Origin of the sequence: Clostridium sp. LS (assembly GCF_002760435.1) — a bacterium.
Taxonomy (GTDB): Bacteria; Bacillota; Clostridia; order Clostridiales; family Clostridiaceae; genus Clostridium.
In genome coordinates this window covers 1-57,671 of the sequence record NZ_AUUU01000021.1, presented here as the reverse complement: position 1 = coordinate 57,671, position 57,671 = coordinate 1, and the positions used below count along the sequence as shown (strand labels likewise).

Annotated in this window: 58 protein-coding genes and 1 pseudogene (1 of these 59 running past the window's edge); 11 read left to right on the top strand and 48 right to left on the bottom strand. The window is 29.1% G+C overall.

Annotation, left to right across the window (positions count from 1 at the left end; genetic code table 11):
- The 12 genes from COL3_RS05840 to COL3_RS05785 form a co-directional block, all read right to left on the bottom strand.
- A protein-coding gene (locus tag COL3_RS05840; RefSeq protein ID WP_008418404.1) for an amino acid ABC transporter ATP-binding protein crosses the window boundary here: on the bottom strand, positions 1 to 79 show its 5' portion. Its footprint begins 644 nt before the window's first position; only the first 79 of its 723 coding nucleotides appear in the window; the start codon lies at positions 77 to 79; its stop codon lies off the left edge, out of view.
- Positions 66 to 725: an amino acid ABC transporter permease gene (locus COL3_RS05835; RefSeq protein ID WP_008418405.1), complete on the bottom strand. Its 660-nt coding sequence runs from the start codon at positions 723 to 725 to the stop codon at positions 66 to 68. The genes COL3_RS05840 and COL3_RS05835 overlap by 14 nt, the downstream gene beginning before the upstream one ends.
- 54 nt (positions 726 to 779) lie before the next feature.
- Entirely contained in the window at positions 780 to 1,628 is an 849-nt protein-coding gene (locus tag COL3_RS05830; protein ID WP_008418407.1) for a D-amino acid aminotransferase, read from the bottom strand.
- A gap of 27 nt (positions 1,629 to 1,655) precedes the next feature.
- The gene (locus COL3_RS05825; protein WP_008418409.1) at positions 1,656 to 2,489 is read right to left on the bottom strand and encodes a transporter substrate-binding domain-containing protein; all 834 of its coding nucleotides are present in this window, start codon (positions 2,487 to 2,489) and stop codon (positions 1,656 to 1,658) included.
- 102 nt (positions 2,490 to 2,591) lie between these two features.
- Positions 2,592 to 3,578: an NAD(P)-dependent oxidoreductase gene (locus COL3_RS05820; protein WP_008418411.1), complete on the bottom strand. Its 987-nt coding sequence runs from the start codon at positions 3,576 to 3,578 to the stop codon at positions 2,592 to 2,594.
- Between the two features lie 24 nt (positions 3,579 to 3,602).
- Entirely contained in the window at positions 3,603 to 4,688 is a 1,086-nt protein-coding gene (hisC, locus tag COL3_RS05815; RefSeq protein ID WP_008418413.1) for a histidinol-phosphate transaminase, read from the bottom strand.
- Positions 4,689 to 4,710: 22 nt separating this feature from the next.
- Positions 4,711 to 5,985, bottom strand: a complete 1,275-nt coding sequence (locus tag COL3_RS05810; protein WP_008418415.1) for an aspartate aminotransferase family protein — start codon at positions 5,983 to 5,985, stop codon at positions 4,711 to 4,713.
- A 65-nt stretch (positions 5,986 to 6,050) separates the two neighbouring features.
- Positions 6,051 to 7,691, bottom strand: coding sequence for a M20/M25/M40 family metallo-hydrolase (locus COL3_RS05805; protein ID WP_008418417.1), 1,641 nt, complete (start codon positions 7,689 to 7,691; stop codon positions 6,051 to 6,053).
- Between the two features lie 71 nt (positions 7,692 to 7,762).
- A complete protein-coding gene (locus COL3_RS05800) occupies positions 7,763 to 8,608 on the bottom strand; it encodes an arginine deiminase family protein (RefSeq protein ID WP_008418419.1) in 846 nt (281 codons plus the stop codon).
- A 95-nt stretch (positions 8,609 to 8,703) separates the two neighbouring features.
- The gene (locus COL3_RS05795) at positions 8,704 to 9,639 is read right to left on the bottom strand and encodes an AEC family transporter (RefSeq protein WP_008418421.1); all 936 of its coding nucleotides are present in this window, start codon (positions 9,637 to 9,639) and stop codon (positions 8,704 to 8,706) included.
- Between the two features lie 35 nt (positions 9,640 to 9,674).
- On the bottom strand, positions 9,675 to 10,817 hold the full coding sequence (locus tag COL3_RS05790; protein ID WP_008418422.1) for an iron-containing alcohol dehydrogenase: 1,143 nt from the start codon (positions 10,815 to 10,817) through the stop codon (positions 9,675 to 9,677).
- A 211-nt stretch (positions 10,818 to 11,028) separates the two neighbouring features.
- The gene (locus COL3_RS05785; protein WP_008418424.1) at positions 11,029 to 11,697 is read right to left on the bottom strand and encodes a GntR family transcriptional regulator; all 669 of its coding nucleotides are present in this window, start codon (positions 11,695 to 11,697) and stop codon (positions 11,029 to 11,031) included.
- Between the two features lie 407 nt (positions 11,698 to 12,104).
- Here COL3_RS05785 and COL3_RS29520 point away from each other — a divergent pair, with 407 nt between their 5' ends.
- Complete coding sequence (locus COL3_RS29520; protein WP_278286630.1) at positions 12,105 to 12,239, top strand: hypothetical protein; 135 nt, start codon at positions 12,105 to 12,107, stop codon at positions 12,237 to 12,239.
- Between the two features lie 247 nt (positions 12,240 to 12,486).
- Here the strand turns inward: COL3_RS29520 and COL3_RS05780 are convergent, their stop codons facing one another.
- The 4 genes from COL3_RS05780 to COL3_RS05765 all read right to left on the bottom strand — a co-directional run bounded on the left by COL3_RS05780 (position 12,487) and on the right by COL3_RS05765 (position 15,614).
- On the bottom strand, positions 12,487 to 12,933 hold the full coding sequence (locus COL3_RS05780) for a hypothetical protein (RefSeq protein ID WP_008418425.1): 447 nt from the start codon (positions 12,931 to 12,933) through the stop codon (positions 12,487 to 12,489).
- A 120-nt stretch (positions 12,934 to 13,053) separates the two neighbouring features.
- The gene (locus COL3_RS05775; protein ID WP_008418428.1) at positions 13,054 to 13,647 is read right to left on the bottom strand and encodes an N-acetylmuramoyl-L-alanine amidase family protein; all 594 of its coding nucleotides are present in this window, start codon (positions 13,645 to 13,647) and stop codon (positions 13,054 to 13,056) included.
- A gap of 336 nt (positions 13,648 to 13,983) precedes the next feature.
- Complete coding sequence (locus COL3_RS05770) at positions 13,984 to 15,051, bottom strand: aldose 1-epimerase (RefSeq protein WP_008418429.1); 1,068 nt, start codon at positions 15,049 to 15,051, stop codon at positions 13,984 to 13,986.
- Between the two features lie 32 nt (positions 15,052 to 15,083).
- Positions 15,084 to 15,614: a hypothetical protein gene (locus COL3_RS05765; protein WP_008418432.1), complete on the bottom strand. Its 531-nt coding sequence runs from the start codon at positions 15,612 to 15,614 to the stop codon at positions 15,084 to 15,086.
- A gap of 376 nt (positions 15,615 to 15,990) precedes the next feature.
- Between COL3_RS05765 and COL3_RS05760 the strand changes: the two genes are divergently transcribed.
- Positions 15,991 to 16,293, top strand: a complete 303-nt coding sequence (locus COL3_RS05760; RefSeq protein ID WP_008418434.1) for a P-II family nitrogen regulator — start codon at positions 15,991 to 15,993, stop codon at positions 16,291 to 16,293.
- A 143-nt stretch (positions 16,294 to 16,436) separates the two neighbouring features.
- On the opposite strand, the gene COL3_RS05755 is transcribed toward COL3_RS05760, so the two are convergent.
- The 8 genes from COL3_RS05755 to COL3_RS05725 form a co-directional block, all read right to left on the bottom strand.
- Positions 16,437 to 16,670: a hypothetical protein gene (locus COL3_RS05755; RefSeq protein ID WP_008418436.1), complete on the bottom strand. Its 234-nt coding sequence runs from the start codon at positions 16,668 to 16,670 to the stop codon at positions 16,437 to 16,439.
- Positions 16,671 to 16,751: 81 nt separating this feature from the next.
- Positions 16,752 to 17,765, bottom strand: a complete 1,014-nt coding sequence (locus tag COL3_RS05750; RefSeq protein ID WP_008418438.1) for an aldo/keto reductase — start codon at positions 17,763 to 17,765, stop codon at positions 16,752 to 16,754.
- A 99-nt stretch (positions 17,766 to 17,864) separates the two neighbouring features.
- Complete coding sequence (locus COL3_RS29515; protein WP_278286629.1) at positions 17,865 to 17,996, bottom strand: hypothetical protein; 132 nt, start codon at positions 17,994 to 17,996, stop codon at positions 17,865 to 17,867.
- 134 nt (positions 17,997 to 18,130) lie between these two features.
- On the bottom strand, positions 18,131 to 18,544 hold the full coding sequence (locus tag COL3_RS05745) for a cupin domain-containing protein (RefSeq protein ID WP_008418443.1): 414 nt from the start codon (positions 18,542 to 18,544) through the stop codon (positions 18,131 to 18,133).
- Between the two features lie 94 nt (positions 18,545 to 18,638).
- Positions 18,639 to 19,400: a carboxymuconolactone decarboxylase family protein gene (locus COL3_RS05740; protein WP_008418444.1), complete on the bottom strand. Its 762-nt coding sequence runs from the start codon at positions 19,398 to 19,400 to the stop codon at positions 18,639 to 18,641.
- 45 nt (positions 19,401 to 19,445) lie between these two features.
- On the bottom strand, positions 19,446 to 20,600 hold the full coding sequence (locus COL3_RS05735; protein WP_008418446.1) for an aldo/keto reductase: 1,155 nt from the start codon (positions 20,598 to 20,600) through the stop codon (positions 19,446 to 19,448).
- Positions 20,601 to 20,692: 92 nt separating this feature from the next.
- Positions 20,693 to 21,142: a flavodoxin gene (locus COL3_RS05730; RefSeq protein WP_347474371.1), complete on the bottom strand. Its 450-nt coding sequence runs from the start codon at positions 21,140 to 21,142 to the stop codon at positions 20,693 to 20,695.
- 97 nt (positions 21,143 to 21,239) lie between these two features.
- Complete coding sequence (locus COL3_RS05725; protein WP_008418450.1) at positions 21,240 to 21,626, bottom strand: MerR family transcriptional regulator; 387 nt, start codon at positions 21,624 to 21,626, stop codon at positions 21,240 to 21,242.
- A gap of 174 nt (positions 21,627 to 21,800) precedes the next feature.
- Here COL3_RS05725 and COL3_RS05720 point away from each other — a divergent pair, with 174 nt between their 5' ends.
- On the top strand, positions 21,801 to 22,157 hold the full coding sequence (locus COL3_RS05720; RefSeq protein WP_242982105.1) for a phosphodiester glycosidase family protein: 357 nt from the start codon (positions 21,801 to 21,803) through the stop codon (positions 22,155 to 22,157).
- 123 nt (positions 22,158 to 22,280) lie between these two features.
- On the opposite strand, the gene COL3_RS05715 is transcribed toward COL3_RS05720, so the two are convergent.
- The gene (locus tag COL3_RS05715) at positions 22,281 to 22,850 is read right to left on the bottom strand and encodes a TetR family transcriptional regulator (RefSeq protein ID WP_099716582.1); all 570 of its coding nucleotides are present in this window, start codon (positions 22,848 to 22,850) and stop codon (positions 22,281 to 22,283) included.
- Between the two features lie 153 nt (positions 22,851 to 23,003).
- Here COL3_RS05715 and COL3_RS05710 point away from each other — a divergent pair, with 153 nt between their 5' ends.
- A complete protein-coding gene (locus tag COL3_RS05710; RefSeq protein WP_008418470.1) occupies positions 23,004 to 23,513 on the top strand; it encodes an HXXEE domain-containing protein in 510 nt (169 codons plus the stop codon).
- A gap of 332 nt (positions 23,514 to 23,845) precedes the next feature.
- Complete coding sequence (locus COL3_RS05705; RefSeq protein ID WP_008418472.1) at positions 23,846 to 24,889, top strand: galactose ABC transporter substrate-binding protein; 1,044 nt, start codon at positions 23,846 to 23,848, stop codon at positions 24,887 to 24,889.
- 209 nt (positions 24,890 to 25,098) lie between these two features.
- Here the strand turns inward: COL3_RS05705 and COL3_RS05700 are convergent, their stop codons facing one another.
- From COL3_RS05700 to COL3_RS05690, 3 genes are all read right to left on the bottom strand, one after another.
- Positions 25,099 to 26,190: a leucine-rich repeat domain-containing protein gene (locus COL3_RS05700; protein ID WP_008418474.1), complete on the bottom strand. Its 1,092-nt coding sequence runs from the start codon at positions 26,188 to 26,190 to the stop codon at positions 25,099 to 25,101.
- 215 nt (positions 26,191 to 26,405) lie between these two features.
- Positions 26,406 to 26,744 (bottom strand): DUF2500 domain-containing protein, encoded by a 339-nt coding sequence (locus COL3_RS05695; protein WP_008418476.1) that lies wholly within the window; start codon positions 26,742 to 26,744, stop codon positions 26,406 to 26,408.
- A 50-nt stretch (positions 26,745 to 26,794) separates the two neighbouring features.
- Positions 26,795 to 27,748, bottom strand: a complete 954-nt coding sequence (locus COL3_RS05690) for an NAD(P)-dependent oxidoreductase (protein ID WP_008418477.1) — start codon at positions 27,746 to 27,748, stop codon at positions 26,795 to 26,797.
- 207 nt (positions 27,749 to 27,955) lie between these two features.
- Here COL3_RS05690 and COL3_RS05685 point away from each other — a divergent pair, with 207 nt between their 5' ends.
- The 3 genes from COL3_RS05685 to COL3_RS05675 are packed head-to-tail and all read left to right on the top strand — an operon-like array spanning position 27,956 to position 30,523.
- The gene (locus tag COL3_RS05685; protein ID WP_008418479.1) at positions 27,956 to 28,930 is read left to right on the top strand and encodes an ATP-binding cassette domain-containing protein; all 975 of its coding nucleotides are present in this window, start codon (positions 27,956 to 27,958) and stop codon (positions 28,928 to 28,930) included.
- Positions 28,931 to 28,953: 23 nt separating this feature from the next.
- Complete coding sequence (locus COL3_RS05680) at positions 28,954 to 29,730, top strand: ABC-2 family transporter protein (protein WP_347474369.1); 777 nt, start codon at positions 28,954 to 28,956, stop codon at positions 29,728 to 29,730.
- Positions 29,731 to 29,740: 10 nt separating this feature from the next.
- Positions 29,741 to 30,523: an ABC-2 family transporter protein gene (locus COL3_RS05675; RefSeq protein ID WP_008418483.1), complete on the top strand. Its 783-nt coding sequence runs from the start codon at positions 29,741 to 29,743 to the stop codon at positions 30,521 to 30,523.
- 265 nt (positions 30,524 to 30,788) lie between these two features.
- Here the strand turns inward: COL3_RS05675 and COL3_RS05670 are convergent, their stop codons facing one another.
- The 16 genes and pseudogenes from COL3_RS05670 to COL3_RS05595 all read right to left on the bottom strand — a co-directional run bounded on the left by COL3_RS05670 (position 30,789) and on the right by COL3_RS05595 (position 48,152).
- On the bottom strand, positions 30,789 to 31,577 hold the full coding sequence (locus COL3_RS05670) for an Rpn family recombination-promoting nuclease/putative transposase (protein ID WP_035282196.1): 789 nt from the start codon (positions 31,575 to 31,577) through the stop codon (positions 30,789 to 30,791).
- A gap of 424 nt (positions 31,578 to 32,001) precedes the next feature.
- Positions 32,002 to 36,330: a hypothetical protein gene (locus tag COL3_RS05665; RefSeq protein ID WP_008418486.1), complete on the bottom strand. Its 4,329-nt coding sequence runs from the start codon at positions 36,328 to 36,330 to the stop codon at positions 32,002 to 32,004.
- 109 nt (positions 36,331 to 36,439) lie between these two features.
- A complete protein-coding gene (locus COL3_RS05660) occupies positions 36,440 to 37,174 on the bottom strand; it encodes a DUF6063 family protein (RefSeq protein WP_008418488.1) in 735 nt (244 codons plus the stop codon).
- Entirely contained in the window at positions 37,161 to 38,678 is a 1,518-nt protein-coding gene (locus COL3_RS05655) for a hypothetical protein (RefSeq protein WP_008418490.1), read from the bottom strand. The genes COL3_RS05660 and COL3_RS05655 overlap by 14 nt, the downstream gene beginning before the upstream one ends.
- Positions 38,668 to 39,666: a Wadjet anti-phage system protein JetD domain-containing protein gene (locus COL3_RS05650; protein ID WP_008418492.1), complete on the bottom strand. Its 999-nt coding sequence runs from the start codon at positions 39,664 to 39,666 to the stop codon at positions 38,668 to 38,670. Before COL3_RS05650 ends, COL3_RS05655 begins: the two co-directional genes overlap by 11 nt.
- Positions 39,667 to 39,822: 156 nt before the next feature.
- Positions 39,823 to 40,056 carry a hypothetical protein gene (locus COL3_RS05645; protein ID WP_008418495.1) on the bottom strand — a complete coding sequence of 78 codons (234 nt, stop codon included), beginning with the start codon at positions 40,054 to 40,056 and terminating at the stop codon, positions 39,823 to 39,825.
- 255 nt (positions 40,057 to 40,311) lie between these two features.
- The gene (locus COL3_RS05640) at positions 40,312 to 40,899 is read right to left on the bottom strand and encodes a HAMP domain-containing sensor histidine kinase (protein ID WP_008418497.1); all 588 of its coding nucleotides are present in this window, start codon (positions 40,897 to 40,899) and stop codon (positions 40,312 to 40,314) included.
- 29 nt (positions 40,900 to 40,928) lie between these two features.
- Positions 40,929 to 42,479 (bottom strand): diguanylate cyclase, encoded by a 1,551-nt coding sequence (locus tag COL3_RS05635; protein ID WP_099716581.1) that lies wholly within the window; start codon positions 42,477 to 42,479, stop codon positions 40,929 to 40,931.
- A 492-nt stretch (positions 42,480 to 42,971) separates the two neighbouring features.
- A complete protein-coding gene (rpsU, locus tag COL3_RS05630; RefSeq protein ID WP_008418503.1) occupies positions 42,972 to 43,148 on the bottom strand; it encodes a 30S ribosomal protein S21 in 177 nt (58 codons plus the stop codon).
- 235 nt (positions 43,149 to 43,383) lie between these two features.
- A complete protein-coding gene (locus COL3_RS05625; RefSeq protein WP_008418504.1) occupies positions 43,384 to 43,617 on the bottom strand; it encodes a DUF4351 domain-containing protein in 234 nt (77 codons plus the stop codon).
- Positions 43,618 to 43,671: 54 nt separating this feature from the next.
- Positions 43,672 to 44,352, bottom strand: a pseudogene (locus COL3_RS05620) (Rpn family recombination-promoting nuclease/putative transposase); the annotation flags it as partial.
- 12 nt (positions 44,353 to 44,364) lie between these two features.
- Positions 44,365 to 44,619: a transposase gene (locus tag COL3_RS05615; RefSeq protein WP_008418508.1), complete on the bottom strand. Its 255-nt coding sequence runs from the start codon at positions 44,617 to 44,619 to the stop codon at positions 44,365 to 44,367.
- Positions 44,620 to 44,839: 220 nt separating this feature from the next.
- Positions 44,840 to 45,319 carry an RNaseH domain-containing protein gene (locus COL3_RS05610; protein ID WP_008418511.1) on the bottom strand — a complete coding sequence of 160 codons (480 nt, stop codon included), beginning with the start codon at positions 45,317 to 45,319 and terminating at the stop codon, positions 44,840 to 44,842.
- Positions 45,320 to 45,589: 270 nt separating this feature from the next.
- Positions 45,590 to 45,820 carry a family 1 glycosylhydrolase gene (locus COL3_RS05605; protein ID WP_347474370.1) on the bottom strand — a complete coding sequence of 77 codons (231 nt, stop codon included), beginning with the start codon at positions 45,818 to 45,820 and terminating at the stop codon, positions 45,590 to 45,592.
- 51 nt (positions 45,821 to 45,871) lie between these two features.
- Positions 45,872 to 46,741: a Cof-type HAD-IIB family hydrolase gene (locus tag COL3_RS05600; protein WP_008418513.1), complete on the bottom strand. Its 870-nt coding sequence runs from the start codon at positions 46,739 to 46,741 to the stop codon at positions 45,872 to 45,874.
- A gap of 37 nt (positions 46,742 to 46,778) precedes the next feature.
- On the bottom strand, positions 46,779 to 48,152 hold the full coding sequence (locus tag COL3_RS05595) for an MATE family efflux transporter (RefSeq protein ID WP_008418515.1): 1,374 nt from the start codon (positions 48,150 to 48,152) through the stop codon (positions 46,779 to 46,781).
- A 716-nt stretch (positions 48,153 to 48,868) separates the two neighbouring features.
- On the opposite strand from COL3_RS05595, the gene COL3_RS05590 reads away from it, so the two are divergent.
- Positions 48,869 to 50,602, top strand: a complete 1,734-nt coding sequence (locus COL3_RS05590; protein WP_008418520.1) for an ABC transporter ATP-binding protein — start codon at positions 48,869 to 48,871, stop codon at positions 50,600 to 50,602.
- Between the two features lies 1 nt (position 50,603).
- On the top strand, positions 50,604 to 52,373 hold the full coding sequence (locus COL3_RS05585; RefSeq protein ID WP_008418522.1) for an ABC transporter ATP-binding protein: 1,770 nt from the start codon (positions 50,604 to 50,606) through the stop codon (positions 52,371 to 52,373).
- Positions 52,374 to 52,584: 211 nt separating this feature from the next.
- Here COL3_RS05585 and COL3_RS05580 read toward each other — a convergent pair whose 3' ends face one another.
- Both COL3_RS05580 and COL3_RS05575 read right to left on the bottom strand, forming a co-directional pair.
- On the bottom strand, positions 52,585 to 53,601 hold the full coding sequence (locus COL3_RS05580) for an Rpn family recombination-promoting nuclease/putative transposase (RefSeq protein ID WP_008418525.1): 1,017 nt from the start codon (positions 53,599 to 53,601) through the stop codon (positions 52,585 to 52,587).
- Between the two features lie 258 nt (positions 53,602 to 53,859).
- Complete coding sequence (locus tag COL3_RS05575; protein WP_008418527.1) at positions 53,860 to 54,618, bottom strand: NERD domain-containing protein; 759 nt, start codon at positions 54,616 to 54,618, stop codon at positions 53,860 to 53,862.
- Between the two features lie 951 nt (positions 54,619 to 55,569).
- Between COL3_RS05575 and COL3_RS05570 the strand changes: the two genes are divergently transcribed.
- On the top strand, positions 55,570 to 56,394 hold the full coding sequence (locus COL3_RS05570; RefSeq protein WP_008418529.1) for a linear amide C-N hydrolase: 825 nt from the start codon (positions 55,570 to 55,572) through the stop codon (positions 56,392 to 56,394).
- 170 nt (positions 56,395 to 56,564) lie between these two features.
- Here the strand turns inward: COL3_RS05570 and COL3_RS05565 are convergent, their stop codons facing one another.
- Both COL3_RS05565 and COL3_RS05560 read right to left on the bottom strand, forming a co-directional pair.
- Entirely contained in the window at positions 56,565 to 56,945 is a 381-nt protein-coding gene (locus COL3_RS05565) for an aspartyl protease family protein (RefSeq protein WP_008418531.1), read from the bottom strand.
- Positions 56,942 to 57,187 (bottom strand): hypothetical protein, encoded by a 246-nt coding sequence (locus COL3_RS05560; RefSeq protein WP_008418532.1) that lies wholly within the window; start codon positions 57,185 to 57,187, stop codon positions 56,942 to 56,944. The genes COL3_RS05565 and COL3_RS05560 overlap by 4 nt, the downstream gene beginning before the upstream one ends.
- Positions 57,188 to 57,671 lie beyond the last annotated feature (484 nt).

Here is a 57,671-nt window from a genome sequence, read left to right as displayed (position 1 = left end):
CTTTAGCAATATGTTCATCTATGCCCTTTAAAACTTGATTATTTCCAAAACTTTTATGTAAATCTTTAACGTATATCACTTGCTTTAAGTCTCCTTTCTATATATCCTAATATTCTTGATAATGTAAATGTAAGAATAAAGTAAATAATTGCTGCTACTATTATTGGTTCTAAACCTAAAGCCGTATTTCCTCTTACTATTCCTGCATTATACATAAGTTCTGCAACTCCAATTACCGAAACCATTGATGAATCTTTTATTATTGCTATAAATTCATTTCCTAATGCAGGTAAAATATTTTTAAAGGCTTGTGGTATTACCACTTGAAACATTGCTAATCTTTGATTCATTCCTAAGCTTCTCGCTGCCTCCATTTGACCTTTATCAACTGCATCAATTCCAGCTCTAATTATTTCAGAAACATATGCTGCTGAATTTAATGATAGCGCAACTGCACCTACAAGCATATCAGGCATATCTCTTCCTATTAATTTAGGTAAACCTATATATATTATGTATATTTGTACTAATAATGGAGTTCCTCTCACAAATTCTACATAAGCCGTTGATATAAGGCTTACTATATTAAATCTCGAACGCCTTGAAAGTGTTAGTATAAGACCTAAAATTGTTCCAAATAAAACTGCAAAAAATGCTAGTATAATAGTTATTTCTGCCCCTTTTAGGAAATACTCATAGTACTTTTGTAAAAACGTAAAATTCAAGTTTATTCCTCCTATTTTTATAAGATTTTGATCATTAATTATCTTTTTTTATGACTACTCTGCTTTTGTTTCTTCTAAAAATTCATTTACTAATGCGTCATGTAACTTTTTAATAATTTCCGCTGCCTTCCCGCCTACAGGTTTTCCATCTATTTCACAAGCCGTTATGCAAAATTGACCTGAGCAGGTAATAATAATTTCATCTGCTTCCATTAACTCTTTCAGGGTAAATGCCGTTTCATTTACTGGAATATTGAATGACTTGCACATTTTAATAAGACGAGCTCTTGCAATTCCAGGCAAAATTAAATTATCTGTCGGAGCTGTTTTTAAAATACCATCTTTTAAAATAGATACGTTACTATGAGCACATTCTGTTACTCTTTCACCTCTATGGAATATAACCTCCTGGCAGCCATTTTCTTCTGCTTTTTGTGCTGCCATTACATTAGGCAATAAATTTAAAGTTTTAATATTGCAATGTAAAAATCTTGTGTCCTCTAAAGTGATTAATTTAAATTTTTCTGCCTTGTAATTAACACTTGAAGGTCTTATTGTAATCCAAAGATTTGATGGAACATCTTTGCCTGGAAAAACATGATTACGCATGGAAGTTCCTCTTGTAACCTGCCAATATAAAAATTGTTCTCCAGAATCAACTTTCTTGACCATAGCTTTTAGAATTTCCTTTAACTCTTCCTTTGCATAAGGAATTTCAATCCTTAATAAACCAGCACTGTTATAAAAACGATCAACATGCTCGTCCAATGCAAAAATTACATGATTTCTACTATCAGTAGCTTCATAAACTCCATCACCGAAATAACATCCACGATCATTCATTGGCACTGTCATTTCCTCTAACAAACCATATTCTCCATTATAATATCCTAAATTCTCCAACTTACTCACCTCCTAAACTACAAGAAATTAATCTACTAATTTATTAGCTTCAAGCACATATTCATCGATTTTGCCTTCATCTTTTAACCTTTTTAAAGTTTTGTTAACTTGAGCCTGTAATTCGCTGGAATTTTTCTTCATAGCTACAGCTGCTCCTATTTCTATATCCTTTAAAACAAATGGTGCTATTCCTAACTTTTCATTTTTTTCAGTATTTAATTGTGCAACTGGTAAATTTACTAAAACTCCATCAACTTTTTTACTATCCAAGTCTAATATTAAATCTGTAACCTTAGCTAAAGATTTTAGTTCTGAATCTTTAAGCTTTTCTTGGGCATAAGTTTCTTGTACAGATCCTGTTTGAACTCCAATTTTCTTTCCTTTTAAGTCATCTAGTGATTTTATTGTATTTTCGTCACCTTTTCTAACTATAAATCCACTATCAGACTTATAATAAACATCTGAAAAATCAGCATTTTGTCTTCTTTCATCTGTTGGATTTATTCCTGCAAGGACTAAGTCTATCTTATTTGCCTGCTCTGCTACAAGTAAACCATCAAAAGCCATATCTTTTATTTCTAGCTCTACTCCCATATCTTTTGCTATTTCTTCTGCTATTTTAATATCAAAACCTACTATAGTATCTTTTCCATCTATTTCTTTATGAAATTCAAATGGAGGATAATCTGCACTTGTTCCAACCACTAATTTTCCTTTTGATTTTATTGATTCTAATGATATTCCATCACTTTTAGCATCCTTATTTCCTTCTGCCTTGCCAGACCCACATCCTGCAATACCTAGTGCTAAAACTCCTACAGCTAAAGCTGCTGCTACTCTTTTTATTAAACTCTTTTTCATGATTTTTTCCTCCTTCATAATACATATTATTTTTAAAAAAGAGCTTACCATTATTAAAAATGATAAACTCCGTTGTTTTCATATTTATTAAACATATTTAAATTAAATAATTTCATTTACAATTCTATTTACTTTTACTTTTTCACCATTCAAATAATATACAATATTTTCACATGAGATTCTTTGCAGTTCTCTCATAGATGTTTCTGAATAAAAGGCTGCATGAGGTGTTATTATAACATTTTCTCTTCCTACCAGTTTATTATTTTCTAAATCTGGATTTTCCTCTTCCAGTACATCTAAACCTGCTCCTCTAAGCAGCTCTTCATCAATTGCCTGTAGCAAATCGTCTTCGTTGACGCTGCTTCCACGTCCTGCATTTATGAATATTGGTTTTTTCTCCATCTTTCTAAACTCATTAATTGTAAAGAAGTTATTATTACTTCCATTTTGATTCATATGATTAGAAATAATATCTGCATTTTCCCATATATATTCTGGTTCAACTAAAGTTACACCAAGCATCTTCGCATCTTCAGCTTTTGCATAAGGATCTACTGCTACAACTTTCATGCCAAAAGCTAGAGCTCTCTTTGCGACGGCCCTTCCTATTTTTCCAAAACCAAATATTCCAAGAGTTTGTCCTTCTATTCTTTGAAGATTACTAATTGAATGATATTTCCATATTTTTTTCTTATCTATATCATTAATATAATGCTTAATTCCTCTAGATAGCGTTAAAATTAGTGACATAGTGTGATCGGCAACTTCCTGAGTACAATATTCTCCAATTGGGCAAACTGCAATATTTCTTTTAGTTGCTTCTTCTAAATCTACACAATCATATCCAACAGCATTAATTGATATGCATTTTAAATTTTTGCATGCATTTATCACGGTTTTATTAATATCTAAAAATGCTGTAAGTATTGCATCTGCGCCCTCTATAACCTCTAAAAATTCATTTTGGTTGCCATTGTATTCGTATATAACTATTTCAGCATCTTTAAGTCCCTTAGATAGAATGCTCTTTTCATATTCAAGATCTCTTCCTAGTACATCTTTATAGTCAGTAATTACTATCTTCATACATTCCACCTGCCTTTATAAATTTCATTTGCCTACACAAATTGGTAAAATTTCCGAAAGAATTTCATCTGTAATCTTAATTACTGCATCCATTTCCTCATCAGTTCCAATGGTTATTCTTACATAGTTATCTATTCTAGGCTGCTTGTAGTAACGAGTTAAAACTCCTTTTTCTCTTAATGCCTTATAATATTCTTCTCCACTAATCAAGTTGTGAGTTACAAATAGAAAGTTAGTTTTAGATGGAATTACATAAAATCCTAATTTTCTAAATTCCTCACTTATTCTTTCTCTAGTAGCAATAGTTTTATTATTACATTCCTCAAAGTATGCTTTGTCTTTTACTGATTCAACACCTGCAACTAAGGATAATCCATTTATGTTGTAAGGGCTGAAAGAGAATTTAATTTTGTTTAGATCCTCTATTATTTCTTTAGATGCAACTGCAAAGCCTAAGCGAGCGCCTGCTAAATTACGTGATTTTGAAAAAGTTTGTACTACTATTAAGTTTGGATACTTATCAAGTAAGCTTATACATGATTTGCTTCCAAAGTCTACATAAGCTTCATCAATGATAACTACTCTATCTTCATTTGTCTTTAAAATTAATTCTATTTCTTTATGACTAAGAGTTAACCCTGTAGGTGCATTAGGATTAGCAATTATTATATTTCTTCCGCAATTTACATAATCATTAACATCTATTGTAAAGTCTTCTTTTAAAGGTACTTCTATGGCATCAATATTGAAAGACTTTGAATAAACCTTATAAAATCCATAAGTTATATCTGGAAAACAGGCTTTTCCTTCCTCATCAAAGAATGCTAAGAAACAAAACCCTAAGACTTCATCTGATCCATTTCCTACAAATACTTGCTCTGGACCAACATTGTAAAAATCAGCAAGCTCGTCTACTAATATTTTTGCATCTGGATCTGAATAAAGATTTAATCCTTCTACTTGGTTTCTATTTATTACTTCCATTACCTTTGGTGCTGGCAGATATGGAGATTCATTTGTATTTAATTTAATATACTTTCTATCCTTTGGTTGTTCTCCAGGAACATATGCTTCTAAATTACATAACTTTCTACTTAAAAATTTACTCATTGTATTATCCCCCTTAGTTCAGTTAACAGTTATTGCTTAGTACTTCATTTATTATTGCTATTGCCTTATCAACATCTTTCTTTTCCACTATTGTAGGTGCTATAAAACGCACAACATTTTTATAGCATCCACAAGATAGTAATAGAAGTCCTGATTCTAAAGCTTTAGTTATTATTGTCTTTGTTAATTCTGTATTTGGATTCTTATCTTTATCAACTAGTTCAATTGCCAGCATTAATCCAATGCCTCTAACATCTCCAATAGCTTTATATTTATCTTTTAATCCCATTAACTTTTCTTTGAAATACTCACCCATCTTAGCACAATTTTCAAGAGCTCCATTTTCTAGTACATCTATTGTTGCAAGAGCTGCTGCACAAGCTACAGGATTTCCTCCATAAGTACCGCCATGAGACCCTGCTGCCCATTTTTGCATATGCTCTTTCTTTGCAATTATTGCGCTTAATGGAAATCCTGATGCTATTGCCTTAGCTGTTGTAAATATATCAGGTTTTACTCCGAAGTTTTCCTGTGCAAACATCTTTCCTGTTCTTCCAAAACCAGTTTGAACTTCATCAAAAATAAGCATTATTCCATATTTATCACAAATTTCTCTAACATATCTTACAAATTCAACTGGTGGTACTATATAGCCCCCTTCACCTTGAATTGGTTCCATTATTATAGCTGCGACACTATACGGATCTATAAGGTGCTTGAACATATCATCAAATTGCTCAAAATATTCTTTAGGACATTCGCTACCATTTTCCTTATAAGGTGTTCTATATATATATGGATATTCAGCAAAGTATACACTTGGCAATAAGCCTTCATAATTTTTTCTATATGCTGAATTAGATGAAGTAATAGAAGTTGTTCCTATGGTTCTTCCATGGAAAGATCCTTTAAAAGCAATAACTGCTGGTCTTTTTGTAACATATTTAGCAAGCTTTATTGCTCCTTCATTTGCTTCTGCTCCACTATTGCTGAAATATACCATAGTATCTCCGCCAGTAATTTCAACTAATTTTTCTGCTAAGGCTACATAAGATTCATAATATACAACATTATGGCCCCCATGAATTAATGTTTTCACTTGATCAACTGCTGCCTCTACTACCTTTGGATGATTATGACCTATATTACAAACAGCTACACCACTTGCAAAATCAAGTATCTCTCTTCCATCTTCTGTTGTTAAATAACAGCTTTCCCCTTTTACAACTCCAAGCTGTGTTGCTCTATTTGCAACAGGCGGCATAACCTTTTGACATCTTTCAAATAAAGTACTCATAATTTTTTATCCTCCATTTATACTGATTAATGCTAAATAATTAGCTCAAAAATCTATAATTATCTTTATTTAAATAAATAATTCTTTAATGTTTTAATAACAAGCTGTGGTAAAACTTCAAATGTATATGGCATATATACACGTTCTGTCCACTTGTGAGCGTCCTTTCCGTAACAACCATAATTAATTGCTGGTATATTAAGTTTTTTAATGCTTTGTAATGGAACATTATAAAGTTTTTCGTATTCTGGGAAATTTCCAATGAGCATATTCAATGACTCACTATCATCATCTATTTTTAAATAGCTGCTATCTGTAAGACTAGGAAAAAACTGCATTACTTCAAATTCCTCATTGCTCTTTTCACTAAAATCTTTTACTATTTTTGAAATCTCATTATAAGTTTTCTTTTCTTCTTCCACTTCGTGTTTCAAAGTATTATGTGGACAGTATGGAGCTGCAAAGAATATTACTATTGTAGGAATTTTTATTCCTGCAATTGAACATAACTTTTTAGTTATTTCCAAAGGTATTTCACGCTTATCCACATTTTCGCCTATACATCTATTTGTTATTTCTTCAATATATACATCGATATTTCCATGAAAAACATCTTTAGCTAATTTATATACTTCCTCATATTCTAAAACCTGAGTATTATATTCTATCTTCTTGTAAGCTACCTTAGTTAAATTGCAGTATTCTTTATACTTCTCATTAATATCAATTAACACATTATCAAGAGCCTTTTTAGCGGCTTCTTTAAGCTTCATCAAAATTTCTTTAATTGATGCATTATGAATGAAATAATTAAAATAAACAAAAGATGTAAAGGATGTTTGAACATTATATTGGGGCTTTAAATCCTTCATTTTTAATACTGATGGCGGAAGTGTAAATTCTCCCTTATATCCATCACAGTATTCTGGATTTAAATTAATTAATCTTACAAGCTCAGCTGCCACCATTGAAGCATCAAAACCTTCAAAGCATTGAGCCACATGAGTTTCCTTACCTTGGATATAAAAGCAGGGTAGTATTTTTCCAACTGCTCCAGTATAAACATATCTCTTTGTGTCTCCTGGATAAAGTGGACATATATAATCATTATTTATTGCAAAAATATAATTTAATTTTTCCTTTTCTTTTAATTCTTCTAATATTTCCAAGCCTTCAATTATTCCTGTGTGGAGATTTTCTTCAACTGGGTTTACTGAAAGTAGAATATTTCCATCTATTTCACTTACTTTCTCACTTAAGTGTTTTAAAATTACCATGAAAACTGCAACTCCACTCTTCATATCGCAGGCTCCACGTCCAAATAACCAATCTCCCGAATTTAGATCCTCCTTTACTTCAAGATCTAAATTCATGTCTTTAAGTTTTTTCATTAATTCATCACAATCGAAAGCAACTTCCTTAAGCTGCCCAAAATCTTCAACATCAACTGTATCCATGTGTCCATGAAGTATTACTGTATCTTTACTTTTTCCTTTTTCTCCTTTAATAAGGGCAAATACATTTCTTCTATCAAGAAAATCATTTTTAAGTTTTTGTATAATAACTTGATCTGGGTGTTCTTTAAAATAAGGTATATCTCTTAAATATGATTCAATAAAACATGCAATATCATGCTCTCCAGGAGTTGTGTTTACACTAGCTATACTTACAAGTTTTTTTGTAAGCCCTAATATTTCATTAAACATTGGCTTTCCTCCTTACTGTATATACAGACTACTAAATACTGTATACAATTATATTTAAAAAAATTTTTTACTTACACTCTGCTAAGAGGGAAGGTCATACAGTGTGGACCGCCACCTGCTTTTACAATTTCAGTAATGTCTACTTCAGTTACCTTTATTCCTCTTTTTCTCATTTCTTCATTAGCATAAGTGTTTTTCTTCAGTGATATTATTCTTTTATTTCCAAGGGCTTGTACATTGCAGCCTAATTCAAATACACTTTCTGCTGGAACATCTATAGTTTCAATGCCCATTTCATCTATTAAATCAAGAAAGTCTTGTGGAAGAGCTTCTCTATATGCTAAGGCAAGTTTTTCGTCTACCATGTTAAAGCATAAATCAAAGTGTAAATACTTTTCATCTAATGGTACTCCCATAACTTTATATCCATACTTCTTTAATTGCTCCTGTATTTCTTCAATACCCTTTGCATTACTTCTTGCCACCATTCCAATTGCAAGTGTATTATCATCTAAAAATGTGAAATCTCCACCTTCAAATAATCCTTCAGTACATTCTGCAACCATTGGTATTCCGAGTTCAGCCATTTTATTTTTATAAGCATCTCTTTCAAAAAAACGTATATCTTCTCTAAACCTTCCTAAAATATAGCCTTCTCTAATACAGCCTCCAAAATCTCTTGCAAATACTGAATTAGTCATTTTAGGATCTGTATCTAAAAGAACAACTTCAACTCCATTCTCTTCATAAGCTTTTACCATTAACTTATGTTCTGCTTCTAGTTTCCCAATATCAAGAGTTGAGTCTTTCCACTTTTTTGCTATTTCATTTATTGGAACTGGTTTAAGATAAGTTGGTCTGCACATTAATACTTTTTTTAATACACCAGTTGAATTTTTAACATGTAATTTTTCCATTTTAATTCCTCCTAAAATTATATAAACAAAAAAGACAAAAACACGGCTTATGCTAAGTTAGACGCCATTGTCTTTGTCATATACTTTTTTATTTTCTACAATAAATTTATAAGTATTGTTAATGCGGGGATTGTTACAATAGAAACTAATGTTGACATTGTAACAAGTTTTGCTCCATGTTCACTATTAAGTCCATTTCGCGCTACAAGTAAAATAGTTGATGCTGCTGCTGGACACGAGCATGCTACAATATGAGCTATAGCTACATTTTTTCCTGCATCAAACCAGTTTTCAAAACCTGTAATTTTTATTAAAAAAATCATTATTAAAGGTAAAATAATAGTTCTAAGTAAAACTGATTTATAAATATTAATATCCTTAAGGGTTTCCTTTATATCTATGTTTGCTAGAAAAACCCCTGTAATAACCATTGCAAGTGGTGTATTTATTGCTGCTATATACGATATAGTCTGAGCTGTCACACTACCTATTGGAATTTGTGTTAAATATAAAATTAATCCTATTATAAAACCTAAACTTCCTGGGTTAAATATTATCTTCTTAATATTTATATTATTCTCACCAGTTAGTATTGCCACTCCATTAGTCCAAGAAAAAACATTAAATATTCCAATAAAAGCTGTTCCATATAAAGCTCCTTCTTGACCAAGTAAGGCTAAAAGTACAGGAAACGCCATAAAACCACAATTGGAATATATAGCGCCCATTCTTTCTACCCTATAATTATTATCTTCACGGCTTTTTATGAGTAGATTAACAATTATAATCGACATAAGGTGGAAAACTATTGCCAGCACAAAGGAATATCCAAGGCCTACTAACTGTTCTTTTACCATACCCCTTTGATAAGCATTTATTATTAGAGCTGGTACTACAAATACAAGTAGAAAATTACTATATATATTTGTTGCCTCTATGGTTACTATACCTTTTCTAAAGGCTGTAATTCCTATTCCAATTAATATAAACATTATCATAACTTGCTTTGCTACAATAATTCCAAGTTCCATATATTCTTTAGTCTCTTATTTATAATAATATATTCTTAGTAATCAATTTCTGAACCGTAATACACAGTCTTAACAAACTCTTTCATTACTTCAATATCTATTTTAATTGGATTTGCAACAGTAGAACCACACATAGAATTCTTCACTAATAATTCATAGTCTTTATTAAAATCCTCTTCACTTATTCCTGTATCTTTTATACAATTTGGAATTCCAAGTTCTTTATTTAGCATTGCAACTTTTTCTATAATATTTGTTCCTATTACTGCTGAAAGCTTACTAAACTTTTTAGAAACTTCCTTGTCTCTGCTGTTGTACTTCATAGCGTAAGGTAATATTACAGCATTTGTTAATCCATGTGCTAAATTATATTTTCCTCCAAAAGCATGAGATACTCCATGAACCATACCTAAACCTGAATTTGAAAATGCCATTCCTGCCATACTTTGATAATTATGAACCTTTTGCCTGCTTTCAATATCTTTATTGTTACATGCTATAGGCAGCCATTCAATTAATCCTTCAATTGCTCCCTTTGCAAGAACTTCTGTAAAATCATCACCAGTTTTATTAATGTATGCTTCAATTGCGTGAGTTAAGGCATCCATTCCTGTTTCTGCTGCTATATTATATGGAAGGGTCATTGGAATATTTCCATCTAATATTGCTACATCTGGTCTTAAGCTCGGAGATTTTATACCAAGTTTCAAGTTTACATCCTCATAAGTTAACACTGATACATGAGTTACTTCACTAGCAGTTCCAGAAGTTGAAGGTATTGCAACAAACTTTGTCTTGTATCTTTTTTCTGGTAGTATACAATTTGTAAGATTTTCAACCTTAAGTTCTGGATATTCATAAACTAAAGCTATTATTTTGGCTGCATCTATAGGAGAGCCTCCTCCAACTGCTACAACTAAATCTGGCTCAAACTTTTTAATACTTTCTATTCCCTTTTTAACTTCTTCTGTCGTCGGATTTTTTCCTATTCCAGAATAAACAAATATTCTATCTTCATCATTTCCTAAATATTCTTTAACTTTGTCAATTACTCCTGAGTTAAACATAGATTGTCCACCAGTTACAATAAACGCTTTGTTATATTTAATTTCTTTTAAATACTCCATAGAATTTACTCCAGTAACTATAGCATCACCGTTAAACCTCAAAGTTTTCATATGCTTGTCCTCCTTGTAGTTTCTTGGCTTATTTTCATTCCCAGTGAATTTAGTATTCTGTATACAATGATGGGTAAAAAAAAAGCCAAAGATTAATATCTTTGACGCCATTGCCATTTAATAACTAAAGTATACTTCCATATCTTACATATGTCAATATTTTTTTATATTTCTTTAAAAATTATAAATTCCAATTATATTACTAAACCATCTATTTTATATATGACTTATGCATAAGCATTCTTTTATTAACATTCTGTAAATGTCTTTTCATTGCTTCACTTGCTTGTTCAAATTCTCCTTTTTCAATAAGATCAACTATTTCCTTATGCTCTTTATTTGCAACAATTCCATGTTCATTAACTGTTCCAGATAAAATTAAAAACCTCTTAGTAACTAAATTAGCTTTTTTTATCATATCCCTTAAAAAAGAATTATTTGTATATTCTGCAATTTTAGTATGGAATTCGTAATCAAGTTCAATAAAATCTTCATCTCTATTATATTCTATCATATGCAATTGCTCTACATACTTATTTTTTATTTCTTCAATTTGCTTTTTAGTTATATTATCCTTTAAATGCAATACTGCTAAAGATTCTAATGATTCTCGAACTAAAGTTACATCCTCTATTTCCTTTTGAGTAATATCCGATACCACAACATTTTTACTTTGGTTTATTTCAGCAATTTCTTCATAAACAAGCTTAAGTAATGCTGCCTTAATTGGTGTTCTGCTTATTTGTAATTCTTCAGCTAATTTTTCCTCTGCTAATATTTCACCTGGCTTTAATTTATTAGAAATAATAGCTTCTTTAATTACTTCATATGCTTTATCTGATAATGATTTATCCTTTTTAACTATACCAAGTTTACCCATAATATTTCTCCTCCTCAACTCCAACTACTGAACTCTGTATGCATAATACGGTAAAAAAAATTTGAGCCTATTAAAATATGCTCAACTCCATTGTTAATTACACCATATCTAATTATGTTATTCAGAATATATATACATTTATACGTTGTTTTATACAATCAACAAATAATAAACGCTGCATATTTTAATTTAACCAATCCTAATCTATTATCAATATACAACATGTACTCTTTAATGTCAAACATAAATTACAAATTTAAATTTTATTTTACAATTTTTATATCTGCATAAATATACACATACAAACAATTTCACTTTTGTAGCCGATATAGCTAAAGGCGCTCTGAATAAATAATAGTTATTTTTTTCATACTACTAGTATCAACGACATTGAAAGGAGAATTTTAATGAATATAATTTTATTTAGAGCCTATGAAAATAGAATTTTCTTTCTTATGAAATTATTGAGCAGAAATGGATATTTAAATATCTCTAATGGAGAGCTAGAAGATATTATGAAAAAGAAGTTTTATTCGATTTAATTCTAATGATATTAGAAACTTAAATGAATTTATTTTGTGATTTTTATTTTTAAATATAAATAAAGATAGGCCAAGTGCTTTACTTAGTCTATCTTTATTGGGAATTTTCAAAACTTTGTGCTTGAGTGTTTTGATCTATATTTATAGTATCATAGGTTCACGCACAAATCTATTAAATTTAGTATTATTATGAAATCTCACAAATTATGAAGCTTATAATTGTATAATTTATTTATCCAAGATACTTCTAATTACATGCATTCTTTATTAGGTCTTTTTTATAATCATCGCAAAACTGAAAAAAATTACTCGGAAGATCACTAAAATTCTTATCTTCCTTTACCATGTAATCAGCGAAATTCTTTATTTTATCTATAAAACCAATAAAATTCATATTTTCATTATTTTCACCATGAAATTTAAAGTCAGGAACACTGATTCCACTTTCTTTCATCATAGATTTAAGCATAATGAAATAATGCGCTGGAGGAAGTTGTGCTTCAGTTTCATATTTCTTACTTGTTTCAATAAAAGCATCATACGCTTTTTTTGTATTTATTATATTTTTATTCTTTTTTCTTAAATCCATGTTATCTTGATCTTCTTTATTTTTCTCAGTAGAGCCTGTCAAATTAAAAGCATTTTGAGTATAATTTAAACCAATTTGCTTATCATAATTGTTTACAGTATCCATATTTATCCACCATACCTAACCTATAATAAATATATTTGTTGTTGAAAAAATTCTTAATATATTTATTATAAAGATAATTTGTAATATGACGGTTAAAATTATGTAAAAATATCTTGTTTACTATAGCATTATTCCATCAGGACCTAATGTATAGCCTCCAATTGTGGTATTAGACAGCATAGCTCCTGTATTATCTAAGTAATACCAACTACCTGAATTATCTTTTATCCAACCAGTTTGCATTGCACCATCACTTGCAAGATAATACCAAGTTCCAGCACTTTGAATCCAACCTGTTGACATTACTCCATTAGTAGAAAGGTAATACCATTTGCCTCCATCACTTAGCCAGCCCATAGCTTTGGAACCATCTTTTCTAATATATTTCCAATTCCCACCTTCTTTTATCCAACCCGTAGTAATAATCGGACTAGTGTAGTTAATACTAGGGGTAGGGGTAGGATTAGGGGTAGGAATATTACTAGATATGTTAGCATTGTTATTAGAAGAAATACTGCTATTATTGGATGTGCTTATAGTATCATCAGAAATTGAATTACTATTGTCAGAAGTACTAGTACTAGTATGAGTCTTTTGTCTAGTAGCTCCAGATACTCCATCTACTAACTTACTGCCTGGATGTAAAGTTATACCTGCAACTGCTGCTACTGCTGTACCTAATCTCGCTAATCTTAATATAAATGTTTTTTTCATTTTTTCATCTCCTTTATTTTTATATTAGATGTACATAAAAACCAAGTTTAGAATTTGTTTTCATTTAGTTTCATTACACCTAACTAATTATGTGCTCATCAAATTTTTAGTTTTATCAAAGGTATCCACATTTTAACTTTTAGCCTTTTGCATAAGCAAAATGACAAATTATTCTTCAAAATCAATTATATAGGCAAAAACTTAATATATTCTTAGTGTAAGCTTAGAATTTGCTGAGAATAAAGCAGTTAACTAATTGCATAAAAAAACTGCACCATTCAATTTGAATTGTGCAGCATTTATATAATTAATATATTTATTAAGTTATTTATGAACTCAATAATATTCTGGCTCAAAATTTATTGTTCCTGAATAACTATAACCTTGAGGAAGGATTATAATATGAGGAAAATCAATACCCTTTGCATAAAGATTTATAGCATCAGTAGAACAGGTTTGTGGTTCAATGCAGAAATAAGGCTTATTTTTAGGTGTATAGGCCACAGTATGTGTGAAATCAGGGGTGTATAATAAATTTAATCTTAATTTTAATGTTGCATAATCAATATATGAATTTTTTCCTGGAAGAAAACCAGTATAAACATCATCAAGATCTACACAACCTACCGGAACAGGATATATGAGGTTTTTTCCACTTGTGTATACGCATTTAAGTCTTCCACTTGGAAGAATATTAGGAACAAGTTGAAACCCTCCCTTATACTTATTTAAAAAAACTTTATCTACATCTGATCTTATTTCATATCGATATAAAGCTGGAACAGATATGAATGTTCCATTTTCCCCTGACAATTTTGTAAAATATGGGTGAAGAGCAAAGCCAAAAGGCATTTCCTTATTATCTCTATTTTCTACTTTATAGGTTACATAAAGGCCTTCCTTAGTTAACTTATAGGTTAGTATAAGCATAAATTCAAAGGGATAACCCTTATATATAGGATACTCTTTATTGATATTTAAATAAGTGCTAAAAAATACTCCATCTTTTCCAAGTTCAGGTTCAATATATTCCCAGGACTCATCATAAACTAAAGAATGCATTTGTATTGGAATACCATTCTTTTTTTGAAGATAGGTTTTTCCTTTCCAAGTCCACATTGCATCTTCTATCCTATTTGGAAAAGGGAATAATACCGGCGTCCCCGTAACATAATCTGCCAAAGGCATTTCAGGATCATAATAAATAAATTCATACTCATCAATTTTAAAAGAAAATAGGTTACTTCCTTGGGTTGGAGCAATCTTTGCTTGCAAACTTCTGCTAGGATCTTTATCTTTATATCCTATTGTTATAACAGGAAACCCACTTTTATCATCCTTAATATAGTAAAATGATTGTTGATTCTTTTCGATGCCTTTTTGTTCATTATTATTAAATAACATTACGGTTCCCTCTTTAAATTATTTTTAGCTAGTTATTTATAAATACCATCAGCATTAACCCAAAAACCATCTGGAGTATAAGTATTTTTTAGTATTTTCCCATCAGTTCCAGCATAATACCAATGTAATCCATATTCCTTATTATAGTCTTTAAGTGCATATGCCTGAAACCATCCTGTTTTCATAGCTCCATCTGAGCCACAATAGTAATCGTAAGGCCCAACATCCTCATGTACTGAATAATTGCTGTCAGTATACTCTGCATAATAAGCTGGAGCCCAACTATCTATATAAATTCCGTAGTAATCATCATCATGACGTTGTTCTCCATAATACCATTTACCACCTACATTGAACCAACCATCTTTTGGCTTACCATCATCTCCATAGTAATTCCATGCTTCAACATTCCTTCCAGCACTCACCACATAATTAACATCATAATGCCATTGATTTCTAAATTTTGAATCTGAATAAGCCTTAATTTGAACCAATGGAGAGATAAAAAAAATAATGCTAAATGTTAATGCGCTTAAAAGTAGTCTTCTAATATTTATATTCACAACATTTCCCCCTATTTCCGTTAATTAAAATTTTTTCTATACATTTATATATTAATAAATAAAATTTTATGTATAAATAATCTACATGAAATTTCCTTAGTTCAATTTAGCTTTATAGTCTTTACATTTTTAAACTCTTAAATATGTAGAAAATATTAGATAATAATTAATTAGGAATGCCTTGACCTTTTACATTTATATCATTATAATAAGAACTAATATAATACAAAAAGGCAAAGCTGTCTAATATTAATAAATATTAGATGGCTTTTTTTATAAGAATTACCTATGACAATGGAGTCAAAGCTAAAGTTGCTTGACTCTATTTTTTTATTATTAAAATCCCAATTCAATTTTTAGGAAAGAAGGTATAGTTATGAAAAAAATAGAAATTATTATTAAGAATGAAAATTTGGATGCTTTAAAGAAAATATTTGCTGAGTGCGACACTTATGATTTCATGATTTCAAATATCAAAAATTATAATAATCAAAAAGCTTATAATAAAATTTTCAGAGGTAATTTATATAATGTTGATCTTTTGCGTAAAGTAAAGGTAGAAGCAGTTGTAGATGCTGTAGTTGCACAGCTTATTATAAATAAAGTTTTAAAAGAAATTAATGATGGAATTTATGAAGATGGGAAAATTTATATCAGTAATATTGAAAATGTTGTTTAATAAAAACAACATTATAAAATTTTATAGAGGGGTTATGCCCCCCTCTCTTTATTTTTTTAGTAAAGATTTCACTAAAAAAATAAATTATAATTACAGCTATGAATTACATAGATCCATTTATTTGTCTTAATTTTTTAGTTTTCTCACCAGGACTTGTTTTCCATAAGATAAAAAATGAGAGAGTTCACAAAGACACCGCTCAAGGAACTCACCGCCATAAAAATCCCAAAGGCCCCGGCACTCATTCCAAAGTCCTCTGTACAATATAGAGATAAATAAGGTGTTGTAATAGAAATTCCTATTCCAACTAAAAGCATACAAAGGACGAGTAAACCATATCCCTTAATTTCAAATAATTCTTTTAACCTTGTAAGCACTTTGAGACCTCCTTATCTCTTGTAAATTTATATTTTAATTAATTCACTGATTTGTAGAAACAAAGATTGCTTTCCCATGTATTATTTTATTAAAAATGTCTTATAATCCTCATAATTTCTCTTTAAAAGATTTGGTGTATCTAGACCATAAGGACAATGAGCCTTACAATTACCACACTCTATACAATCTTCAATTTTCTTCATCTTTGCCTGACCTTCTTCAGAAAGATGTGCTTCAGCTGGAGAACGGCGAAGAAGCAGAGACATTCTTGCACAGTTATTAATTTCTATACCTGCAGGACAAGGCATACAGTATCCGCAGCCACGACAAAATTCACCTACAAGCTCTTTTCTTTCCTTTTCAATATATTCCTTAATTTCATCAGTCATTTCAGGTGGATTATCTATATAAGAAATAAATTCATCAAGTTCACTTTCCCTCTGAACTCCCCATATAGGCAAAGTATTATCAAATTGAGCAAGGTATGCATAAGCTGCTTCACTTCTTGTTATAAGTCCACCAGATAAAGCTTTCATACATATATAACCAACATTTTTTTCTTTGCATAGATTTACAAGTTCCTCATCTTTTTTATCAGCAAGATAACTAAATGGAAACTGTAATGTATCATATAATCCTGATTCAGCAGCTTCTATTGCTACTGGCAACCTATGATTTGTAATACCTATAAAACGAATCTTTCCTTGCTTTTTTGCCTCTAGCATAGCCTCATAAAGTCCTGTCCCATCATTTGGCTTAGGGCAAAAGCTTGGATTATGGAATTGATAAATATCAATATAATCTGTTTTAAGCATAGTAAGACTTTTTTCTAAATCGCTCCAAAATCCGTCAACTGTTGTAGATGGAGTTTTTGTTGCAATAATTATTCTATCCCTGACATCACTTAAAGCAAGACCTACTTTATACTCGCTGTCAGTATAACTTCTTGCTGTATCAAAAAAGTTAATCCCATTATCATAAGCCTTTCTTAAAAGCTTCACTGCTTCTTCACTAGAAACACGTTGTACTGGAAGTGCACCAAAACCATTTCTGTTTACTACTATTCCTGTTCTTCCTAACGTAACATTTACCATATTGTCATCACCCTTCTTATAAATCCAAAAGTATATTAATTTTACCAACTTATTTTATAATAATACCAATACATTTTTATATCAACACAATTAATTTAACTAAACTGCTTTAAACTGAGTCCATCTTCCACATAAATATCTATATACAAAGATAATTGCTTTAACAATCCAGTCAATAAACATAGCCGCCCATGTCCCAAACATTCCCATGTTTAAATATATCCCTATCAAAATTAATTATTATTTTTTCTCTCATCCTATGTTTCCTTTAATATTTCCTATTGTTCTTATTAAATCTAAACTAAAAAATCTCTAATAATCGAAGTAACATATCAATTATTTAAAGATTCTTGCATCATAGATGCTTATTTGAGCTCTCCATATACTTCATCTGTTACTGCTTCTAACCATTCATTAGATGCACCTTCTGCTGGTACTTCCACCGCTAAGTGTGAAAAAATACTGCTTTTTGCTGCTCCATGCCAATGCTTTACTTCAGGTGGAATGTTAACAACATCACCTGGATGTAACTCCTGAGGCTCTTTTCCCCATTCCTGATACCAACCTCTTCCCTTTGTTACTAGAAGAATTTGACCACCTTTATGGTGAATATGCCAATTATTACGGCAACCAGGTTCAAAGGTTACATTTCCAATTGGAACTCCAGTAGTAGTAAGCATATTCAAATATGCCTGCCCAACGAAATACTTGGCAAACTTTTCTGGAAGGGGCTCTCCTTTTGGAAAAATTGTATTATTTAATTCCTTTTCATCACTCATATATTATAATCTCCTTTATCAATATGATTTACAATAGCATCATTATATTCCCTGTATTTAACTTCAAGTCAAGTAATAATTTCAACTTTTACTTTTATTTCTCCATCTGAGCAGCCGCATCATTTAGACAACGAAGTGCATTCAAACTTCTTGGATAACCTATATATGGCAGGCACTGTGAAATAACCTTGATTAAAAACTGCTTATTATTACCAATCCTCATATTGGCTGCTGCATGACTTATAAGTTGAGGTTCACAACCCCCTTGGGCTGATAAGAAACAGAAAGTAATCATTTCTCGTTGTTTGTAATCAAGGCCGCTTCGCGTATAATAATCTCCAAAGCAGTTATCAGCTAACCAATGATTAATGTGCCTAGATTCTTCCGATCCTGACTTGTAAAATTCTTTCATTCCATCTCCAAAGATATCAACCTGTGCTTGAATTCCTTTTTCTAAACGGTTTTCTCTTGTAGTATTTGACTGTCCTTCAAGAGGTAACTTAATTCCTCTTGCTGCTAGTACTTCATTAACACCATTGAGGAATGGAAATACCCTTCCGATTCCAAGGTAAGCTACGGCTTGATATACAATTTCTTTCACTTCTACTGGTGTTACTCCAAAATTAAGTGCAGCTGGTACCATTGCTTTGAACTCATCAATCCCTTGACATCCAATCAATGTTGCAATAATTGCCATCATTCTAGTACGATCATCTAAATCATCTTCATTTACAACTTCATCAAACGCAAAGTTATCAAATAACTCTATAAATTCTGGGTCTGTTTCTAGAAACTTTGATACATATCCTGGAAACATTCTCTCATGATATTCTTTTGAAAAATCTGTGATTGCCATTCTTAATCTCTGCCTTTCTATATTGAAATTAAATCGAATTAGTAATTACTTTCTAGTAGGAATAATACTGTTTTTTTCAAACTTTTCTGCCACATCCTTTAAATGTGTTATAATTGGTAGATGTTGCGGGCAAGCTTTTTCACATTGTTTACATCCAATACATTCGCTAGCTTTTCCATGATTTATAGCAATATTGTTGTAATATACCATCTGACTTGAGAAACTACCAGTGGTACGCATAATGCTGTTATACAGTGCAAAATATTTTGGTATGGCAATATCCTTAGGACATCCATGTGTACAATATTCACATGCAGTACATTGCACCGCTGTCTTATCATTTATGATTTTAGTAACCTTTTCAATAATTGCACTTTCTTCTTCATTTAAAGGTGCAAAATCACCCATAACTGAAGTATTATCTTCTACCTGTTCAATACTGTTCATTCCGCTTAATACACGAAATACTCCCTTCTGACTTGCTGCGTAACGGAGTGCCCAGCTTGCAGTAGATGAAGTAGCACTATAATCTTTCATCAACTTTTCAGCTTCTTCTGGTATATTTACAAGAGTTCCACCTTTGCAAGGTTCCATAACAGTTACTGGTTTATTGTATTTATTGGCAACTTCCAAACACCGGCGAGATTGCACATTAGGTTGCTCCCAATCAATATAGTTTATTTGCAGCTGAATAAAATCCAATCTATCTCCATACTGCGATAAAATTTCCTCTAGCAGCTCTGGTGTATCATGGAATGACATACCAACAACTTTGATTTTACCCTCCGCTTTCTTTTTCACAACAAAATCAAAAGCACCATACTCGCAGCATTTTTCATAAACATTAGAACCCATGTTGTGTAACAAATAGTAATCAAAGAAATCAACTCCACAGTTAGTTAGCTGTTCATTAAAGATGCATTCCATATCCTCACTATCTTTAAAGTCACGTAGTGGCAATTTTGTAGCTAATTGAAATGAATCCCTAGGGTGACGTTCAACCAAAGCTTTACGTATGGCTTCTTCACAATGATAGCCATGGTATGTGTAAGCAGTATCAAAATAAGTAAATCCCTTTTCTAAATAGGTATCAAATAACTTATGAATTAATTCATAATCAAAAGAAGTTTGGTCCTCTTTACTCAGTAAAGGCAGACGCATACATCCAAAGCCCAACTTTTTTTCTTTCATTAATTCCATAATAAAACCTCCATCAATACTTTTTTGTATTTTTTTGATAGTTACTGATTTAACATGAATAAATTACCTATAGTTAATTCAGTATTTTATGCTTATGATATAGATTCAAATTTTTTTAGCCAGTTTAATATATCCTTATCAGCTCTGCTAACATTGCTTCCTCTAATAGCTAAACGCGGTAGTACTTTAGCACTCGGACAAAGTTTCTTAATATCTCGTTCACTGCTTCCCATTCCGCTGCCTTCATGTGTACAAAATGGAATAATATTCTTTCCCTTAAAATTATAAGACTCTAAAAATGTAAATACCGCCATTGGCATAGTTCCCCACCAATTTGGATATCCTAAATATATTACTTCGTATGAATCCATATTTTCTACTTTTTCTGTAAGCTTGGGTCTAGCATTACCCCTTAACTCTTCCTTCGATACATTTGTTGTTTCTGTATAATCTTTTGGATAAACTTTTACTGTTTCTATTTCAAACAAGTCGCCGCCTGTTAATTCCTGTATTTTCTTCGATATTACTTCCGTGTTTCCAATTTTAAGATCTTCAATGCTTCCGCCAACATAATTTTTTCCTTTTTTCTAAAAGTAAGCTATAAGGCTTTTTGAATTTTTCATTTTTCGCTCCTTTTAATTAATCATCAATTCTTTTTAATTCTTTTTCTTTTACCAATACTCTTTCTTCATAACCATCAATCTTTTGATCCAAACGATCCAACGTTTCCTGCATTTCTTTAACTTTTTCAGAAAGCTGATTTCTTTGTTCTATTAAAAGTTCTTTTCTAGCCTTAATTGTGGAATTTCCTTGTTGAAACATACTTACATACTCTACTAATACTTCTATAGAAAGCCCTGCACCACGCATACATTTTGCAAACTGAATCCATTTGCAGTCTTCTTCTGTATAATCCCTGACTCCACTTGAATTTCTATTTACAGGTGGAATTAATCCAATTCTTTCATAATAACGGAGTGTGTCCTGGGAAAGATTAAATCTTTTGCTCATTTCTGTAATTGTCATAACCATTTCCTCCTTTAATAAATATCATTTAAACTTATGTTACTACTTGGAGTTCACTCCAGGTCAAGCATTTTTTAACCTTCCTTCAATCTTTTCTTTATACACACTTACAAATCAATTTTTTCAGGAAAATATTCAACAAATGATTTAACAGATCTTGATGCACAAGAAGCACTGAGCTTTGGACCTTCGCTTATAATTAACGAAGAAAAGGCTAACATAAAAGATGTGCAAATTGGCATTACTCCAAAAACAGCAATCGGACAAAGAAAAGATGGTGCCATAATTATGCTTGCTATAGATGGTAAAGACAATCAACATAGGGGTGCTTCTCTAGAAGAAGAACAAGAAATCATGTACAATTTAGGTTGTGTAAATGCAATAAATTTAATAACTTGCGATACAACAATGTATTATAATAATGAAGTTATTAATAGACCAACAAATATGATAACATTAACTAACACTGCAGATGGTTGCTCTTATGTACCTGAAGAAATGAAACTTCCAACTGCTGTAATTGTAAAATAGATATTATAAAAAACACTGTACTAAATTTTTTATAAAAAATCCGCAAGCAACAATTATGCGCCTGCGGATTTAATTTTAAAGCTTTACCTTATTTTAACACCTAGAAATTTATAGTACCACTATTCATTGACATGGATAATCAAACACTTCTGCTAATTTTAAAAAAAGCTGAGTATGATTAGTTAATTGTTCATATCCATCATTTTGCAGGCACCACTTAATTGCAGTCATAACAAGTGCTGCATATAACTCTGATAAATAATCTAAAATGTCAGGAGACTTTAGATTTTTTATTTTATACTGCTCGTAAAAACTTCTCTTTAAAAAATCAGACATATCATTATATAAATGAATCGTATCTGTATTAATGGTAAAAAGAGCTAAAATTACTTCTCGTTTGGTTGATAGTATCTGATACAAAGATTTTATAACCATAAGGACATCTTCTACATTAGCACAATTAAACCGATCTTTTACACCAGTTTTTAGTAAGTCAAATACTTCATTACAAAGAGTTTCTGCTAATTGATATTTATCTGTATAATGTTTATAGAATGTAGAGCGATTAATCAAAGCCCTGTCCAATATATCTTGTACTGTTATTTTATTAAAGTCTTTCTGACTTAGTAAATCAATAAAAGATACTTCTATATATTTCTTTGTCTTTATAACACGCAAATCATTTTGATTCATATGTAATTCCTCCGTACAATTATTTTAAAATATTTTATATAGATAAACAACATTTTCCATACTTTTTGTAGTTTAAGTACATAAACATTTAAATACTGATGATTGAAATATTAATGTAGATAAATAAAATAAATAGTACAGGAGGGATGAAAAATGAATGAATTAAAATGGTTTGTATGGTTATTTCCGTTTCTATTTATTGTACATGATATGGAAGAAATTATTATGGCGAAATATTGGTGCAAAAAGAATTTAAAACAACATGTCCGTCTGCCTATAACACCCTTTGGAGGCACAAAAAGTACTGCTGGATTTGCAATTGGTGTATATGAAGAACTGGTTTTATGGCTTATCGTTACTATGATCGGGAATATTAGTGGATTTTATGGTTTGTGGTACGGTTTGCTCGTGGCAAATATCGTGCATCTAATTTTATTTCATATTATAGGATTACCATTATCCTATCGTCATTATGTTCCCGGTGAAGTAACAGCATGGTTGACGGTTATTCCATGCTGCTATATTTTAAAACTTGCTCAGAATATATTGGGGTACTCTGTTATTGAAATTTCTATTTGGGTAACAGTAGGGATTGCATTTGCTTTCGTAAATATGACGATATTGCATAAAAACATTAATAAGTTGTCCAAATTGGTGGAATGATTATATGTTAAAAAAGAATAGGGTGTAACTTCCAACGTTACATCCCCTTAGTCAAAATTGAAATACACTTTGAAGTTTAAGTTCTCATCTTTATGATTTTCATAACTTTAACCCTTGCAGTACATCTCATTAAATTTTCCGAACTATATATTATCTTTTCCTATATGTTATGTATCTCAATGGAAAAATTTGCGTTTAAATGACTGCTGTACGGTGTCAGCCTTTCCGATATTCCCCTCAAAATAGAGGGGATTTTTTATTGAAATGAATAAATTTAAAATTCTAAGATACCCTAATAACATATATCTTATGATTTAACTAGGAGGCAAAATATGAGGATAATAAAAAGAATTCTATTATTTGCTATAGGTTCTATATTTTTATTGCATACTATTCAATATAATGCTTATGCTCAAACTAACTCCAATATTCAAGCTCCAGTTAGAGTTGCGGTTTTCTTATATGATCTTAATGAATTATTTCTTTCTAATGTAAAACAAGATTTAGAAAACATCCAAAAAGAAAATGCTAATAAAGTTGAATTTACCTTTTTTGATTCAAACGGTAATCAAAGCACTGAGGATGACAACGTTAGCACTGCACTTACTGATGATTTTGACCTTTTTGTAGTTCAACCAGTTAATCCAAGTTTAGATGTTTTTAGGAATACACTTAATATGATATCTCCCCAAAATATTCCTCTTATAATATTTGCACCGCCAAGTACTCAATTAGCAAGCTTAGCTAGAACTTATCCTCGTTCTGTTATTATAGGTGGTGATGATGAACAATCTGGAATTCTACAAGGTAAAATTCTTGCTGATGCTTGGAAAGCTAACAAATCAACTATAGACCATAACAAGGATAATATATTACAATACGTAATGATAAAAGGTCCTGCTAATGATCCCGCAACCCTTGCTAGAAGTAAATATTCTATTCAAGAACTTAATGAAGAACATGTGAATACCCAAGAACTTTCTTCTACCTTTTGCAATTGGGATAGAACATGCGCTAGAGATGCTATCGATGCAATTCTTTTAAGACATGATGATAAAACAGAAGCAATAATAGCTAATAGTGATGATATGGCAATAGGCGTCATTGAGGCACTTCAAAAGTACGGATTTAATAAAAATGACCCTTCAAAATATATTCCTGTTGTTGGAATTGGCGGTTTACCTAATACACAAGAATTAGTTAAACAAGGCGTTATGCTGGGAACTGTTATACAAAATCCAATTGATTATGCAAATGCAGTTTATGCTGTAGGGATGAATCTCGTTTCTGGAAAACTTCCCTTAAGCGGAACAAACTATAAATTTGATGAAACCGGAAATACAATTAGAATTCCTTACTATCCATATACAAAGTAATAGTGGATCAATTAGAATGAATTTATAACTCATTCTAATTGATCCCATATCTATATTTCCTTAATTGTTTTGGAATGATCTAAGTAAAATAGACATATAGAAAGTACGTAAAAGATACAGCATTCCAACTCTTTCTTTATTTTTCTTGTACAATAAAAATAGAGCAGCTTTTACACCACTCTAAAAAACTATTTAGTTTCCGTTTAAGTTTAAGAATTTACTATGATCTTACTATCATTTACTCCAGCGCTAATTAAAGATTGTTTCATTGTTTCACTCTTTACATTAAACATAGTATTCTTGCACCCACTAAATGCGCCAAGTTTTATGATAGTTGAATTATTTGGAATTGTTATACTGCTTAAGCTAGTACAGTTTTGAAATGCACTATGTTCTATACTTATAACACTATCAGGAATACTTACGCTGCTCAAATTTGTACATCCATAAAACATACCAACTCCTATATTTGCAACTCCATTAGGAATTATTATGCTGCTTAAATTCTTACATCCGTCAAATGCCTCATCTCCAATAATTGTTACACTGCTAGGTATTTCAATACTTTTCAAATTTACGTTTCCAGCAAATGCACTATTTCCAATACTTGTTACACCATTTGGAATTATATACTTTTCGCCAACTCTTCCAATAGGATAATTTAATAATTTACTTCCATCTTTACTGTATAATATTCCATCAATGCTCTTATAAGTTGTATTGTCGTTATCCACAGAAATATTTGTTAAGCTACTACAGCCTAATAATGCATATTCCCCTATACCCTTGACGCTAGCAGGAAGGTTTATGCTTGTTAAACCCGTACATCCGGCAAATGCTGATCTTTCTATATTTTTTACACTATTAGGAATAGTTGCATTTACTATATTCTTATTTCTATAGAATGCCCTATCTCCTATACTTGTTATTACAACATTATCAATTTTATCTGGAATTACTATATTGCTGTCAGAACCTACATAGGCCACTATTTCTCCCGTTTGTTTGCAAAAAGCCCAGTTCCCTTCTATTGTGACATTTGCAAATTGGCCACTACTATTAATTCCATATTCACTTCTAAATTCATTTGGCGTATTGTCTAACATGTAGCCTTTTGTATCAAAATAATATAAACTTCCATCAATTACTCTCCAGCCTGTAGCCCAGGAACTTCCCTCCGAATACCACCAGCCCTTTTGATCCTGCTTCCATTCTGCACTTGCCCCAATTGGCTTTAACAATAATACTGAAACAACTACCAATGCACTAGCTATTACCTTTGTTAATTTTAACCTTTTCATATTCTCCTCCCATTTTTTACATTATAGTCCTAAAATACCAACTATTATATCTTAACATAATTACCAACAAAATTCCAGTTTATTTTTTCTTTCTTATCATTCGTTCTTTCTATGCTTTGCCAATTTTATGCCTATTATAGCGTAAATTGGGGTAAAATGATTAAAGCTGAAACTTTCTAAACATAAGAAAATCTCAGCTTCTAACTATATAAATACTATTTTTCAATAACTCCACTTTCCGATTCAAATTTTAGAAAGCGTGTCCCTTGAAAAGTTAAAGTTCCCCACTCATATTCTGGAATACTCCTAAAAACACGTCCTCCAACTGTAAATTTTAATTCGCTTCCAGTATCTAATTCAAATTTTAAAATCAAGGTTTCATTTGTTGTCATTATTCCATTACTATCTGTATTGGTATATACATCTCTTATTTTCTTAATAAGCTGTGCTTTTGTAGATATAATCGGTGAGTTTTCATTTTTAATGTATTTACTAATACTTATAAAAACTATAAAAGCGAAAAAGATAAAGAATATTATTTGAAATCCAGCCATAGATTACCCTCCTGAATATTTACAGTTCCAATAAAATATTTCTAAGACTATTAAACAATATTAATAGGTTTTTTATTAATAAATGCTTCAATGTTACCAGCCAATAAGTTTATAAGTCTTTGTCTTGATTCAAGGCATCTCCAGCCTATATGTGGAGTAAGAATAACATTCTTCATATTAAAAAGTGGATTATTTAATTCTGGAGGTTCTTGTTCTTGAACATCAAGTGCCGCCCCTGCAATTTTTTTATCTTTAAGGGCTTCAATTAAATCCGCTTCATTTATAATTGCACCTCTTGCTGTATTTATAATAAAAGCTTGTGGCTTCATAAGTTCTAATTTAGACTTATTAATAAGATGCTTTGTATTTGGCGTCAGTGGACAATGCAAAGTAACAAAATCACTCTCCTTAAGAAGTTCATCAAGACTGACGAATTTAGCATCTAAATCCCCTAAATCTTTTGGTGTTCTACTATATACAAGTATATTCATCCCTAGTGCTTTAGCTACTTTCATTACCTGCATGCCAATAGCTCCTGCGCCAATAACTCCAAGAGTTTTGTTTTGTATTTCAAAGTGAGGCACCTTAAGATACTTAGTAAAGTTATCATAATTTTTATTTTCAATCATTCTTTGCTGCTCACTTAATGATGAAGTTAAGCTCAATATAAATGTAATAACTAACTGAGCTACGGCCTCGCTACTATAACCCGGTACATTGCATACAGCTATATTTCTTTCTTTTGCAGCTTCAATATCAATATTATTATAACCAGTACCAGCTTCACAGATTAACTTAACACAAGGAGGGAATTTCTCAATTAAGTCTCTCCCAATTGTCATCTCTTTTGTAATTACTATTTCTTGATCCTTAACTCGCTCTATAATTTTCTCATTACTGCTATCTTCATATTTAGTAACTTTGCCTAACTTATATAGCGATGAAAAATCCAGTTTATTATCAAAATCTATTTTGCTTGAATTAAGAAATACAATATTGCTCATTATTTTCCCGGCCTTTCCAATAATCTAATTTTATTATAATATTAAAGATTTCTATGGTTTACTCTATAATTTTTAGTATATCATAGAATTCTGTTAATTAGATTTTATATTTTTTTGTTGAAAATATTTTAAATAACTTCAAAAAATGGTAATAAAGTGATATAATTTATAAGCATTTCACCCAAAAATCAAAGGAGGTGTTATAGGATGATAGAAGTTAAAAATCTATCTAAATCATTTAAGGTTTATAAAAGGAATCAAGGCCTTAAAGAAGCTGTAAAGGCTTTGTTTAACAAAAAATATGAAATTGTCCAGGCTCTTGATAATATATCCTTTACTATTAAAGAAGGAGAAATGGTCGGATATATTGGACCAAATGGAGCTGGCAAGAGTACTACTATAAAGATTATGAGTGGTATTTTAAATCCAGATAAAGGACAGTGTATTATTAATGGAAGAACTCCCTGGAAGGACAGAATTAATCATGTACGCGATATAGGTGTAGTCTTTGGTCAAAGATCTCAGCTTTGGTGGGATGTGCCTGTAGTAGATTCCTTCAGCCTTATAAAGGATATTTATAAGGTATCTGAAAATCAATATAAGAAGAATATTAAGGAGCTTACTGAGCTGCTTAGTATAGGAGATATAATAAAAACCCCAACTCGTCAATTAAGTTTAGGACAAAGAATGAGATGTGAAATAGCAGCATCACTAATACATGACCCTAAAATTTTATTTCTAGATGAACCAACAATAGGCTTTGATTCCATATCTAAAATTTCAGTTAGAGAATTTATAAAAGACATTAACAAAGAGAAAAAGACAACAGTAATTCTTACCACTCATGATACTCAAGATATAGAAGCATTAACAAAGAGAATAATTCTAATAGGAAAAGGAAGAGTACTTCTAGATGGAAAATTAGATGATTTAAAAGAAAGGTTTAGTAAAGATAGAACAATCACTCTTAATTATTATGGAAAATTAAATGAATTATATAATGGGTTAAAAATTTTAGAAAAATATGATGGCAGAGCGGTTATAGAAGTAGATACAAATGTGATTTCTGTTTCAGAAGCTATTGGATATTTGTCTTCAATAGTAAATATTAATGATGTTCAGGTTAGTTCAACTACAGTAGAGGATGTTGTTGTGGGCCTTTATAAGGAGTACAAGATATGAGAACCTATTGGAGTTTTTTTAAGATGAGATTTATAAATGGCCTTCAATATAGAACAGCTGCCTATGCCGGAATAGTAACCCAATTTGCCTGGGGGTTCATGTATATAATGCTTTTTCACAGTTTTTATAAAACCAACCCTTCAGCAAGTAATATGAGTATTTCAGAACTTTCCAGTTACATATGGCTTCAACAGAGTCTTTTAGCTTTATTTATGACTTGGTTTTTAGATAATGATATATTTGAAGCAATTTCTAGTGGAAATATTGCTTATGAAATATGCAGACCATTAGATGTTTATAATATGTGGTTTGCCAAAAGCTGCGCAATAAGAGTATCTAAAGCCGTGTTAAGATGTTTTCCTATTCTTATATTAGCTTCTTTTTTACCAGAATCTTATAAATTCAGCCTCCCAGCTTCAATATATTCTTTTACACTATTTTTAATATCTGTAATAGTTGGAACTGCAGTTGTAGTTGGATATAGTATGTTAATTTATATTTTTACCTTTTTTACTGTATCTTCAGTAGGCGTAAGAATGACAATGGTAATGTTAGCAGATTTTTTTGCAGGAGGACTTGTTCCATTACCACTGCTTCCTGACTATTTAACCAAATATATTTATCTTTCACCCTTTGCTGCCATGCAGAATGCTCCATTTAGAATATATACAGGAGGAATTTCGGGAATTGATGCAGTGAAGACTATTATTCTTCAATTATTTTGGGCATTAGTATTAATGGGATTTGGTAAATTAATTATGAGGAAAGCTATGAAGAAAGTAATAGTTCAAGGAGGTTGAAATTAGAGTTATGAGATTATATTTTAAATATTTTTCAATTCATTTAAGAGCTGCAATGGAGTATAAAACCTCTTTCTTTCTAACTGCTGTAGGACAAGGATTGACCACAGCCTTTTCTTTCCTCAGTATGTATTTTTTGTTTCAGAGATTTGGAAATATAGAAGGTTATACCTTTAATCAGGTATTATTATGTTTCAGTACAATATCTATGTCATTTGCTTTAGCAGAATGCTTTGGAAGAGGTTTTGACAGATTTTCAACTATAATTTCAAATGGTGAATTTGATAGAATCATGTTAAGACCTAGAAATGAAATAATACAAGTCTTAGGTAGTAAGATTGAATTTTCAAGAATTGGCAGATTGTCTCAAGCACTAATAATATTTGTATATGGAATAATCACATGTAATATAGGATGGACCATTGGTAAAATATTTACCTTAATACTTATGATAATTGGAGGTGTATTTTTATTCTTTTCACTATTTATGATATATGCAACCATATGTTTTTATACAATTGAAGGCTTAGAATTTATGAATATATTTACAGATGGAGGAAGAGAAATAGCACAGTATCCATTAAATATTTATAGTGAATGGGTACTGAAGTTTTTTACTTTTGTAATACCTTTAGCCTTTGTAAATTATTATCCTTATCTTTATATTATTGATAGAATAGGAGAAAATAAAATTTTATATATGCTGTCACCTATATGTTCGATATTTTTCATAGTTCCAGCCTATGTTTTATGGAGAATTGGAGTTAAGCATTATAAATCAATAGGTTCATGATTACTATTATTATGGATACACACAGAAAATAAATGAAAATCTAATATTTTTAACTATCCTTTTACCTTTCTCAAAGTAAGCCTTAATAGCTTAAAACAAAAGCCATTTATTGATCATATGTATCTTTCATAAAGGTTTATAAACTTTTGAATTCATGGTAGAATCAAGTGTAAAATAAGACAATCAGAAAAATGGTTTTGAGAAGTAAAATAATTAAAGCTAAGATTCTCTAAATTCAGAAAATCTTAGCCTATTTTTTCATACTTTAAACTTTAATTTTTAATATTTCTTCTTTACTGAGTTTTGAATATTTAATTATTTTCTCTATTGGTTCATTATCTTTTAACATCTCTTTTGCTATTTCTAAAGCTTTTTCTTCCCTGCCCTCTTCAATTTTTTCTCTATCTCTTTCCAACAAAGTCATAAACTCAACCTCCACTAAAATATCATTTTTAACTTCCTCCACTTTTTTATGTATATTCTTTACAAGATTTCCTTTAGTATGATTTACTTTATCATCTGTTGAATCTTCTACATAAGCAAGGAACTCCAATAATTCTTCACTTAAGTCCTTTATAATTCCTTTTGTATTTAATATTATTTTTTGCGCTTCATCATTTAAAATTAATCTATTATCCTCTAGACATACATTTTCAAAAGTATATTTATGACGTCCTTTATCAAATAAATCAAATGTGCAAATAAATATGATATAACTTTTAGCAAGTTTCCTATAATCTTCACCTTTGCTTATTAAATCTAAGTCTATACTTCCTTGATAATATCTAAGTCTTTTAGGCAAGCTCTTGTGTTTTCCCCTTTGCATTTCAACATTATAAATAGTATTATTTTCATCTTTAACATAAACATCAAGTCTAATACCTTTACTTTCAATCAATAAATCTATAGTTTTCTGTTCTTCAACCAATTCAACTTTTTCAATCTCAATTTCTAAAATCTTTTCTAATAATTCCTTGCAAATTTCTTTATCGCTCATAACCTTTGCAAAAAGAAAGTCATCTTCAAGATTTAATTCTTTTAAAGTTTTATTCAACATATTAACCTTACCTTATCTTTTTATCTTTTGTTTTGATTATTAACAATATTATAACTAATTAAACTCTGTGATTCAATATACATTGAATTTAACTCGTTATTCTAATGCTTCCGAATAAAAGTCAGTAATATTTAAAATTTCCTTCCTATTAATCACAACATCTTGGTAAAACTTCTAATGTCAGCGCATAACAAATTCCACCTGAAACTTTTTATTTTATCCTGCTATTAATTCTTATTTTCCACCTAATTCAGCCTTAATATATTCACTTATCCTTGATATACAATATAACACTAAACTAAACCAATTAAAATGAATGAATATCACTTTAATTGGCTCTATAAAATACACTTATTAATTTTACAAGAAAAATTTTCAACTTGTAATTATAATCTTCCTAAATCTTGTACAAAAAAATCACTTAAAATTCAAACATCATAATTTGATTAACTTGTCCAAGTCTTTCTAATTTTTCTGAATCTGCATCCTTTAAAAAGGCCTTTTTAATTTCTCTTTCGTTTATTAGAATTTGGCTATCTCCATTCTCACTGCTTCTAAGCTTACAGCTATATACAATAGGGAAATACGTTCTTATAAACTTCCCTTCTGCATGTGCTGTTAATGCTATAATTTGAAAACCTAACTGCTCTGCAATAAAGAATACTGGATCAAGTACATGATCACTTGAGGCTTTACCAAATGGATTATCAACAATAACTGTTCTGTAGTGACTCTTTAGTGGAATTATCTGCTTTCTTTTTTCAGCAACATAGTTGAGTATTCCTAGGAATAAAGCCATGTTTTTACTCCATTTTTCTCCTCCAGACCACGAATTAGATTCTTCCCATGAAAATGGCATACTGCTCATTTTACCATCATTAGTTACTTTTCTGCACTTTACAGTTATCTTCTTATGATTCATTACAATAGGAAGCAGTTGCTTTGATTGAAGCCATTTTTCAATAGATTTTTTAACTTTTTCTCCATTCTCAACTCCATTTTCATCTCTGTATTCTTCACCTTCAAGTTTTTTAAGAATCCAGTTTATATGATTATAAAGCTCCAATTTTCCATCCTTTTCGTTCCAATCAGGTACATTAAATAAATAAATTTCTTTCCAATTCTCTTCAATCTTAATTTTAGTTTTCTTTGGAATTGCTTTTAGTTCTTGAGCCATTATCACTAAATATGAATGAAGGTGATTTATAAACTGCTTCATTTCTTCATCATGTTCACGCATATCGCGCTCTAGTAATTCTATAGTTCTATTTATACGTTCACTCATTATATTCTGCCATTCAATAATATCCTTATAGCTTTTTCTGAAATTTACCCCATCAACTGCCATCTTCTTTAATTTAACATCTAATATTTTATTTTCGCAGAAATTTAAAAACTTTTCCTTTTGCTCCTTAGTCTCCTCAAATTTTGCATCTGACTGCTTTTGTACTTTTATTAATTGATTAGAAATTTTATTTATTATTTCTTTTCTCTTATATGAAAAATTATTTTTTATTTCTTCATTTAATTGAATCTCTTTAATAGCCTCATTTAAGAATGGATATCCTGCATTACAATATTCTAATTTTTTTATAACCTCATCTAATTCAGTTTTTTCTTCATTTAACCTCTTTTCTTCCGCCTGAAGCTTCTTACTCTTTTCTTCTAAAACTTTTTTCTCATTATTTAAAAGTTCTTCTACTTCTTCTAAAGCTTTATCAAAGGTTATTAGATTTTCATAAATTTCATTGTAATCTTTCATTTTGACTTTGTATGTATTTTCGCCGTTTTTATAACTATCTCTTGCATTATCATATTCGTCTTTCTTTGTTTCCAATATCTTTTTAAGTTCTCTTCTTTCCTTAATAAGCCTTTTAAGCTCATCTTCGCTTATTATATCATTAAAACTATCATCTATATCAAAATCCAATTCATTTTTGTAATTTTCTAAATCTTCATTTAATGTTTTTATTCTTTTAATTCTTTCATTAAGCTCATTTTCTATGCTCTTTCTACTTTTCTGTTTATTGTCAAGTTTATCTTTTAAACTTTTTCTAAACTGAGCTAAAGCTCCTATAGATTTATTTGAACTTTTAGGAGTGTTTGCTTTAGTCTCCTCATAAAATTCTTTTTCTGAAATAATCCTTTTGTTATAATCAGCGTCATTGCGCTCTATCTTTAATCCCTCTACAAAATCTTGTTTATAGTTAATATCACTTTGAATTTTTTTGATTTCAATTTCTAAAATTGCAATTTCGTTTTTTAGCTTTTTAATATCAATTATAAGCTTTTTATTCTTATTATTTTTAATAAAATATTCATTAGCTTTCTCAAGCTTCTTTTCTAAATCCGATTTTCCTTCTCTGCAATTTAAAAGTTCTGAATCTATTTTTTTAAGTTCTATACTTATATCCTCTAATCTCTTTTCAAATTGTATTATAGTACCTTCAGCTATATTCTTATTTGAATTCACTTCCTCAAGTAACTTTTTCATATTGCTAAATTTTTCATATGAATTTTCATGATAAAATTTTTTCAAATCTTTTAATAAAGCATCAGTAATTATATATTCATTTTCTCTTTCTTCTCTTTGTTTTTTAATTTCTTCAGCTTTTTTATCTATTTCTTTTCTATGGGTTTCAAAAAAGTTCTGTGAAATATTATCTTTCCATGGGGTTGGAACAAAAATATTATCTCTATTAAAATCCTTGTGCCCAGTAAGTATTTCCCTAGCTTCTTTTTCATCTAAAACTATCACGGGATTTATTAATTTATCTAAGCTCTTACTTAATTTTTCATTTAATTTCTCTTTTTCTTTCTCAGAAACCACTAAACTTACAGCCCAATATGGAAATTTATCTAAATAAACCTCTTCAGGTAACTCATTATTTTTAGCAGCTCTTTGAATATAAATAGTTCCACTTTCAATATAATCAAATTGATTTCTCCAGGAAATAAGCCATTTTTCTATAACAGCATCTGCAGTATAATATTCACTTTCCTTATAATCATCAAGCCATCTATATGAAATTCTCTCTTCAAGTATAGCTTTTTCTTTACTTTCTCTAGCCTTTTCAAGAAAATTCTCTAACTGATCTATTATTACTACTTCTTTAGAATGAAGAGTTTCTACACCATAAAAACTATTTTTGAATTCTTTCAATCTCCTTACTAAAACTTCTTCTTCATCTTTTAGCTTATTTAATTTTGATTCTAATTCAATACTCTGTAGTTTAAGACCATCATATTCTTCACGTTTATTATATAATGAATTTTTCACTTGAATTTCTTCATTATTTAATTCACTTTTTTTCTTTTGAGCATTAAAGATTTTTTTCTCTAATTCTGATAATATATTTTTCCATTCAATAATTTTATCTTCAATATTTTCTTGTCTTTTATCAGATAAAATTTCTTTTTTTATCTTTTCTATATCTTCTTCTACGATTTTACTTTGACCTTCTAAGCTACTTTTACTGTTTTCTAATATTTTGTCATCCTTTAATTTTTCTTGTAACAGTACTTTTTTTTCAGTTATTTCAAGGTTTGCATTATATATTCGGCCTTCTATAAACTGGACTTGTCTGCTTAGTTTATCTTCTTCTTCTAAGTAATAACCTCTTATTTCACATGCATTTTCTTCTAATTCATCTTTAATATCAACTACTTCTTCATCTTTGTCTAAACTGTCTATTTGAACTTTATTAAGCTCAGCTAATTCTTCCTCCTGCTTTATCTCCTTCTTAAACTTTAAAACCTTCAAATTTGAATATCGCTTATCTTTTTCCATTTTCCTATTCAATATTTTATTATATTCATCTTCCTTTATTTTGAAAATCCCGCTCTTAAGCTGCATATCCTTCTCTAAAAGTGCCAAATTATAAGAAGCTTCCTTTTGTTTTAAGTTTTTTTCATCATCATTTGCATCTTGTATTTCTCTACTTATTTTTGAAAGCTTTTCATCATTTAAGTTGTGCTCTTTTTTGCCTAATTCATATAACGCTTTTAGCGCTTCCTTTGTTTCCATTACCTTAGTATTTATCTCATCAAACTCTTTATAGTGATCTATATACGTTCCAACTTGATTTTCAACTTGCCTGCTTTCATCAATTCTAGCTTTCAATTGATTATACTCTTTAAAATGCTCTCTTTGTTTTTCAAAGGTTTCAGCAAATTCCTTTGTTCCTCCTCCTGCTAAAGCTTCCTCAACCGTTGGAATCAAAAGATTGTCTATTAATTGTCCCATTGTCTTACAAGAATCAAAAAAACTTTCTACGCCACCTTCTGCACCATTTATTGTTGCAATTCTTTCCCATTCCCTTGGAATAATCTTAAACCTATCCTCTATGTACCTATTATACTCACGCTTTATCTTGAATACTTTAGCATTAATTCTATTTTTACTCATGTTAGAATAATAGTCTTCCATTTCATCCTTATTAGCCGGTCTATAATTCCCATTTGCATTTTTCACTTTGAAAGGAAGTTTTTCAATTGTTTCATCATCATTTTCCTCATATTCATAAGCATATTTTAAAGCATCTACTGAACCTTTATTCATAAACAAGGTTACTGCAGTTAATGCATATCTTCTAGGTCTTTCGCTTATTATCCATTCTATAGCAATATGTGCAGAATTATTTTCAAGCATTAAGGTATTTTTTATTTTTCTTTCTGCAAGCTCTTGATTTGGTAGTATTGCTTGGATTGCCGTTTGAATAAATACTGTTTTCCCTCCACCATTTTCCAAAAGAATAGCTCCGTTTTCTCCATCAAATTGAAAGATATCATCATTATACCTTTTTTGCCCATTTTAATATACTACATTAGTAAATCTTATCTTTGATATAGCTGGCATTTTACTTAACCTCCTTCTTGTCCAAATTGTACATAAAATCAAGAATTCCCCTGTTATAGTCATACTCCATATAGTACCTTTGAATTATTGTTTTAGCTTTTTCCGTAAGCTCCAATTCTTCATTTCCAATATCACTAATAAGCTCTTGATCTTCTAAAAAGTTCTTTACACTATTCAAAAAACTCTTTCTGCTAATTGTCCTAGCATTTTGTGCCTTAGCTGTTTCTTTAATTTCATCCATATCAAGCCACTTTTCTATAATTAAAGACCAATTATAATCATATTCTTTATCTAATTCCTTTAATTTATCACTATTGTGCTCCTTCAAACTTGCAATTCTATCATTTAAACTTTCTAACCAATCTGAAATATTAATGAAATCTCTTGTAGGCTCAATTGTCTGATAACTATCATAAAATTCTCCAAACAATACTATTATTGAAACATACATAAGATAAATGTCTAAATTCACTGACTTTGAAGGCAGATAATCTTTCTTAATAACTTCATTAGATACATGGAATATAGAATCTTTAGAAATAGGAACAAGATATATAAACTCTCCTGCAAGAAAAATCGTACAGTCCACTTCTCTAGAAAACTGATCCACCAATCCCCTAATCATATCATCAGATATGTATTGACGTAATTCATCCTTTTCTCCATATCCAGTTTTAGCTAATATAGAGTATATTTTAAATGCTTGAATTACTTGTTCATTTCTATAAGTTATCATCTCTATCCTCCAATTTTAAAACCATATTTTTTATAGTAAACCTCTTTGTAACTTTCAATACATTTCTTAATTCTTCAACATATAACAAGTATCCTTTTGCTGAAAATACATCATACGATTTTCCCATAAGTTCTTCTTCTTCATTATCTTCTCTTTTCATAGTTATTGGTGATTTTTGATGAAGAATAATCCAAAAATCATAAAAAGGACGCTGATTAATTATTTCTTCCTCATTACTTTCTTTTATGAACTCAATAACGTCTTCTATTGTGATACTATTTACTTTTTTATATTCTAAAGCCTTTAATATTACCTCAGCTACTTGTCTATATTTATTACTTTGTATTTCTATTTCCTCTTTTAGCTTTTCCTTGCTTAAAATATTTAAAAATTCATCACTTGTTTCTTCTTCTTCAGTATTCTCAATCCGCTGCTTTGAAAACACTGATATTGGCGACCATGTTTTTTCTTTTCCTAAATATAAAAATGGTTCTATTAATCTTCTGGTACTGTTTAATGGGAGTGGTGATGAAAAAATTCTGCTTACGATTTCCTGATTAAAGTTAAAAGAATTTATCCCTATGTAATATAATGATTCTTGTGCTGCTTGAAGGGCTGAAGTTTTAAGCAAGATACTCTCTTTTAATAGCTTTCTATGTTCATAATGTACTTCATCTAATTCCTTATCTATTTTTATTATTAGCTCAAAAGCTTTTTTGTCTTCTTCCTTATTCATTTCATTAGCAATTTTTTCTTTGGTGTCGTTTACAAAGCTTCTTAACTCTTCAAATTCTTCATTCTCATGAGTTAATCTATCATTAATGTCGCCTATGATATTTTTATATCTTTCAAAAGTTTCACTTGAGACTATGTTTCTATTAACTTCATGCTTTATTCTGAAAATCCTGTCATAAAGGTTTTTTACATCTAGATTCATCTCATCAATTTGCCTTAATGCGCCTATAAATTCTCCTTTTTCAAGCTGTTTACGTAATATAAGCTGATTTATTGACAATTGAAATTCATTAAAATACTCTTTAGTCGCAAATATTAACTCCAAACCTTGCTCGTCCAAAGTGTAATATTGTGTATTTGTTTCTAAATCCGCTTTATCAGCTTTCAAAATAGAATATTGGACAATATCTTCTTTTCTTGTCTCATAGTTATAAAAAGTCTTAAAATTCCTTTTTCCATTTGGTGGTCTAAAGGTTTCTATAATAGTTCTAGCTATTTTTAGAAAATCCCCATCTTCCAAATCAAATTGCCCTTCATTTACTATCTGTAAGTACTCCGCCACATTTTTAACACCAACTTTTCTATTTCTTATAAGCATATTTTCAAAGAAAAAAAGCAGAGTTAATAATCCAAAACTAAAGTAGTCAACTTTATTATCACTTCTATCTTTTAACTTTTTTTCATTAAGTGCATATAATGGGTCAAATAGTGCTAATCTTTGAATTCTCTCGCGATAATTTTCAACTACATTACTCACATTAATCTTCACACATTTCACTCCATATCCTTTTTAATTCTTCTTTATTTAATCCCTCTTGTGGTAAATAACCACCATTATTTATCATATTTAACAAAATCTCTTTTTCTGAATCAGTAAAAAATTTCGAAAAATTATTTATAGCTTCATCGTTTCTCTTTTGATTTTTCTTTCCTATACTATAATCCTTTTTAAGTAGCTCTCTATAAAAATTAACAGCTATATTTACCTTCATTTTTTCATTTAACGAATTCCATATGGAAATACCTTCTTTATCTATATCTCCAAAATACATAAATTCATTTTTATCTTTCAAATTAAGCTGTTTATCTATCATATAATAGTTGGAAACTATCTTCCATCCACAGCCAAAAATAAGCGTAGTATAATCGGTTTCTCTTAAAATATCCACAAGAGCTAAAAAAGTCGCTTTATTTTCAACAATAAGATGATAATGTACAGGCTTTCCAAAACCAGTTTGATTAATAGCTAGCATTAATGGATCTGAATCATTTACGATTTTGAGTTTATCCCATACTTTTATTCTTTCTAATAACCTTTTTCCATTCTTTTCATCTATCCACTTTTCATCACCTAAAATATTAAAAGACCTTTCCTGAGATGTAACATAGCTCTCAGGAATACCATTACTCAATATGTACTCATCCACGGCTTGTATAAATTGAAGATCCTTATAAAATGTTTCTTCTGATAATTTAAAATAATCTCCTAAATCAATTTCTTTAGAAAACTTCAAAATATAATTATTTATTGCATCTATTTTATCTTTCTGGAGTTTATAATGATTTACACCATAACTTAATGCCAAAGAATTGATTTTAGTGCCTCTTTCAATTAATATATTATCTTCAACAAGCTTCTTTATGCTTGCCACAAAATTCTCATAATTCATACTTCCATCTGGCAATTTTTCCAATTCACTTAATTTTATTGTTTTCTTTTTATAGGATTTTAAATATTCAATTAGTTTGTCATACATGTTTTTCTACCCTTCTATCATTACTCTTTTTCTTACAACAAATAACATATACTCAAAGATAATGTGCATATTCTTGATACTATCTTTTTATATATTTTAACATATTTGCTTATATTTTAGATGCAAAATTCAATCCTACTAAACCTGGCGAATATCCTAATGAGTTAAATCTATATTACTTTTAATATTCTTATTTCTTGACATATAGATCTCTTCACTAATTAAGATATCGAGTTTGCTTACAGCCACATCTTGTAATTGTATAGCTTCACTTATAAATAGTGTTAGTGCTTGTCGTTCTAATCTCTCCTTAAAATTATCATTAAAATAATTTCTATTTATATGCCCAATTAGATTTTGAATATATAATAAAAGCTGAAACTTTCTCAAATATAAGAAAATCCCAGCCTTTAAATACACTGTTTATATATTCAAACTTACTCTATAATTATTATTTTTCAGGTAAAATTTCAATAGATAGAATATTCAAAATATTTAGAGTATGGTATAATATTATAAAATATTAGGTATCAATGCTACATAAAACCCTCGATTAAATGTCGGGGGCTTTGCCTTTAAGAAAGTATTTTTTATTTGTACTAATAGAGTTACCACATAAGTTTAAATCTTAAATAGATATCTTTACTATAAATAAACATCTGAAAATTCTAATCTTATGCGTTCATCCTCATTTTTAATATTTCTATCATATATCATATTTTCCTTAGCTACTGCTCCAGCTGGAAGAGTCACAGTAAACTTGCTTCCTTTTCCATATTCACTTTCAACATTTATACTGCCACCATGTAATAGAGCAATAGATTTAACCAGATTCAATCCAATCCCAGTACCTTCCGCATTTCTAGATAAAGATTTATCCGCTTGTTCAAATCTATCAAATATAATATCCAATTTTTTCTCTTCAATACCAATCCCATTATCCTTTACTGATATTTCAACCCAGTCATCCATATCCTTAACATTTACAAATATCTCACCATTATCATTTGAAAATTTTGTAGCATTCGAAATAAGGTTTAGCATTATTCTCTCGATTTTTTCTGGATCACATGCAATAATCTTTTCTTCTGTATTCGTATCAAAAATAATATTTAAGCCTTTAATTTTAATAAAACTGGTTACTGACATGACTATTTCTTCTACGACATTAACTATATTCACATTTAATAGGTTAAGTTCAAAAAATCCTGCTTCTATTTTTGACGTATCCACTATATCAATGCATTTATAATTATCTACCTTTAATTATTCACTTCACTATACTCTATTCGATTTCTTCCATTTTGCTTAGCTTTGTATAATAAGTCATCAGCGTTTTTGACCAATTCTACAGAAGATTCATTTTTACATTGTTTTATTCCAATACTTGCTGTTAATTTAAGATCATTTTTAAATTTATATTTCTCAATTGAATTTCTTATTTTTTCACCTATATCGTATGCTTTACCGATTCCCATTTGCGGGAGTATTATTATAAATTCTTCTCCTCCAAATCTTCCAACATATCCATTATCATTAATATTATTCACTAAAATATCAGCTAGTGTTTCTAAAACATAATCCCCGAATAAATGACCATACGTATCATTAACATTTTTAAAATAATCAATATCAATCATCATTAATGATAATTCTCTTTTATTTGCTTCTAAATTAAGCTTATTTATTTCTTGTTCGATTATTTTCATTGAATATTTGTGATTATAGAGTTTAGTTAAACCATCTCTAATTGTTTTTTCCTGTAATTGTTCATTTTTTCTTCTCAATTCATGTTCTATACTAATATCTTGTATTACAAGAGCTGCTCCTAGAAAATCATTAAATTTATTATCACAAATAGGTATGAAAGTAATGTTTGTTGGAATTCTTTTATCATTATTACCTATTATTTCTATATCATTGTATTTTTTAGATTGTTTCTGATTATTGCATTCGTGAATTTTCCCAATGACATCTTTATTAAATAGTGTACTGATATTTTTATTAAGTATCTCACTCTTTTCAAAATTTAGCAGATTTAGAGTATGTGCAGAAACTCTAATGATATCAAATTTTTCATTTACTAAAATAATTATATCCATAATTTCATTTTCAATTTCTTCTATTAAAAATTTTTCAGGAATTCTTAAAAACTTATATTTCGTAATTACTATATAATTACCTATTATCATAATTACAGAATATAATTGTCCCATTAATGGAAAATTCTTAATTCCAAATAACGGCATTATAGTTTGAGTTATCAAGTTTAGGCAAAATGGTATTGCACTTGATAAAACTAATATCTTTGATTGATATTTAATTCTTTTGCTATCAGCTTTTAATCCCCAAACAAATATAGTTATTATACTAATAATTAAAAAGATAAAATTATATAAAAAATCACCAACATAAAAAACAGTCGTTATAAATGGTGAAGTATTAATATTAACCCCAAACAGAAATACTGCCATATAAAAAAATATAATTGCTGGAGAAAATATAGCAACTTTAACTATTCTTTTCTTAATTATTTTTTTCTCTGTAATCAAAAGAACTAAATATAGCGCAATGGCACTGAAACTGCACCATCCTATAGCAGAAATCTTGTTCCACAGTGAAAAACTATGTTGATCCTTAGATACATATGCAAAAGCATATGCAAATGACCAAATAGCATAACTTGTACATAATGAAAGAAACACTCTGTTAATAATTGATTTTTTATTCTGCCTAAAAGTGAAAACTCCAATATGCATATATATGTATACAGAAACTAGCGAAAGCGCTGAAAATAAACTAACAACATCCATACATATTACCCCATTTATATAAAATTATAATATATAAGTTCCAATTTATTAAATTCATAAATATGTTTTAATTATTTATTTTCTTCATATACTTCATATGTTAAAAAAATCTATATCCATTTATTGTTTCTTTCATATTATTCACTCTTTCTAGGCATCTCCAATTTTATGTTTATTATAGCATAAATTTGCATAAAATGATAAAAGCCAAGATTTTCTGAATATAAGAAAATCTCAACTTCTAATATACAAATACTAAAAAAATAATAAAAATAACCTAAAGTAGAAATTTAATTAAAAATACTTTCCACTTTAGGCTAATACTTTAGTTCTTTTAATATTTAGATAAACTTAGTAATTTTATCTGCGAATTTTTATTTTCCCCAAGAATACTTCCGAGACACAAAGCGTTGAAGTTACTTTTCACAATAAGTAAAATAATTTTTTATTATAATCACAAATATTATTCATAAAATTATAATTTATAATCTATTACTTAAATTTTCTTTTTCTAGCTTCTTCTGACTTTTTCTTTCTTTTTACACTTGGTTTTTCATAGTGTTGTCTCTTTTTTGCCTCTGAAAGGATTCCAGATGCTGAGCATTTTCTTTTAAATCTTCTTAATGCTTGCTCAAGAGATTCATTTTCTCCTACTTTAATTTCTGACATTCTTTATCCCTCCCCTGGCACCATACTGTAAACTATAAAATAATTTACAAATATAAACTCTTACTATACTATACAGCATTTACTAGAATGCTGTCAATTGTAATGAAGCTTGAAAACGGATTATATGCAAAAATATATATCATTGAAAATTACATTTTTTAATTCTCTACTTTCTTCTGAGCTAAATATGATTATAATATTTAATCAAATAAAGTAAACTTCTCAAATCCATTATTTATAAAAAATACTTTTCTAAATCTTTTATATTTTCAACATCCAAGATATCATCAATTATTAAATTTAACGTATCACTATCTAAACCTTCTATTTTTTTATTGTAACCATTATTTAAAACTCCAAATTTTTTAGTAAGTAAATTCTTAACTCTTTCTATATCCTTTAATCTAATATTTTCTCTTTCTTGCTTTCTAGTTTCTTTTTCAGTTTCTTTCCTAACTTTTTGTTTCATTTCTTCTACTATAAATACGTTATTATCCTCATATTTTTCACTCTTAGTAAGAAGTTAGTTCTTAGTTCTTATTTTAGATATCTCTTCTACGTTTAATCCTGTTAATTTACTTATATCTTCATCATTCATTCCCAATTTTATTGCATTTTTAACTATTTCGATTCTTTCTTGTTTTCTAGCATCTTTTTCAGTTTCTTTCTTAACTTTTTGTTTCATTTCTTCTATCATAAATGCATTATTAGCTACCATGTTTTCCACTCCTTCCTTATTAGCTTCTAATATTTTAACTACATTTTCTCTTATAGTTTCATCAACAGTATTTCTAAGCCAATGCTTTAATATTTCTTTCTCTCTATTTGTCAATTTATTAAACTCAAGTGCTATAGTTTTTAATCTATCTAAAAATTCTAAAGGTTCTACTTTTTGATCTAATAGAAATATTGCTGAAGTAATATTTCTATTCTTGATCAACTCCTCTTTCGTATATTTATGATTTATGTCAAACAATTCATATTTAAAGTTAATTATATTCTCACCAAAAAGTTCATTGCTTTTTACTATATCTTTAAAATATATCGGTGCATTCCACTTTTTTGTAGCATTGTATAAAACAATAGGAATTACTGCCGGTATATTAAATCCCTTCTTATTTTTCTTCTTTTCATTATTTAAGTTTTTAATATGTTCTCTGAGAATTTCGTTTATATAAAATAACAATCTTAGTGGCATTCTAAAATCAACACTAGATTAAAATTCTAGTAATGTATAAAATATAACTTCCTTTCCATCAACATAAGCTTTATATACAATATCTGCTTCATTTTCTTCGTAGTCTGATAATATATACTGCTTATCTACCAAAACTAGATTTTCTTCGTTTAAATCTCTAGCCCAAGGGGCTTTCAGCATATCTCTGACTAAATTTAAAAACACTATCTTATTGGAATAAAGATCTTTGTAAGAACGATCATGTATATTATTAATGATCTTTTTATAACCCATTCTCTTACCTCGATTATATCATAAATTTAGATTTGAGTACTCATTGTCTATATTATAATTATTTCCAATATAGCAAAAAACATACGTACATATGTTCTCAAAATAAATAAAATAAGAAGTACTATTTAAGATACCCCTTAATTTGCCTAATTTTTAATTATTCTAATAATTTCTCAATCTGTTTTTCCAGAAATACTTACTTAAAGTGTAAGTAAAACCTCTACAGTTTCCCATCCAATTCCGCCTTAATATACTCACTTATCCTTGATATACAATATAAAGGAAGCGGAGCTGATGATTCCTTATTATAAGTGATATTCATATTTCTTAATTTCTGAGTAAGCTTAGCTATTGAATCTCTTTCTTCTTCAGACTCTGCTCCTTGAATGTTAACTTCATATAAAGTTTGTCTTTTTATAGATGTATTAGGTTTCTGTCCCACCAAATAATAAGTATTATTCCTACTCTTAAAAACACCAGAATTTTTATTAATATTTTCTTTATCATCATAAATATAGTAATCTGGAATTTCATCAGTACAATTCATTCTTATTATTCTCAAATTTTCTTTAGCAAAAAAGCACTGCACTAAATATATAGATTTAATACAATGCTTGTATATGGAAAATACTGTTTCCCCCAGGGGTACTTCTGAAGTCCGAAGGGCTGAAGTTGCTACAAAATAAAGTAGCTTTTCCATTGGTTTTCCTCCCAAATATACCATTAAATGTATAATTTATATTTATTTCTTTAAATTGTATAATAATTTCAGATAAATATTAATTAAACATAATCAGATATAAAAAGCCATCCTTTCATGGACAGCTTTTAATTTTTGCCTTTCTTAATTTTATTATTTTAAATCTATACCATTTGATTCAATTACTTTTTTATACCAATAGAGTTAAATATTCATTACGTGTCCCAGCTGAAAAATTACCGCCTACCATATCTTTTGCCACATGAGTTGTCACATTGTTTGACATATAGTAAGAAATTTAACCAAACCTTTATATTCCTTAAAACAAGTACGTGCAAATCTTTCATAAAATTCAATCAATTTACGTGTCCATCCGCCATAATTTTCTTCTAAGTAAAGCGGCGTATCAAAGTGCCAAATTGTAACTAATGGCTCAATGTTGTGTCTTTTACACTCTTTAAAGACATTACGATAGAATTCAATACCATTTTCATTTGGAATTTCTTCATCGCCTTAAGTTATTGTTTCATTCTTTGGTAGAATATAATATTTTTATACTTCCCCGTTTAATATTCGATATATTGCTTTAGCTACTCCAAAATTTACATTTGTATCTGTAATATATTTAGCTACTTCTTTTATTTCATCTACTGCATTACCCATTGCAAAGGAATTTTCAAATTCTGTAAACATAGAATAATCATTTAAGCCATCTCCGAGCACTACCACCTCATCTTTTTTTATATTCAATTTTTGTGCTACTTTTGCAAGAATTTTTCCCTTCTCAGCATCCATATGATTTACTTCAATGTTAGTTCCAAAACTTGCTGATACAGCTAGTCCTTCTAATGCTTCCATCTTTTGACGAAGCTTATTTATAATTTCTTCTGATTGCGCAAAAGATACAAACTTTGCTATATTATTGTTTCTATTTAAAAATTCATTCATATCAGTAATATATTGCATATTTTTAAAATGCGGATTATTCTTAGCATATTTTAATATTTCTTCTTCATCTTTTAATTCTGGATGGAATGTAAGAGATCTTTTTATCATTCCAGCTAAAGTTTCTTCTTTTGTATTTGTTGTATAAAATCCATCATCTGTATATATTTCTATAGCCAGATCTTTACATTTCATTACTTCTAAAATTTCTATTGATCGTTTTTTTTCAATATAAGTATGTTCAACTATATCTCCATTAATATCTCTATATTCTGCTCCATTTAATACAACACAATCACATTGTAAGTCATATTTATGTATAAATGGCTCTACATCACAATATGCTCTTCCTGTAGCAATTGCAAACCTAATTCCATTTTTTTGTGCAGCCTTAATTGCTTCTATATTTTCTTTTGGTATATCGTGATTTTTCCCAATCAATGTTCCATCCATATCTGCTGCTATTAATTTAATCATTTATCTTCTTCCTTTTTTATAATTTTTTCCTTAATTTTCATCTTATGGCTTTTAGACTTTTATCTTGCTTTATTTCAACTCTAAAATTTTTATCTGAGTAGAAAACTATAAGTACAAAAATTGTACATGTTATCCAAATAAGTGGTTCTGATATGCATACCCCTAAATAACCCATTGATGGAGCTAAAAATCCTACAACTGCAAATTTCCCAAAAAGTTCAATTGAACTAGAAACAAGTGGCGTAAATTTCTTTCCAATTCCTTGAAGCGTACTTCTATATATAAGAAGTATGGCTAATACATAATAAAAAGGAGTATTAATTCTTAAATATTTTACTGCTGTATCTATAATTAAAGCATCATTTGATCCAGTTAAAAATTTTATTATATATGGTCCAAAGGCAAAGGCCGTAATAACAACTATTGTTGACCATATTGCACCCATCATAACTGTTTTCTTAAGTCCAATATTTATCCGTTCATATTTCTTTGCACCATAATTTTGACTTACAAACGTGGCTGCTGCTGTTGCCAATGTTCCAAGGGGCATCATGTAAATTTCACTAATTTTTCTTGCTGCCATATGTGCAGTTATTATTTCCTTACCAAAACTGTTTATTGCACCTTGAAGCGCAACTGAACCAATTGAAACAAGTGATAGCATAAATCCCATAGATAATCCTGAAGTAATTAATTCTATTACCATAGTCCTATCATATTTAAAATCTCCTTTGGATAATTTTAGCTCCGGACATTTTTTTATAATATGATTAAATCCTAAGGCTACAGCTACAATCTGTGATATGACAGTTGCATAAGCAGAACCTCTAACACCCCATTTAAATACTAAAATAAATGTAAAAACCAATACTACATTTAAAATTGAAGCATAAATTAAATATATAAGTGGACTACGGCTATCGCCCAGTGCTCTTAGAACCCCTGCTATCATATTGTACATTATAGTAACAATCATAAACATTAAGATTATTACAATATATCCATATGCATCGTTTATTATTTCAGCTGGGGTATTTAAAAATTTAAGAAGATATATTATTGTACCTACTCCAACAGCCGTAAATACTATTGATATTATAAGGTCTAAAATTACTGTCATTACTACAGCTTGTCTCATATTATCCATTTCTTTTGCTCCAAAATATCTTGCAATCACAATAGCAAATCCATTATTTATACCAATCGCCATACCAACAATAAGTCCAAATAGTGGCGTTGTAGCGCCTATAGCTGCTAAGGCATTTTCACCCAAGGTATGTCCAACAATCACTGTGTCCGCCAAATTGTACATTTGTTGAAACACACTCCCAAGAAATATAGGTAATGCAAAATAAAAAATTTGTTTCCCAGGATTCCCTGTTGTTAAATCCGTGATTTTATTTTTTTCCATTGTAGTTTTCCTCTCCATCTTGCTTTTGTATAATTTAAACATTCCATCAAAATCTTTTTTAATTTTACTATACCATAATATAGTAAAAATTTATTTTATCAAAAAAATTTAGTAACATAAAATACTTTTTGGGTATTTATTTTTTTTAGAAACATAGTGTTTTTTCTATATCATCCTTATCAAAAAATCTCTTATACTTATATTTTATGAAAGTTTTATCCATCATATCATACCCTACCTATTCCTTAGTGATTTCATTATCAAAGTACACCAAATATTTAATTTCAATTATTTACTTGCCTTTTTTGTAAATTTGTAGTATATTTGCAACATGATGTTTAAAAAATAATTTTTTAAGGAGGTTGAACTATGAATACATTTAGATTATTTATTACTTTTATAAAATTAAATACATGTACTTATTCATCTGTGAAACCTCGCGAAAGAACTGCTATGTGATATCTATCATTAACTTTTAGCACATTTAACTTTTATATTATTTTGCGTTGAACACAGCTCTGAATAGCTGTGTCTTTTTTGCGTTTAAAAGTTTATAAAGTTGCTTTGTTTAGCTTAGGGCATACTCAAAACTTGTTATTTATTTACATGCACCTAATTAAAAGCTTTATAAATTTGAAATTTTAAACATCATACAATATCTAGGTATATCAAACCATCAGCTTATTGAAATGATATGCCAAAAAGGAGGAAATTTTATGACCTTATTTAAAAATTACATTGTAAAGCAATGGAAATTATTACTTTTGCCTATGTTTGCTATGATAGTTTCCATCTGTGCAGATAGCTCTTATCCTTACTTTCAAAAGATATTTATTGATAATATAATTCTTGGTCATATGGATAATTATTTAATTATATTTTTAATAGTTGTTGTTTCAGTTGCACTAATTCATGGTTTATTTTCTTACTTAAATGAGTATATGTTCGATAAATTTGCTCTTATAGTGTGTAAAAAATTGAGACAAGATCTATATTCTAAATTACAATCTTTTGAATTCTCTTTTTTTGATAATAATAACACTGGTGAATTACTTTCGAGAATTATTGAAGATGTAGATGTAGTATGGGACACTCTATCCTTTGGAATGAGATTGCTATTCGAAGCAATAATACTTTTTTCAGTTTCTGTTGTTATAATGTTTAGCATAAATAAAACATTAACTATTATCTGCTTACTTGTTTTATTACCCGTTGCTTATATTGGAACAATTATGGACAAGAAGTTCTGGGCTGTATATTCACAAATTAGTGACCAAACAGCCGAAATAAACTCTATAGTTCAGCAGGATATTTCTGGTATCAGACTTGTAAAAGCTTTTGCTCGTGAAAAATATGAAATATCAAAATTTTTGAAAGTAAATAAAAAATTCTTTGATTTAAATGTTGAGCAAGCAAAAATAGTTGGTACTTATGGTCCTATAATTGAACTTTTAACAAACGCTGCACCAATTTTAATGATTGTTTATGGTGGTTATTTATGTATTCAAGGAAATTTAAGTTTTGGTAGTTTAGTAGCATTTACTAGTTATATTTTTAATCTTTCTTGGTGTGTAAAGAATTTAGGTTTTTTTATTAACTTACTTTCACAAAATAAGGCTTCTATGGGTAAGATAACTGATATTTTAGATAGAAATTCTGAAATTACTTCTAAGGAAAATGGATATAACCCTACTGAAGTTAAAGGAGATATTATATTTAAAAATGTAAGCTTTTCCTATAACAATGTTGAAGTACTTCATGATATAAATTTAAATATTCCTCATGGAAGTACTGTTGCAATAATGGGTACCACTGGATGTGGTAAAAGTACCTTGCTTTCTCTAATAGGTAGGTATTACGATGTGACTAAAGGAGAAATTTTAGTTGATAATGTCAATGTTAAGAACTGGAACTTGGAAACTTTAAGAGCTAATATGTCTGTTGTATTTCAAGATACTTTCTTATTTTCAGATACAATAAAAAACAATATAGACTTTGGAAGTAATAAATCTGAAAGCGCTTTAATTAAAGCTGTTAAAGATAGTGCTGCTTACTCCTTTATTAAAGAAATGCCAGAAGGCTTTGATACCATTATTGGCGAAAGAGGTCTTGGCCTATCAGGAGGACAAAAACAAAGACTAGCCATATCAAGAGCGATATTAAGAAAATCAACTATTTTAATTTTAGACGATTCAACTTCTGCCCTTGATATGGAAACTGAATTTAAAGTTCTTCAAAATCTAAAAAATGATAAGAAAAAAGCAACTACTTTTATAATTGCCCATAGGATATCTGGTGTAAAAGACGCTGATATAATTCTATTTATGAAAGATGGTAGAATTGTAGAAAAAGGTGATCATTCAAGTTTAGTAAATGCTAAAGGTTATTATCATAGTGTATATTCTCACCAATTTCAAGATTTTGAAGCACTTACATTGGAGGCGAAATAATATGAATGATATTTTACATGAATCATCTAAGATTCAAATAGTAAAAAGACTATTAACCTATGTTAAACCTTATAAGCTGAAAGTTACTATTGTCATTTTACTTTTACTTATTGTAATGGCTTGTAATTCAGTTACCCCTTATTTAATGAAAATATCTATAGATACTTTTGTTGCAGAAAAAAATGTTAAGGCCTTATTTCTTCTTGGATGCGGATTAATACTTATGAATATATTTTCAATGATTTTATCTAGAATCAGAACTATCGCTATGTCTAAGATTACCAATCAAATCTTAGTTGATATTAGGCATAGCTTATATACTCATATACAAACTTTAAGCTTTAACTTTTTTGATAATAGGCCCGTTGGAAAGATTATTTCAAGAGTTGTTGGAGATGTAAATGCTCTTCAAAATTTATTAAATAATAGTATTGTAAATTTAATTCCTAATGTTTTTACTATTATCCTTGTAATTTGTCTAATGCTTATATTAAATCCAATGCTTGCTGGTATCTGCTTAATTACAATGCCTTTATTATTATTTGCAATGTCCTACATTCAGATTAAGGCAGATAATAAATGGAAAATTTTTAGAGAACATCGTTCTTCTTTAATTGGATACACTCATGAATCTTTATCAGGAATGAAGGTAATTCAAGGTTTTAGCAGAAAATATTACGCTAAAGATAAATTCGACAGCCATATTGGAAATCATGCAAAAGGTTTTATGACTGCTGTATTTACTCAAGATTTCTTTTGGCCATTTTTGACTGCCTTCCGTGGTTTAAGTATGGTAATTTTATTAGGCTCTGGATATTTGTTAAGCAAACAAGGAAATTTAAGCTTAGGTACTTTAATGGCATTTTTTATGTACATTGAAATGCTTTGGAGACCTATAATAAATCTCTCTTCATTTTATAATGCCTTTGTTACCAGTATGTCTGCTGGCGAAAGAATTTTTGATATTTTAGATACGAAAAGCGATATTATAGATGAAGTATCAATTAAGGCTCTCCCTCAAATTAAAGGAGATATCGAATTTGATCATGTTACTTTTTCCTATACTAACGCTGATATTGCGGCCCTTAAGAATACTTCTTTTAAGTTAAAAGCTGGCGAAAAAATAGCTTTAGTTGGTGAAACTGGTGCAGGAAAAACAACCATAACTAATTTAATTAGCAGATTTTATGACCCTACATTTGGTTCTGTAAAAATTGATGGTATAGATATAAAAGACGTCACTGTTGAAAGCTTAAGAAGCCAAATGGGTATAATGCTTCAAGATTCATTTTTATTTTCAACCTCAATTAAAGAAAATATACGCTATGGTAAATTAAACGCTACAGATGAAGAGGTAATACAAGCTGCAAAGGCAGTTAACGCTCATGGGTTTATAGAAAAACTAGAGAATGGATATGATACTGATGTAAATGAAAGAGGTTCAAGACTCTCCCTTGGCCAGAGACAATTAATAGCTTTTGCAAGAGCTTTAATTGCAGATCCAAGAATATTAATCTTAGATGAAGCAACTGCAAATATTGATACTGAAACTGAATTATTAGTTCAAGAAGGTATAAAAAAGCTTATGAAAGGAAGGACCTCAATAGTAATAGCTCATAGACTTTCTACAATAAGAGATTGTGATAAAATTTTTGTACTTTCTAAAGGCAAAATAGTTGAGTCAGGTACTCATGATGAGCTCCTTAAAAATCATGGTTATTATTATAAACTGTATTCAGCTCAATACAGCTTCCTAAAGCAGGATGCTTAAAAAACTTCAACCCATCTAAAGAGCAACTAAAAAAGATAACAAAATAAATAACTTAGCTAAATCATTTATGAGTTAGCTAAGTTCAAAACATATAAATTAAGCTTCTTTTTTAATATCGTTGAATTAAAGCTGAGACTTTCTAGTTATAATAAAGTCTCAGCTTATAAAATATACCTTATCAATTAAAATAAATTCCTCAGATTAATTAACTTTAAAAATACTTTTCTAAATCATTTATACTTTCGATATCTAAAATATTATCAATGATTGTATTTAAATTATCACTACCTAGCTCTTCTATTTTTTTATTGTAGTTATTATTTAAAACTCCAAATTTTTTAGTAAGTAATTTCTTGACTCTTTCTATATCCTTTAATCTAATATTTTCTCTTTCCTGCTTTCGGGTTTCTCTTTCAGTTTCTTTTCTAACTTTTTGTTTCATTTCTTCTATCATAAACGCATTATTCGCAACCATCTTTTCCACCTCTTCCTTTCTAGATTCTAATATTTCAACTGCATTCTCTGCTATAGTTTCATCAACTGTATTTCTAACCCAATGTTTAAGAATCATTTTCTGTGCATCTGTCAAATTGCTGAATTCTAATGCCACAACCTTTAATCTTTCTAGAAATTCTAATGGATCTACCTTTTGATCTAACAAGAATATAGCTGAAGTAATATTATTATTATTTATTAACTCCTCTTTAGTATACTGATGATTTACATCAAATAATTCGTACTTAAAATTTACTACATTATCTCCGAATAGTTCATTTTGATTCACTATATCCTTAAAACATCTTGGAGCATTCCATTTTCTTGTAGCGTTATATAATACTATTGGCACTACTGCAGGAACTCTAAATCCTTTTCTATTTTTCTTAGCTTCTTCTGTTAAGTTTTTAGTATATTCTCTAAGTATTTCATTAATGTAGAAGAACAACCTTAAGGGCATTCTATAATCAATGGTTGATTGAAATTCTAAAAGTGTATAGAATATAACTTCCTTACCACCAATATTTGCCCTATATACAATATCAGCTTCATTTTCTTCATAATCTGATAGTATATATTCTTTATCCACTAAAACTAAATTATCTTCTCTTAAATCCTTGGCCCATGATGCCTTAAACATTTCCTTAACCAAATTCAAAAACACCTCTTTATTAGAGTACAGATCCTTGTAGGACCTATCGTGTATATTATTAATGGCCTTTTTATAACCCATTTTCTTACCTCAATTATATCATAAATTTAGACTTAAGCGCTTATTTCTCTATACTATAATTATTTCCAATATCAAACAAAATATACGTACATACGTTCTTTATGATAAATAAAAAATAAGAAGTACCATTAAAAATACTCCTTTAATTTCACATAATGATAAGCATAGCAAATCATGTCCGATCTTTCTTATTTATCTCTATATCAATATATTTTTTCTTTGTTTTTACCAGTTTTTATATAAGATATTCAAGTTTTACTATTTCACTATAAATCTACATTTAGGAAAATTGCTGCAGCCTTTAAACTCACCATACTTTCCTTTTCTATTAACTAGATTTCCTCCACATTTAGGGCAAATATCATTATTCATTAAAATACCTTTTACCTTAATATTATCGTTAATAGCTTGCACATGAGTTTTTCTATTATCTTTGTTATCCACATTCAAAGATAACAATTTATTATATACCTCTTCCTTATCATTATCTGAGATGGAATTATCCTTGTATCTTTCAATAGTTTTAATCAATTTAGTAGTATAAGTAACATCTGTTTTTGTATTTACTTTTAAATCAGCATTAATAGTAAAGGTTACTATAGATATATAATTTAAGTTATGAAAATCATTAAGAACTTCTTTTAGTGCCATAATATGTCCATAGTTTTGTTTTATAGGATTATATAGCTTTTCTTTTCTCTTATATATTACCTGCTTCCAATACTCATCATTTTCATTTCCAATTATCCAGCCCTTATAATTCTTGGTTTCTATTACAAAAATACCATAGTTAGATACAACTATATGATCTATCTGAGTTGTTTTACTGTCTACCTTTAGCATTAGATTATTAATTACTTTATATTTTGATGGATCGAGCTTAGATAATTTATTAGAAACAGATTTCTCTCCTAAATACCCTTTTATTTTTGGTGAAAATAACCTAAATATAAATAGAAATATCATTAGAACCCATACATACCATAAGCTCACTACTAAATAAATAATTGCAGCCATATACCCTCCTATATTATTATGATTTACTGTTAATAGACTCTTAGCTTTTCTTAAGTATTAAAATCAGTTTACCACTCTAAATCCATACATTAATCTTTATTCTCTCTGCCAAAGTTATTATACCATATTTTTACACAGCGATAAATTACCGGCAAAATGAGTCAGAATACAAAAACAAAAAAGGCCTAAAAAAAATTATTATTTACTTAAGTCTTTTTCTGTGATTTTATCGGCATAATACTTTTATTCAATGGTAATTGTATTGTTCTAATATAGATAGTTAAGTCTAAAACAAAACTTTACATCTAATTTTTGAACGCTAATAACTTACGACTTTATTTAATAAAATTATATACTCAGTCCAAATTTATAAGTTAAATTATACAGTTAACTATCTATAATCATGATTTACATATATTATATATAATAGTTTTTGCTCACATGCTTTTCCAATACATTTAGCAAGATATAGCAACCAAAAAGAATAATAATCGGAAACTAATTTCCCAGTTACATTAAATATAAACTATTCAATTTACCCAAATCTTTTTACCTTCTCTTGATTAAGTTACTTTAGCCATATTAAAGCCAGTATGCTAGTATATTGGGTTTTTTATTCTCGTTAAATATGACTTAAATCTTAGCAAGTTCAGTCATTCTTCCTTCATAACCCCCCAAGTGGGGTGCTTCTGAGACACGAAGTGTTGAAGTTTCTACAGAAAATTATTTTCAGAATGAAAAAAGAAAATAAAATGCGCCATAAAGCAAACGCTAGATGGCGCAGTTTTGTTTCTGAAAAATGTATTAGGTTGATACATTGATGTAGCCAGTGATATCATTTAAATATAAGTTTAAGAAAGTAGTGAAGCCAATGGTAAAATAGCTAAATGATTCTCTAAATACTCTAAGCATATTATATGACAAAATTATAAATTAAAAGGAGGTTCTAAAATGTGTACAAGTTTTGCAGTATACGGTCAAGAAAAAACTATTTATGGTATGAATTTTGATACTGATGAAATTGATTTAAAACTGAAAGTCTTTTGTTATAATGATAAAAACATATTTTACTTTTCAGGCTTATTAGATAACATATACAGGGACATCGCTGGTTTTAATAGTGAGGGTCTTTTTATCTGTACTCAAGCAGTAAAATATAATCCGGGTTTTAAATCAAGTTGTAACGAAAATGATTGGTTTGCTTTTGATATTTTTGATGAGGCGCTAAAGAAAACAAGAAAAACATCTGAATTTTTTGAAATTCTTAATAAAAGAGTAATCTCATATCCTAGAAATCCATTATTCCCAGATTTAGGGCTACATACTATTATCGCTGATAAAAGTGGTGATGCATTTATTCTGGAAGAAGGAATTGATACAAATATAGTAAGTCCTATTCATAATGATTTTATTGTAATGACTAATTTTCCAAATGGGGATTTTAAGGAAGCAAATTATAATAAAGTATATGGTATAGGTGCTGATAGATATATTTGTGCTCATGAATATATTGATAATAATATTCATAGCTTTGGTATAAATGAAGCTTTTGAAGTTTTAAGAAAAACTAGTCAGGAGAATACTCTGTGTTCAATAGTATATGAACCATTAAAAAATGAAATTTATATTAGTTTTAAAAAAGATTTAAGAAAAAAATGGAAAATTTCTATGATCGAAAAAACAATTCAATCATTGGATGGATTTTTAAGCAACAATAAAATTCATTTTACAAATGGAGAAATATTTGTGAATGATCTTATTAGCTTATATAAGTGAAAATCATTATTGGTTTGTTGAAATCCTATTCCTTCCACATAGCGCAATGCCATTTTTGATATTTTCAACTCCTCCATCTTAATTGCTATATATTATAGATGTATACTTTTAACAAGATTTCCTTTAGCATGCTTTACCGTATCATCTATTTCTTTATCTAATTTCAAACTTTAACAACTGAATAATTTAAATTCTTTCAAATCAATAGTTACGCCTAATTTTAATAATACATCAAGTCCTAGTAAACCATTTATATATCCTTCTTCATCAATTATACCAAAATCTATACTTATATTTTCTAAACAATCTCTTCCAATACTAATTGAATTAATATTTTTTCTATAAGAATAATGCTCGCCACCAACACCATACATAGTTATGAATTCATCACCTGCTTCCGCTTTAATTCCTAATTCATATACACTGTCTGGATTAATGATAGTATGTGCAGCACCCGTATCTAAAACTACATTTTTAAGTAATACAATATTTCCTTTATACCCAATGTTCATATCAACAAATAACAAACCACTTTTATATTCTAACTTCATTTAAATGCTCCTCTTAAGATTGGCATTTGTATTATATTCATTGATAACTTCTCTTTTGAAGTATGAAACACAAAAGTATCGCCTTTACATTTAACTAATAAATTACTCGCTTCTTCATCATCTAAAACTCTTACAACTGCTACATCATCTATGCACTTTTTATTATTTTCAATATGATCCTCTAAGCTTTTTAAAAGCACAAATTTATTAGGATATATAGTCCTTACTTCTTCCCATTTCATAATCTCACATCCTTATATTTAAAATAAGTTTATAAATAAATCATTTTTTCTCTCTATATTTCTACCTTCATTATATCATAAATTTAGGTTTGATCACTCAGATGTCTGTATTATAATTATTTCCAGAACTAAATTAAATATACGTACATACGTTCTTGGTTGATAAAAAAATTAGAAATATCACTTAAGACACTTCTCAATTTACTTGGTCTTTAATCATTTCAATTATTTATATCCAGTTCTTAACTTCTATATTTTTCTTAAGAACTATACAAAATCTTCTAAAAAATCTTCTTTAATATCCTTGAAATAATTTTACAATACAACTTCCATTCCTTTGGATACATATTACTTCCTTATTATTGCTTTGGGATTAGCCATTATAACAAAAGATTTTACTGGTACATTGTCACAGTCAAAAACATCCCTAAGAATCCGCTTAATTAAGTTTACATGTTTTTTATTTTGTTCAATTGGGCTAGGC

Coding starts and splice junctions, on each gene's coding strand:
- COL3_RS05715 (WP_099716582.1), bottom strand. CDS start 22,850: ATGAATCAAAATGATTTGCGTGTTATAAAGACAAAGAAATATATAGAA.
- COL3_RS05560 (WP_008418532.1), bottom strand. CDS start 57,187: ATGAAATGGGAAGAAGTAAGGACTATATATCCTAATAAATTTGTGCTT.
- COL3_RS05750 (WP_008418438.1), bottom strand. CDS start 17,765: ATGGTAAATGTTACGTTAGGAAGAACAGGAATAGTAGTAAACAGAAAT.
- COL3_RS05795 (WP_008418421.1), bottom strand. CDS start 9,639: ATGGAACTTGGAATTATTGTAGCAAAGCAAGTTATGATAATGTTTATA.
- COL3_RS05810 (WP_008418415.1), bottom strand. CDS start 5,985: ATGAGTACTTTATTTGAAAGATGTCAAAAGGTTATGCCGCCTGTTGCA.
- hisC (WP_008418413.1), bottom strand. CDS start 4,688: ATGAGTAAATTTTTAAGTAGAAAGTTATGTAATTTAGAAGCATATGTT.
- COL3_RS05735 (WP_008418446.1), bottom strand. CDS start 20,600: ATGGAATTAATGAAAGAAAAAAAGTTGGGCTTTGGATGTATGCGTCTG.
- COL3_RS05820 (WP_008418411.1), bottom strand. CDS start 3,578: ATGAAGATAGTAATTACTGACTATAAAGATGTACTAGGAAGAGATCTT.
- COL3_RS05725 (WP_008418450.1), bottom strand. CDS start 21,626: ATGACAATTACAGAAATGAGCAAAAGATTTAATCTTTCCCAGGACACA.
- COL3_RS05785 (WP_008418424.1), bottom strand. CDS start 11,697: ATGGGTAAACTTGGTATAGTTAAAAAGGATAAATCATTATCAGATAAA.
- COL3_RS05660 (WP_008418488.1), bottom strand. CDS start 37,174: ATGATAACTTATAGAAATGAACAAGTAATTCAAGCATTTAAAATATAC.
- COL3_RS05590 (WP_008418520.1), top strand. CDS start 48,869: ATGACCTTATTTAAAAATTACATTGTAAAGCAATGGAAATTATTACTT.
- COL3_RS05565 (WP_008418531.1), bottom strand. CDS start 56,945: ATGAAGTTAGAATATAAAAGTGGTTTGTTATTTGTTGATATGAACATT.
- COL3_RS05695 (WP_008418476.1), bottom strand. CDS start 26,744: ATGGCTGGATTTCAAATAATATTCTTTATCTTTTTCGCTTTTATAGTT.
- COL3_RS05805 (WP_008418417.1), bottom strand. CDS start 7,691: ATGTTTAATGAAATATTAGGGCTTACAAAAAAACTTGTAAGTATAGCT.
- COL3_RS05635 (WP_099716581.1), bottom strand. CDS start 42,479: ATGGATGTTGTTAGTTTATTTTCAGCGCTTTCGCTAGTTTCTGTATAC.
- COL3_RS05770 (WP_008418429.1), bottom strand. CDS start 15,051: ATGTTATTTAATAATAATGAACAAAAAGGCATCGAAAAGAATCAACAA.
- COL3_RS05700 (WP_008418474.1), bottom strand. CDS start 26,190: ATGAAAAGGTTAAAATTAACAAAGGTAATAGCTAGTGCATTGGTAGTT.
- COL3_RS05740 (WP_008418444.1), bottom strand. CDS start 19,400: ATGGCAATCACAGATTTTTCAAAAGAATATCATGAGAGAATGTTTCCA.
- COL3_RS05825 (WP_008418409.1), bottom strand. CDS start 2,489: ATGAAAAAGAGTTTAATAAAAAGAGTAGCAGCAGCTTTAGCTGTAGGA.
- COL3_RS05705 (WP_008418472.1), top strand. CDS start 23,846: ATGAGGATAATAAAAAGAATTCTATTATTTGCTATAGGTTCTATATTT.
- COL3_RS05570 (WP_008418529.1), top strand. CDS start 55,570: ATGTGTACAAGTTTTGCAGTATACGGTCAAGAAAAAACTATTTATGGT.
- COL3_RS05760 (WP_008418434.1), top strand. CDS start 15,991: ATGAAAAAAATAGAAATTATTATTAAGAATGAAAATTTGGATGCTTTA.
- COL3_RS05710 (WP_008418470.1), top strand. CDS start 23,004: ATGAATGAATTAAAATGGTTTGTATGGTTATTTCCGTTTCTATTTATT.
- COL3_RS05775 (WP_008418428.1), bottom strand. CDS start 13,647: ATGAAAAAAACATTTATATTAAGATTAGCGAGATTAGGTACAGCAGTA.
- COL3_RS05790 (WP_008418422.1), bottom strand. CDS start 10,817: ATGAAAACTTTGAGGTTTAACGGTGATGCTATAGTTACTGGAGTAAAT.
- COL3_RS05780 (WP_008418425.1), bottom strand. CDS start 12,933: ATGGATACTGTAAACAATTATGATAAGCAAATTGGTTTAAATTATACT.
- COL3_RS05625 (WP_008418504.1), bottom strand. CDS start 43,617: ATGAAACAAAAAGTTAGGAAAGAAACTGAAAAAGAAACTAGAAAGCAA.
- rpsU (WP_008418503.1), bottom strand. CDS start 43,148: ATGTCAGAAATTAAAGTAGGAGAAAATGAATCTCTTGAGCAAGCATTA.
- COL3_RS05580 (WP_008418525.1), bottom strand. CDS start 53,601: ATGGGTTATAAAAAGGCCATTAATAATATACACGATAGGTCCTACAAG.
- COL3_RS05675 (WP_008418483.1), top strand. CDS start 29,741: ATGAGATTATATTTTAAATATTTTTCAATTCATTTAAGAGCTGCAATG.
- COL3_RS05615 (WP_008418508.1), bottom strand. CDS start 44,619: ATGGGTTATAAAAAGATCATTAATAATATACATGATCGTTCTTACAAA.
- COL3_RS29520 (WP_278286630.1), top strand. CDS start 12,105: ATGAATATAATTTTATTTAGAGCCTATGAAAATAGAATTTTCTTTCTT.
- COL3_RS05800 (WP_008418419.1), bottom strand. CDS start 8,608: ATGGAAAAATTACATGTTAAAAATTCAACTGGTGTATTAAAAAAAGTA.
- COL3_RS05575 (WP_008418527.1), bottom strand. CDS start 54,618: ATGGCTGCAATTATTTATTTAGTAGTGAGCTTATGGTATGTATGGGTT.
- COL3_RS05690 (WP_008418477.1), bottom strand. CDS start 27,748: ATGAGCAATATTGTATTTCTTAATTCAAGCAAAATAGATTTTGATAAT.
- COL3_RS05595 (WP_008418515.1), bottom strand. CDS start 48,152: ATGGAAAAAAATAAAATCACGGATTTAACAACAGGGAATCCTGGGAAA.
- COL3_RS05745 (WP_008418443.1), bottom strand. CDS start 18,544: ATGAGTGATGAAAAGGAATTAAATAATACAATTTTTCCAAAAGGAGAG.
- COL3_RS05610 (WP_008418511.1), bottom strand. CDS start 45,319: ATGGAAAAGCTACTTTATTTTGTAGCAACTTCAGCCCTTCGGACTTCA.
- COL3_RS05685 (WP_008418479.1), top strand. CDS start 27,956: ATGATAGAAGTTAAAAATCTATCTAAATCATTTAAGGTTTATAAAAGG.
- COL3_RS05680 (WP_347474369.1), top strand. CDS start 28,954: ATGAGATTTATAAATGGCCTTCAATATAGAACAGCTGCCTATGCCGGA.
- COL3_RS05650 (WP_008418492.1), bottom strand. CDS start 39,666: ATGTATGACAAACTAATTGAATATTTAAAATCCTATAAAAAGAAAACA.
- COL3_RS05585 (WP_008418522.1), top strand. CDS start 50,604: ATGAATGATATTTTACATGAATCATCTAAGATTCAAATAGTAAAAAGA.
- COL3_RS05600 (WP_008418513.1), bottom strand. CDS start 46,741: ATGATTAAATTAATAGCAGCAGATATGGATGGAACATTGATTGGGAAA.